At 56.0% G+C, this 56264-nt stretch carries 52 protein-coding genes and 2 pseudogenes (1 of these 54 running past the window's edge); 17 read left to right on the top strand and 37 right to left on the bottom strand.

The genetic code is table 11. The features are described from left to right. The 4 genes from soxR to ACG0Z5_RS08975 all read left to right on the top strand — a co-directional run. On the top strand, positions 1 to 105 hold the 3' end of the coding sequence (gene soxR, locus ACG0Z5_RS08990) for a redox-sensitive transcriptional activator SoxR (protein ID WP_319627656.1). It extends 357 nt beyond the left edge of the window; 105 of the gene's 462 nt are visible here — the last part of the coding sequence; the start codon falls outside the window, past its left edge; it ends in the stop codon at positions 103 to 105. Between the two features lie 268 nt (positions 106 to 373). After that, positions 374 to 1042: a glutathione S-transferase family protein gene (locus tag ACG0Z5_RS08985; RefSeq protein ID WP_394446594.1), complete on the top strand. Its 669-nt coding sequence runs from the start codon at positions 374 to 376 to the stop codon at positions 1040 to 1042. Between the two features lie 288 nt (positions 1043 to 1330). Then, the gene (gene ghxP / locus ACG0Z5_RS08980) at positions 1331 to 2677 is read left to right on the top strand and encodes a guanine/hypoxanthine transporter GhxP (RefSeq protein ID WP_394446593.1); all 1347 of its coding nucleotides are present in this window, start codon (positions 1331 to 1333) and stop codon (positions 2675 to 2677) included. A gap of 194 nt (positions 2678 to 2871) precedes the next feature. After that, positions 2872 to 4518, top strand: coding sequence for a Na+/H+ antiporter (locus ACG0Z5_RS08975; protein WP_394446592.1), 1647 nt, complete (start codon positions 2872 to 2874; stop codon positions 4516 to 4518). 57 nt (positions 4519 to 4575) lie between these two features. Here the strand turns inward: ACG0Z5_RS08975 and murP are convergent, their stop codons facing one another. The 3 genes from murP to ACG0Z5_RS08960 form a co-directional block, all read right to left on the bottom strand. Further along, positions 4576 to 6027 (bottom strand): PTS N-acetylmuramic acid transporter subunit IIBC, encoded by a 1452-nt coding sequence (gene murP / locus ACG0Z5_RS08970; protein ID WP_394446591.1) that lies wholly within the window; start codon positions 6025 to 6027, stop codon positions 4576 to 4578. Between the two features lie 2 nt (positions 6028 to 6029). Then, positions 6030 to 6941, bottom strand: a complete 912-nt coding sequence (gene murQ, locus ACG0Z5_RS08965; RefSeq protein WP_394446590.1) for an N-acetylmuramic acid 6-phosphate etherase — start codon at positions 6939 to 6941, stop codon at positions 6030 to 6032. A 100-nt stretch (positions 6942 to 7041) separates the two neighbouring features. Next, complete coding sequence (locus tag ACG0Z5_RS08960; RefSeq protein WP_394446589.1) at positions 7042 to 7929, bottom strand: LysR family transcriptional regulator; 888 nt, start codon at positions 7927 to 7929, stop codon at positions 7042 to 7044. A gap of 102 nt (positions 7930 to 8031) precedes the next feature. Between ACG0Z5_RS08960 and ACG0Z5_RS08955 the strand changes: the two genes are divergently transcribed. Both ACG0Z5_RS08955 and ACG0Z5_RS08950 read left to right on the top strand, forming a co-directional pair. Then, positions 8032 to 8442 (top strand): CidA/LrgA family protein, encoded by a 411-nt coding sequence (locus tag ACG0Z5_RS08955; protein ID WP_394446588.1) that lies wholly within the window; start codon positions 8032 to 8034, stop codon positions 8440 to 8442. Continuing rightward, positions 8435 to 9124, top strand: coding sequence for an LrgB family protein (locus ACG0Z5_RS08950; protein ID WP_394446587.1), 690 nt, complete (start codon positions 8435 to 8437; stop codon positions 9122 to 9124). The genes ACG0Z5_RS08955 and ACG0Z5_RS08950 overlap by 8 nt, the downstream gene beginning before the upstream one ends. Here the strand turns inward: ACG0Z5_RS08950 and ACG0Z5_RS08945 are convergent. The 4 genes from ACG0Z5_RS08945 to acs form a co-directional block, all read right to left on the bottom strand. After that, positions 9101 to 10405 carry a Gfo/Idh/MocA family protein gene (locus tag ACG0Z5_RS08945; protein ID WP_394446586.1) on the bottom strand — a complete coding sequence of 435 codons (1305 nt, stop codon included), beginning with the start codon at positions 10403 to 10405 and terminating at the stop codon, positions 9101 to 9103. The genes ACG0Z5_RS08950 and ACG0Z5_RS08945 overlap by 24 nt on opposite strands. Positions 10406 to 10557: 152 nt before the next feature. Beyond that, complete coding sequence (gene actP / locus ACG0Z5_RS08940; protein WP_394446585.1) at positions 10558 to 12207, bottom strand: cation/acetate symporter ActP; 1650 nt, start codon at positions 12205 to 12207, stop codon at positions 10558 to 10560. Continuing rightward, the gene (locus tag ACG0Z5_RS08935; protein WP_394446657.1) at positions 12204 to 12518 is read right to left on the bottom strand and encodes a DUF485 domain-containing protein; all 315 of its coding nucleotides are present in this window, start codon (positions 12516 to 12518) and stop codon (positions 12204 to 12206) included. Before ACG0Z5_RS08935 ends, actP begins: the two co-directional genes overlap by 4 nt. Before the next feature lie 76 nt (positions 12519 to 12594). Then, a complete protein-coding gene (acs, locus tag ACG0Z5_RS08930) occupies positions 12595 to 14553 on the bottom strand; it encodes an acetate--CoA ligase (protein ID WP_394446584.1) in 1959 nt (652 codons plus the stop codon). A 414-nt stretch (positions 14554 to 14967) separates the two neighbouring features. On the opposite strand from acs, the gene gltP reads away from it, so the two are divergent. Next, positions 14968 to 16281 (top strand): glutamate/aspartate:proton symporter GltP, encoded by a 1314-nt coding sequence (gene gltP / locus ACG0Z5_RS08925; protein WP_394446583.1) that lies wholly within the window; start codon positions 14968 to 14970, stop codon positions 16279 to 16281. Positions 16282 to 16323: 42 nt separating this feature from the next. Here the strand turns inward: gltP and ACG0Z5_RS08920 are convergent, their stop codons facing one another. Together ACG0Z5_RS08920 and fdhF are read right to left on the bottom strand one after the other, a co-directional pair. Further along, positions 16324 to 16992: a tetratricopeptide repeat protein gene (locus ACG0Z5_RS08920; protein ID WP_394446655.1), complete on the bottom strand. Its 669-nt coding sequence runs from the start codon at positions 16990 to 16992 to the stop codon at positions 16324 to 16326. A 138-nt stretch (positions 16993 to 17130) separates the two neighbouring features. Further along, positions 17131 to 19278, bottom strand: a complete 2148-nt coding sequence (gene fdhF, locus ACG0Z5_RS08915; protein ID WP_394446582.1) for a formate dehydrogenase subunit alpha — start codon at positions 19276 to 19278, stop codon at positions 17131 to 17133. A 261-nt stretch (positions 19279 to 19539) separates the two neighbouring features. Here fdhF and ACG0Z5_RS08910 point away from each other — a divergent pair, with 261 nt between their 5' ends. Next, the gene (locus ACG0Z5_RS08910; RefSeq protein ID WP_394446581.1) at positions 19540 to 20316 is read left to right on the top strand and encodes a response regulator; all 777 of its coding nucleotides are present in this window, start codon (positions 19540 to 19542) and stop codon (positions 20314 to 20316) included. Between the two features lie 137 nt (positions 20317 to 20453). Here ACG0Z5_RS08910 and ACG0Z5_RS08905 read toward each other — a convergent pair whose 3' ends face one another. The 3 genes from ACG0Z5_RS08905 to ACG0Z5_RS08895 are packed head-to-tail and all read right to left on the bottom strand — an operon-like array spanning position 20454 to position 23950. Then, positions 20454 to 21395, bottom strand: a complete 942-nt coding sequence (locus tag ACG0Z5_RS08905) for an ABC transporter substrate-binding protein (protein WP_394446580.1) — start codon at positions 21393 to 21395, stop codon at positions 20454 to 20456. A gap of 30 nt (positions 21396 to 21425) precedes the next feature. Then, positions 21426 to 22433, bottom strand: coding sequence for an ABC transporter permease subunit (locus ACG0Z5_RS08900; protein WP_394446579.1), 1008 nt, complete (start codon positions 22431 to 22433; stop codon positions 21426 to 21428). Beyond that, positions 22430 to 23950 carry a sugar ABC transporter ATP-binding protein gene (locus tag ACG0Z5_RS08895; protein ID WP_394446578.1) on the bottom strand — a complete coding sequence of 507 codons (1521 nt, stop codon included), beginning with the start codon at positions 23948 to 23950 and terminating at the stop codon, positions 22430 to 22432. The genes ACG0Z5_RS08900 and ACG0Z5_RS08895 overlap by 4 nt, the downstream gene beginning before the upstream one ends. Positions 23951 to 24097: 147 nt before the next feature. Between ACG0Z5_RS08895 and ACG0Z5_RS08890 the strand changes: the two genes are divergently transcribed. Next, positions 24098 to 26389 (top strand): ATP-binding protein, encoded by a 2292-nt coding sequence (locus tag ACG0Z5_RS08890; RefSeq protein WP_394446577.1) that lies wholly within the window; start codon positions 24098 to 24100, stop codon positions 26387 to 26389. Between the two features lie 60 nt (positions 26390 to 26449). Here ACG0Z5_RS08890 and ACG0Z5_RS08885 read toward each other — a convergent pair whose 3' ends face one another. Genes ACG0Z5_RS08885 through ACG0Z5_RS08875 form a run of 3 tightly spaced genes read right to left on the bottom strand, consistent with a single transcriptional unit; the run spans position 26450 to position 27743 of the window. Further along, a complete protein-coding gene (locus ACG0Z5_RS08885) occupies positions 26450 to 26887 on the bottom strand; it encodes a hypothetical protein (protein ID WP_394446576.1) in 438 nt (145 codons plus the stop codon). Further along, the gene (locus tag ACG0Z5_RS08880) at positions 26884 to 27240 is read right to left on the bottom strand and encodes a tlde1 domain-containing protein (protein ID WP_394446653.1); all 357 of its coding nucleotides are present in this window, start codon (positions 27238 to 27240) and stop codon (positions 26884 to 26886) included. The genes ACG0Z5_RS08885 and ACG0Z5_RS08880 overlap by 4 nt, the downstream gene beginning before the upstream one ends. Before the next feature lie 11 nt (positions 27241 to 27251). Next, positions 27252 to 27743 (bottom strand): Hcp family type VI secretion system effector, encoded by a 492-nt coding sequence (locus ACG0Z5_RS08875; RefSeq protein WP_394446575.1) that lies wholly within the window; start codon positions 27741 to 27743, stop codon positions 27252 to 27254. A 299-nt stretch (positions 27744 to 28042) separates the two neighbouring features. Here ACG0Z5_RS08875 and yjdP point away from each other — a divergent pair, with 299 nt between their 5' ends. The 4 genes from yjdP (at position 28043) to ACG0Z5_RS08855 (ending at position 32574) form a co-directional block, all read left to right on the top strand. Continuing rightward, positions 28043 to 28357 carry a DDRRRQL repeat protein YjdP gene (gene yjdP / locus ACG0Z5_RS08870; protein ID WP_394446651.1) on the top strand — a complete coding sequence of 105 codons (315 nt, stop codon included), beginning with the start codon at positions 28043 to 28045 and terminating at the stop codon, positions 28355 to 28357. A 184-nt stretch (positions 28358 to 28541) separates the two neighbouring features. Continuing rightward, entirely contained in the window at positions 28542 to 31172 is a 2631-nt protein-coding gene (locus ACG0Z5_RS08865; protein WP_394446574.1) for a hypothetical protein, read from the top strand. A 608-nt stretch (positions 31173 to 31780) separates the two neighbouring features. Beyond that, positions 31781 to 32053 carry a DUF1471 domain-containing protein gene (locus ACG0Z5_RS08860; protein ID WP_394446573.1) on the top strand — a complete coding sequence of 91 codons (273 nt, stop codon included), beginning with the start codon at positions 31781 to 31783 and terminating at the stop codon, positions 32051 to 32053. Positions 32054 to 32244: 191 nt separating this feature from the next. Next, entirely contained in the window at positions 32245 to 32574 is a 330-nt protein-coding gene (locus ACG0Z5_RS08855) for a cupin domain-containing protein (protein WP_394446572.1), read from the top strand. A gap of 28 nt (positions 32575 to 32602) precedes the next feature. Here the strand turns inward: ACG0Z5_RS08855 and phnP are convergent, their stop codons facing one another. From phnP to ACG0Z5_RS08790, 13 genes are all read right to left on the bottom strand, one after another. Next, positions 32603 to 33361 carry a phosphonate metabolism protein PhnP gene (phnP, locus tag ACG0Z5_RS08850; protein ID WP_394446571.1) on the bottom strand — a complete coding sequence of 253 codons (759 nt, stop codon included), beginning with the start codon at positions 33359 to 33361 and terminating at the stop codon, positions 32603 to 32605. A 70-nt stretch (positions 33362 to 33431) separates the two neighbouring features. Continuing rightward, the gene (gene phnO / locus ACG0Z5_RS08845) at positions 33432 to 33863 is read right to left on the bottom strand and encodes an aminoalkylphosphonate N-acetyltransferase (RefSeq protein WP_394446570.1); all 432 of its coding nucleotides are present in this window, start codon (positions 33861 to 33863) and stop codon (positions 33432 to 33434) included. Next, positions 33853 to 34419 carry a ribose 1,5-bisphosphokinase gene (gene phnN, locus ACG0Z5_RS08840; RefSeq protein ID WP_394446569.1) on the bottom strand — a complete coding sequence of 189 codons (567 nt, stop codon included), beginning with the start codon at positions 34417 to 34419 and terminating at the stop codon, positions 33853 to 33855. Before phnN ends, phnO begins: the two co-directional genes overlap by 11 nt. Further along, positions 34419 to 35555 (bottom strand): alpha-D-ribose 1-methylphosphonate 5-triphosphate diphosphatase, encoded by a 1137-nt coding sequence (gene phnM / locus ACG0Z5_RS08835; protein WP_394446568.1) that lies wholly within the window; start codon positions 35553 to 35555, stop codon positions 34419 to 34421. Before phnM ends, phnN begins: the two co-directional genes overlap by 1 nt. Continuing rightward, entirely contained in the window at positions 35552 to 36232 is a 681-nt protein-coding gene (gene phnL / locus ACG0Z5_RS08830) for a phosphonate C-P lyase system protein PhnL (RefSeq protein ID WP_394446567.1), read from the bottom strand. The genes phnM and phnL overlap by 4 nt, the downstream gene beginning before the upstream one ends. Positions 36233 to 36309: 77 nt before the next feature. After that, complete coding sequence (phnK, locus tag ACG0Z5_RS08825; protein ID WP_394446566.1) at positions 36310 to 37068, bottom strand: phosphonate C-P lyase system protein PhnK; 759 nt, start codon at positions 37066 to 37068, stop codon at positions 36310 to 36312. Next, the gene (phnJ, locus tag ACG0Z5_RS08820; protein WP_394446565.1) at positions 37065 to 37910 is read right to left on the bottom strand and encodes an alpha-D-ribose 1-methylphosphonate 5-phosphate C-P-lyase PhnJ; all 846 of its coding nucleotides are present in this window, start codon (positions 37908 to 37910) and stop codon (positions 37065 to 37067) included. Before phnJ ends, phnK begins: the two co-directional genes overlap by 4 nt. Next, positions 37903 to 38967: a carbon-phosphorus lyase complex subunit PhnI gene (locus tag ACG0Z5_RS08815; RefSeq protein WP_394446564.1), complete on the bottom strand. Its 1065-nt coding sequence runs from the start codon at positions 38965 to 38967 to the stop codon at positions 37903 to 37905. Before ACG0Z5_RS08815 ends, phnJ begins: the two co-directional genes overlap by 8 nt. Continuing rightward, positions 38967 to 39563, bottom strand: coding sequence for a phosphonate C-P lyase system protein PhnH (gene phnH, locus ACG0Z5_RS08810; RefSeq protein ID WP_394446563.1), 597 nt, complete (start codon positions 39561 to 39563; stop codon positions 38967 to 38969). Before phnH ends, ACG0Z5_RS08815 begins: the two co-directional genes overlap by 1 nt. Continuing rightward, on the bottom strand, positions 39560 to 40012 hold the full coding sequence (phnG, locus tag ACG0Z5_RS08805; protein ID WP_394446562.1) for a phosphonate C-P lyase system protein PhnG: 453 nt from the start codon (positions 40010 to 40012) through the stop codon (positions 39560 to 39562). The genes phnH and phnG overlap by 4 nt, the downstream gene beginning before the upstream one ends. Further along, a complete protein-coding gene (gene phnF / locus ACG0Z5_RS08800; RefSeq protein ID WP_394446561.1) occupies positions 40013 to 40738 on the bottom strand; it encodes a phosphonate metabolism transcriptional regulator PhnF in 726 nt (241 codons plus the stop codon). Between the two features lie 157 nt (positions 40739 to 40895). Then, on the bottom strand, positions 40896 to 41330 hold the full coding sequence (gene yjdN / locus ACG0Z5_RS08795; protein ID WP_394446560.1) for a VOC family metalloprotein YjdN: 435 nt from the start codon (positions 41328 to 41330) through the stop codon (positions 40896 to 40898). Positions 41331 to 41471: 141 nt separating this feature from the next. Then, complete coding sequence (locus ACG0Z5_RS08790; RefSeq protein WP_394446559.1) at positions 41472 to 41807, bottom strand: zinc ribbon domain-containing protein YjdM; 336 nt, start codon at positions 41805 to 41807, stop codon at positions 41472 to 41474. A 430-nt stretch (positions 41808 to 42237) separates the two neighbouring features. On the opposite strand from ACG0Z5_RS08790, the gene crfC reads away from it, so the two are divergent. Next, positions 42238 to 44562 (top strand): clamp-binding protein CrfC, encoded by a 2325-nt coding sequence (crfC, locus tag ACG0Z5_RS08785; RefSeq protein ID WP_394446558.1) that lies wholly within the window; start codon positions 42238 to 42240, stop codon positions 44560 to 44562. After that, complete coding sequence (locus ACG0Z5_RS08780) at positions 44559 to 45431, top strand: diguanylate cyclase regulator RdcB family protein (protein WP_394446557.1); 873 nt, start codon at positions 44559 to 44561, stop codon at positions 45429 to 45431. Before crfC ends, ACG0Z5_RS08780 begins: the two co-directional genes overlap by 4 nt. A gap of 22 nt (positions 45432 to 45453) precedes the next feature. Here the strand turns inward: ACG0Z5_RS08780 and kdgT are convergent, their stop codons facing one another. Then, the gene (kdgT, locus tag ACG0Z5_RS08775; protein ID WP_394446556.1) at positions 45454 to 46449 is read right to left on the bottom strand and encodes a 2-keto-3-deoxygluconate transporter; all 996 of its coding nucleotides are present in this window, start codon (positions 46447 to 46449) and stop codon (positions 45454 to 45456) included. 658 nt (positions 46450 to 47107) lie between these two features. Between kdgT and proP the strand changes: the two genes are divergently transcribed. Beyond that, positions 47108 to 48610, top strand: coding sequence for a glycine betaine/L-proline transporter ProP (gene proP, locus ACG0Z5_RS08770; protein WP_394446555.1), 1503 nt, complete (start codon positions 47108 to 47110; stop codon positions 48608 to 48610). A gap of 69 nt (positions 48611 to 48679) precedes the next feature. On the opposite strand, the gene ACG0Z5_RS08765 is transcribed toward proP, so the two are convergent. The 8 genes and pseudogenes from ACG0Z5_RS08765 to ACG0Z5_RS08730 form a co-directional block, all read right to left on the bottom strand. Then, complete coding sequence (locus tag ACG0Z5_RS08765) at positions 48680 to 49648, bottom strand: nickel/cobalt transporter (RefSeq protein WP_394446554.1); 969 nt, start codon at positions 49646 to 49648, stop codon at positions 48680 to 48682. Positions 49649 to 49744: 96 nt separating this feature from the next. Continuing rightward, a pseudogene (locus ACG0Z5_RS08760) lies at positions 49745 to 49954 on the bottom strand (arginine/agmatine antiporter); the annotation flags it as partial. Beyond that, positions 49936 to 50013: pseudogene (locus ACG0Z5_RS08755) on the bottom strand (hypothetical protein); the annotation flags it as partial. The pseudogenes ACG0Z5_RS08755 and ACG0Z5_RS08760, both read right to left, overlap by 19 nt. Positions 50014 to 50171: 158 nt before the next feature. After that, positions 50172 to 50471: a chaperone modulator CbpM gene (gene cbpM / locus ACG0Z5_RS08750; protein ID WP_394446553.1), complete on the bottom strand. Its 300-nt coding sequence runs from the start codon at positions 50469 to 50471 to the stop codon at positions 50172 to 50174. After that, the gene (cbpA, locus tag ACG0Z5_RS08745; RefSeq protein WP_394446552.1) at positions 50464 to 51390 is read right to left on the bottom strand and encodes a curved DNA-binding protein; all 927 of its coding nucleotides are present in this window, start codon (positions 51388 to 51390) and stop codon (positions 50464 to 50466) included. Before cbpA ends, cbpM begins: the two co-directional genes overlap by 8 nt. A gap of 118 nt (positions 51391 to 51508) precedes the next feature. Continuing rightward, a complete protein-coding gene (locus ACG0Z5_RS08740; RefSeq protein ID WP_394446551.1) occupies positions 51509 to 51718 on the bottom strand; it encodes a hypothetical protein in 210 nt (69 codons plus the stop codon). A 552-nt stretch (positions 51719 to 52270) separates the two neighbouring features. Continuing rightward, a complete protein-coding gene (locus ACG0Z5_RS08735) occupies positions 52271 to 52672 on the bottom strand; it encodes a YidB family protein (RefSeq protein ID WP_394446550.1) in 402 nt (133 codons plus the stop codon). A gap of 88 nt (positions 52673 to 52760) precedes the next feature. Then, positions 52761 to 53315, bottom strand: a complete 555-nt coding sequence (locus ACG0Z5_RS08730) for a LuxR C-terminal-related transcriptional regulator (RefSeq protein WP_394446549.1) — start codon at positions 53313 to 53315, stop codon at positions 52761 to 52763. Positions 53316 to 54556: 1241 nt separating this feature from the next. Between ACG0Z5_RS08730 and ACG0Z5_RS08725 the strand changes: the two genes are divergently transcribed. Next, positions 54557 to 56209 (top strand): Ig-like domain-containing protein, encoded by a 1653-nt coding sequence (locus ACG0Z5_RS08725; protein WP_394446548.1) that lies wholly within the window; start codon positions 54557 to 54559, stop codon positions 56207 to 56209. Positions 56210 to 56264: the final 55 nt, after the last annotated feature.

Here is a 56264-nt window from a genome sequence, read left to right as displayed (position 1 = left end):
ATCGGCTGCGGCTGTCTGTCGCATCGCGACTGTCCGCTGCGCAACCCGGGCGATATGCTCGGCGAAAAAGGGCCGGGCGCGCACTTCCCGGACGATAAGGAATAGAAAAAACTAAAGCGCCACAGGAGGGCGCTTTAGTTGTTTTCCGGTCTTTGTCTTTCTCTCTATCCCGTTGGTTCACAGGAGGGTTTCCCCCGACATCAGCACGCCTCAGTCGATCAAAAGTGGTTGGAGGTTCCGGTTTGTACTGACACTTTAATTGTATGCCGGAACCGGACTTTTGCCAGCGAGGTTGGCGATTATTTCGCCGAAATTTTTCCCGTCTTTCGCCACAGTTCCTATAGTTATTTTGAACAACTCACAGGAGTCCGCCATGCTGACGGTGCATCATTTGAATCTTTCGCGCTCCCAGCGCGTGCTTTGGGCCTTAGAAGAACTGGAACTGCCCTACCAAATCGTGCGTTACCAGCGCGAACCGACGATGCTGGCCCCCGAGGCGCTGAAAAAAATCCATCCGCTGGGCAAATCGCCGGTGCTGGAAGACGACGGCGTTATTCTCGCTGAATCGGGCGCTATCCTGGAATACCTTCAGGAGTCGTATGATCCGGGCGATAGACTCAAACCGCTCTCGCCGCAGGACCGCATTCAGTACCGCTTCTGGCTACATTACGCCGAAGGTTCGCTCATGCCACCCCTGCTGATGAAGCTGGTGTTTGGCAGTCTCGGCAAACCGCCGGTGCCAATTGGCCTGCGCACGGTAGGTAAAATACTGGGGCAGGGCGTGCAAAAGGGGTATATCAACAAACAGCTGGCGACCCATGCGGCGTTTATCGAACAGCACCTGGCGCAAAACAGCTGGTTTGCCGGAGAGCAGCTCAGCATGGCGGATATTCAGATGAGCTACCCGGCATTTGCTTTGCTGGCACGGGGAGCGCAAGGAGAGCTACCGCATCTGAGCGCGTGGAAAAAGCGCGTTGAGATTCGACCTGCCTGGCAACGTGCTATCCAGCAGGGTGGCCCGCTTGATTTCCCCGGCGGCTGATCGAGCCATCACAAAAACCAATGTCTGTGCGAAATGAAAAGAGTTTTTCGCAAAAATGTAAGCAGATTGCGCATGGACGATAACGTTTGCGCACACGTTGTCTATTTCTTCGCCGTCATAAGCGAATTTTAGCGAAATGGCGTAAACATCAGTTGAAAAGGGCAGTATAAAAACCAGATAATCGTTTGCTTTTTTTTACCGAGGTCTTTTCGGACTGCCTTTTTATTGACTGCTTTTGATGAAAGAGTCGAGAGAACAGGTCACATAAACTCTCAGGGGATGTTTTCTATGTCTACGCCTTCAGCGCGTACCGGCGGTTTGGACGCCTGGTTCAAAATTTCAGCTCGTGGCAGCACCGTTCGCCAGGAGATCCTTGCCGGTTTAACCACCTTCCTGGCAATGGTCTACTCCGTCATCGTGGTTCCGGGCATGCTCGGTAAAGCAGGCTTCCCGCCAGCGGCCGTTTTCGTGGCGACCTGTCTGGTGGCCGGTGTCGGTTCACTGGTGATGGGCCTGTGGGCGAACCTGCCGCTGGCCATTGGCTGCGCCATCTCGCTGACCGCGTTCACCGCCTTTAGCCTGGTGCTCGGCCAGCACATCAGCATTCCGGTAGCGCTGGGTGCCGTGTTCCTGATGGGCGTGCTGTTCACCATCATCTCTGCGACCGGTATCCGCAGTTGGATCCTGCGCAACCTGCCGCAGGGCGTTGCGCACGGCACCGGGATCGGCATCGGCCTGTTCCTGCTGCTGATTGCGGCCAACGGCGTCGGTCTGGTTATCAAAAACCCGCTGGATGGTCTGCCGGTGACCCTCGGTCACTTCGCGAGCTTCCCGGTTATCATGTCGCTGATTGGTCTGGCGGTGATTATCGGTCTGGAAAAACTGAAGGTGCCGGGTGGCATTCTGCTGACCATCATCGGCGTGTCCGTTGTTGGCCTGATTTTTGACCCGACCGTGCATTTCTCCGGTATCTTCGCGATGCCTTCCCTGAGCGACGAGCACGGCAACTCCCTGATTGGCAGCCTCGACATCATGGGCGCGCTGAATCCGGTGGTGCTGCCGAGCGTGCTGGCCCTGGTGATGACCGCCGTATTTGATGCCACTGGCACCATCCGGGCAGTCGCCGGTCAGGCAAATCTGTTGGATAAAGACGGGCAGATCATCAACGGCGGCAAAGCGCTGACCACCGACTCGCTGAGCAGCGTGTTCTCAGGCCTGGTGGGCGCGGCCCCTGCGGCGGTGTACATCGAATCTGCGGCGGGTACGGCGGCAGGCGGCAAAACCGGCCTGACGGCGATCACCGTCGGCGTGCTGTTCCTGCTGATCCTGTTCCTCTCTCCGCTCTCCTATCTGGTTCCGGCTTACGCCACCGCTCCGGCGCTGATGTACGTCGGTCTGCTGATGCTGAGTAACGTGGCGAAAATCGATTTCGGTGATTTCGTCGATGCGATGGCAGGCCTGATCACCGCGGTATTCATCGTCCTGACCTGTAACATCGTGACCGGTATCATGATTGGTTTCGCCACCCTGGTGATTGGCCGTGTGGTATCGGGTGAATGGCGCAAGCTGAACATCGGCACCGTGGTTATCGCCCTGGCGCTGGTTGCCTTCTACGCAGGCGGCTGGGCTATCTAAGTGCTTTTAGCCCGATGGCGCTAACGCTTATCGGGCCTACTTTTGTAGGCCAGGCAAGCGTAGCGCCGCCGGGTACTGAGGGCGACCACGGGTCGCCCTTTTTGTTTTTTAGGGCACATCCTGCCGTTCTTTGCGATAAGCTTTAGGGCGTATTATCAGAGGTTAAGTAATAAGAATTCGCAAACAGGGATAGCATGGAAATATTCTTCACGATACTGATCATGACCCTTGTGGTCTCTCTTTCCGGGGTCGTTACCCGCGTCCTCCCCTTCCAGGTTCCACTGCCGTTGATGCAAATCGCCATCGGCGCATTGTTGGCATGGCCAACGTTCGGTCTACACGTTGAGTTTGACCCGGAACTGTTCCTCGTTCTGTTTATCCCGCCGCTGCTGTTTGCCGACGGCTGGAAAACGCCGACCCGTGAATTTCTGGAGCATGGACGAGAGATTTTTGGCCTCGCGCTGGCGTTAGTGCTGGTGACGGTGGTGGGCATTGGCTTCCTGATTTACTGGGCGGTGCCGGGCATTCCGCTCCTCCCGGCGTTTGCACTGGCGGCGGTGCTGTCGCCTACCGATGCCGTGGCGCTGTCGGGCATTGTCGGGGAAGGGCGCATCCCGAAAAAAATCATGGGCATATTGCAGGGCGAGGCGCTGATGAACGACGCGTCCGGCCTGGTGGCACTGAAATTTGCCGTCGCCGTAGTGATGGGCACAATGGTGTTCACCGTCGGTGGCGCGGCGCTGGAGTTCGTCAAAGTGGCGACCGGCGGTATTTTGGCCGGGTTTATCGTCAGCTGGTCTTACGGGCGCTCGCTGCGCTTCCTCAGCCGCTGGGGCGGTGATGAACCGGCCACGCAAATTGTGCTGCTGTTCCTGCTGCCGTTCGCCTCTTACCTGATTGCCGAACACATCGGCGTGTCGGGCATTCTGGCCGCGGTTGCCGCCGGGATGACCATCACCCGTTCGGGCGTGATGCGCACCGCCCCGCTGGCGATGCGTTTGCGTGCCAACAGTACCTGGGCGATGCTGGAGTTCGTGTTTAACGGCATGGTGTTCCTGCTGTTGGGCCTGCAACTGCCGGGTATTCTGGAGACCTCGCTGGTGGCGGCGGAAGCGGACCCGAACGTCGAGACCTGGATGCTGTTCGCCGATGTCATCCTGATTTATATCGCGTTGATGCTGGTGCGTTTTGGCTGGCTGTGGACCATGCAGCGCTTCAGCCAGCGCTTCCTGCATAAAAAACCGATGGAGTTTGGCAGCTGGAGCACGCGCGAATTGCTGATCGCCTCGTTTGCCGGAGTGCGCGGGGCCATCACCCTTGCGGGTGTGCTGTCCATTCCGCTGCTGCTGCCGGACGGAAACGTCTTCCCGGCGCGCTATGAGCTGGTGTTCCTGTCGGCGGGCGTGATTCTGTTCTCGCTGTTTGTCGGCGTGGTGATGCTGCCCATCCTGTTACGGCACATCGTAGTGGCGGACCATTCTCAGCAGCACAAAGAGGAGCGTCTGGCCCGCGCCGCCACGGCGGATGTAGCGATTGTCGCCATTCAGAAGATGGAAGAGCGTCTGGCGCAGGACACCAAAGAGAACATCGACAATCAGCTGCTGACCGAGGTCAGTTCGCGAGTGATTGGTAACCTCCGCCGCCGTGCGGACGGGCGTAACGATGTGGAAACCTCCATGCTGGAGGAGAGCCTCGAACGGCGCTTCCGTCTGGCGGCGCTGCGTTCTGAGCGCGGTGAGCTGTATCATCTACGCGCCACCCGTCAGATAAGCAACGAAACGCTGCAAAAGCTGCTGCACGATCTCGATTTGCTCGAAGCGTTACTGATTGAAGACCAGTAAATTCTGCCAAAAAAAGCCGCCTGTGAAAGGCGGCTAAAAGGGGGAGAACGTCGGCCCTTATTGCAGGTCGACGTTTTTACTGCCAAAGAACCAGGTCAGAACAAAGCCTGCAAGATACGAAATCAAAATCCCCACCACGTACACCGCCATCCCGACAAAAATCCCCTGCGAAGAGGTCATCAGCGGAATCGACACCAGGCCCGACGGGCCGAAGACGGTGTTCAGACCAATCGGTAATCCCAGCCACGAAATCAGCCCAATGAAGAAGCCGCCGACCGCGCCGCCCAGACAGGCGGTGACGAACGGTTTCAGGCGCGGCAAGGTCACGCCGTAAATCAGCGGTTCGCCAATACCCAACAGGCCCGGGAAGATGGCCCCCTTAATCTGCGTGCGCAGGAGCGAACCCTGTTTGGCGCGGAAGTACAGCGCCAGCGAGGCCCCGACCTGTCCGGCTCCGGCCATCGCCAGGATCGGGAACAGGGAGTTGAAGCCCTGGGCGTCCATCAGGGCGAAATAGACCGGCACAAAGCCCTGGTGAATGCCGAACACCACCGCAATCAGGAACAGACCGGCCAGCAGGGCGGTGCCGAACGGGTTACCGTTCAGGTGCAGGAACAGCCATGACATGCCCTTAAACAGCTCGCCGCCAATCGGCATAATCACCGTGAAGGTGATGGCCCCGGTGATGAGCAGCGTGATGGCAGAGGTCAGGATCATATCCAGCGAATCATGGATAAAACGGCGCACCTGGCGCTCAATCCAGGCGCCGAGAATACAGGCCAGCAGCACGCCAATAATGTTACCGCGTGGGTCGATAACCAGCCCGAAGAAGTCCTGCATTCCGGCGTAATAGCCGACTTTGCCTTCCGGCACATAGCGCAGAATAAACAGCGAGGCGATGATGGCCCCGTTAACCCCCGAGCCGCCGAACGCCTTCTGGGTGTTGTAGCCGATAAGAATGCTCAGGAAGGTAAACAGCCCGATGCTGAACACTTTCATGTAGGCAATCAGGCTCATCAGCCAGCCTGCCTGCGACACGCTGTCGGCAACGAAAATCTGTTGCAGCAGGGTGGCTATCCCGAGCAGCAGACCGGCGGCAATAAAGCCCGGGATCAGCGGGGTAAAGATGGTGGCAAACTTGGTCAAAAAGTTATGCACCGCGCTGTTCTGCTTGCCCTTCATTTTGGCTTTGTTCTGGCTGGCCTGCGATTTCAGGTCAACGTCTGTGGCCGCCGCCGGGTGCTCATCGCCTTCCGCTTTCAGCAGGTCATTCATCATCTCGCTGGCGGTTTGGGCCTTGCCCGGCCCGAGAATAATTTGCAGCTGATCGTCGCCGTTAATCACGCCGAGCACGCCGGGCACCGCTTTCAGTTGCGCAATGTCTGCCGCATCGCGATCGACCAGCGTCAGGCGCAGGCGCGTCATACAGTTGCCGCATACGCTGATATTCGCTTTGCCGCCCGCCAGGCGCAGCAGTTGCTCAATCATAGGACCGGTGATTTTCGCCATGGTTAATTGCTCCCGATGCCCTGGATGGCGCTGCGAATAAAGCCGTTGTTGCGGGTCAGCATTTCGCTTGCCTCATCAGCGCTCAGGCCAGCCAGAATCATCACGATGGCGGTTTTGCAATGGCGATGACAGGCGTTGAGCGCCGCTTCGGCGGTAGCCGGGTCGCACTCTGTGGCCTGTACCACGATGTTAACCTGACGCTGCAACAGTTTGGCGTTGGTGGCCTCCACGTCGACCATCAGGTTGCCGAACACTTTGCCGGAGCGAATCATCGCCCCGGTGGTCAGCATGTTCAGAATGAGTTTTTGCGCGGTGCCTGCCTTCATGCGCGAGGAGCCGGTCACCACTTCCGGGCCGACCAGCGGTTCGATGGCGATGTCTGCCAGTTTGCCAATGTCACTCCCACGGTTGCAGGCGATAGCCCCGGTGGTCGCGCCTACGCTTCGGGCGTAGTTCAGCGCACCAATCACATACGGCGTGCGGCCGCTGGCGGCGATGCCAATCACGATATCGCGTTCGTTGAGCGCTAAATCACGCAGGTCCTGCTCTGCCATCTGCGGGCTGTCTTCGGCATTTTCCACTGCCTGAAGAATGGCGGTTTTGCCCCCGGCAATCAGGCCGACGACCATCTCGCGTGGCGTGCCGTAAGTCGGCGGGCATTCGCTGGCGTCCAGAATACCGAGGCGGCCAGAAGTGCCCGCCCCGCAGTAAATCAGGCGTCCGCCGCAGGCAAAAGCCTGAGTAATCGCATCGACGGCCTGAGCGATCGCGGGCAGCTGTGCTTCTACCGCCAGCGCAACCTTCTGGTCTTCCGCGTTAATGACCTTCAGCATTTCCAGCGTCGACAGGGTGTCAATGTTCTCGCTCGCCGGGTTGCGACTTTCGGTGGTCAGTGCGGATAAATCAATTTTCATAACGGCCTCGATGAAGTGCGTGTTCAAGTATTGGAATAATATATTCCAATAATCGTAACAAGAAGTAATATTTTATCCCATCACAGGATCTGTGATCGCGCTAGCTTTCCGGCAGCCAAAAACCTTCGCAGCATTGCAGCCACGCCTGGGCGCTGTGGGAAAGGTAGGTGCCTTCACGCCAGATCATTCCCAGCTGCCAGTGCAGTTTGCTGTCGAGCGGGATCCAGCGCAGGGTATTTTTGTCGAGCCGCTGGCAGATGGGCTCCGGGAGGATAGCCACGCCCACACCCGCCTGCACCATCGCCGCCAGAAAATCCCACTGGCCGCTGCGCACGGCAATACGGGGTTTAACGTCGTGCTCGGTGAACAGCTGCATCAGCTGGCGGCTGAGGGCGAAATCTTCGTTATAAATCAGCAGGGGATGTGCGGCGAGCTGTTCCGGGCTGACGGAGTCGATATGCAGCCAGTCGCCGGAGCGCGGCACCAGCACGCACAGCGGATGACTAAACAGCGGCAGCGTCGCCAGGCCACTGTCTTCATCGACGGGCAGGGCGGTCATTGCCACATCCAACTCGCCGTTGGTCACTGCCTGCTGTACGGTCAGGCCGCCGAATTCGGAAATTTTCAGCTCCACGCCGGGGTAGCGCTGGCGAAACAGACTGATCGGCCCGGCCATGAGCATCCCGACCATCGGGGGAATGCCGAGCCGCAGCAGGCCTTTATGCAAATGGTTGATATCGCTGAGTTCCGCTTCCAGTTGACGAAACTCGGCGAGGATAGCCAGCCCGCGCTCAAACACCACCCGACCGGTATCGGTCAGCAGCAGCTTGCGTCCGTCGCGGATAAGCAGGGTACAGTTGAGTTCATCTTCGAGATTTTTCAGCATCTTACTGATGGTAGGCTGCGTGACAAATAGCTTCTCAGCCGCGCGGGTAAAGCTCTGCTGCCGGACCACTTCGACGAAATAGCGCAGCGTTCTTATGTCCATGATTATTCCTCGAAACTATACCTTCAATGATTTTAATTCATTTCTGTCGCGGTCGGCGTCTCACTATACTGAGCGCCATCACTTTTTTGAGGGATTTCTTTCATGGCTGTGGCCTTGGGGCGCGTAACGCCCGCTGTCCTGCATCGTCTTCAGGTTCCGGTGCAGGTGGTGTTGTACGCCGGTGTATTTGTGCTGGCGGAACATCTGGTGGCGTGGGGCCATCTTCCGCTGCCCGCCAATCTGGTCGGGATGGTGCTGATGCTGGCGCTGATTGTGTGCCGCGTCCTGCCGCTCAACTGGGTGCGGGCGGGTTCCCGCTGGCTATTGGCCGAAATGCTGCTGTTCTTTGTTCCGGCGGTTGTCGCGGTGGTGAATTACGCCCAGCTGCTGATGGTCGACGGCTGGCGCATTTTCATGGTGATCGCGCTCAGCACGCTGCTGGTATTGGGCACCACGGCGTGGGTGGTGGATAAAGTGTATCGCTTTGAAATGCGCCGGATGAAGCATGACTAGTTTTACGCTGAGCCTGCTGTGTCTGGCTATCACTCTCGGCCTCTATTACGCCAATAAACGCCTCTATCGCCGCTTTCGCAAACTGCCGCTGATGCCGCTGGTGTTCACCCCGTTACTGCTGGTGCTGATGCTGGTCTTCGGTCATATCTCTTATCAGAATTACATGGGGGAAGCGCACTGGCTGCTGTGGCTGCTCGGCCCGGCGACCATCGCCTTTGCCGTGCCGGTGTATGACAACCTGGCCGTTATCAAGCGCCACTGGATGTCGCTCAGCGCGGGGGTGGTCACGGCCAACGTGGTGGCCGTGTGCAGCTCCGTGTGGCTGGCGCGCGTGTTCACACTGTCGGATGAGATCCAGCGCAGTCTGGCCGTGCGTTCAGTCACCACGCCGTTTGCGCTGGCGGCGGCGAAACCGCTCGGCGGACAGCCGGAGCTGGTGGCGCTGTTCGTGGTGGTCACCGGGGTGTTTGGCATGGCGGTCGGCGATGTGCTGTTTATGCGCCTCGCCATTCGTGAAGGGATGGCCAAAGGCGCAGGATTTGGCGCGGCATCGCACGGGGCAGGCACCGCCCGTTCCTACGAACTCGGGCCGCAGGAAGGGGTGGTCGCCAGTCTGGTGATGATGCTGTCCGGGGTCACGATGGTGCTGGTCGCCCCGTTAGTGGCGTGGGTGATGTTTTAAACGCGATACCAGTTCGAATTCACGGAAGCTGACCGGACGCTGCTGCTGCATCGAAATATTGCCTGCGATTCCGGTCAGAATCGACATCGCACCAGCCCGGTGATCGGCGGCGCGCCGCAACGGATCGTTGCCCGGTTCACCAAACAGGTCCGCCAGCATGGCGTTATCCCCTCCGCCGTGACCGCCTTCACCGAGGGTGAATTCCGCTTTCCACGGCGCGGCAAACATCGGAAACACCGTGATATCGCACTGTTCCAGGCTGCCTTCGTTGTCGCGTTGACCCCCAGCGTTCACATACGAATTCTCGACGATTTTCATCTCCAGCCGTCCGGCGCTGCCGTTGAACACCACGTTCAGCCCTTCCCAGGGTAAATACGCGTTCAGCGAGTAGGTGAGCTGGACCTGATTCTGGTATTTCACCAGTACTGAGAGAGTATCTTCGATGGTTATCCCGTCGCTGAACACGCTTTGATCGCGGAAATAGTTATCCTCATGCTCGGCATCGAGATACAGCGCTTTAAGCTGGGGATTGTCGGCCATGTGCAGCGCAAACGGGCTCTCTTTTGCCTCGGGGTAGCCATGCGTACGCGGGTAGAACTGCGTCTCGCCGCGCTTTTCCGCATTTTCCCTACCGTAAAAGCGCAATCCTCCTTCGGCATAAACCCGCGCCGGATAGCTGTCCAGCCAGAAATTCATCAGGTCAAAATGATGTGTCGATTTGTGGACTAACAGACCGCCGGAGTTACGCTTTTCGCGGTGCCAGCGACGGAAATAGTCGGCGCCGTGTTCGGTGTTCAACAGCCATTCAAAATGCACGGAATGGACCTCGCCGATAACGCCCTGCATCAGCAGTTCGCGGACTTTGCTGTGATGCGGGGCATAACGATAGTTAAACGCCACCCGCACCTGACGGCCCGTTTGCTCGATGGCATCCAGAATGCGCAACGCGCGCTGTTCATCAATGGTCATCGGTTTTTCGGTGATCACATCACACCCCGCATGCAGGGCGCGCACAATATAATCGTCGTGGGTGCGATCCAGAGTGGTAACAATGATGATGTCCGGGTGCGTCTCGCGGATCATCTCTTCGAATTGCGCCGCCTTCCAGGTGCTGACGGGCATCGCTCCTTCGTTTTTAAGCAGCTGATTGGCATAGTCCATTCGCGTTTGGTTGCTGTCACAGAACGCCACCAGACGCGCGTTTTCTCGCCACGCGCCGCCAATGGCGGAAATGTACAGCCCGGCACGACCGCCGGTCCCGACAAGAGCATACTTTTTCATACCATCCCGATCCTTCAAAAGTGAATTGCCAGATTGAGTAAATAAAAACAGCGTTTCATTTGTCTTCGGATAGAGTAACGCGCCGGGAAGGAATAGAAATAAGCAGGGAAGAGAAATGTGATCCCCGGCCAAATGACCGGGGAAGGGGGAGGTTAGTGCGCCCGGCCCTGGTCGATGCCAATCCCGGTTTGAGAACGGATAAACTGCGCGCGGAACTGCTCGCGCTCACGCACGCCCGATTCGGAGCTGTCGGTCGCGGAGAAGAACCAGATGCCGATAAACGCCACCGCGATGGAGAACAGCGCCGGATATTCATACGGGAAGATGGCTTTCTCGTGACCGAGGATCTGCACCCAAATGGTCGGGCCGAGGACCATCAGGATAATCGCGGTCAGCAATCCCAGCCAGCCGCCAATCATCGCCCCGCGCGTGGTCAGTTTCGACCAGTACATCGACAGCAGGATAATCGGGAAGTTACAGCTGGCGGCAATCGAGAACGCCAGGCCGACCATGAAGGCAATGTTCTGCTTCTCGAACAGAATCCCCAGCAGAATGGCCACCACGCCCAAAATCAGCACTGTGATTTTCGATACCTTCAGCTCCTGGCGTTCGGAAGCGCCTTTGCGCCATACGTTGGCGTAGAGATCATGCGACACCGCCGACGCGCCCGCCAGCGTCAGACCGGCAACCACCGCCAGAATAGTGGCAAAGGCCACGGCTGATATGAAGCCGAGGAACAGGTTGCCGCCGACCGCATCCGCCAGATGCACCGCCGCCATGTTGTTGCCGCCAATCAGCTGGCCCGCCGCGTCTTTAAACGCCGGGTTCGCGCCGACCAGCATGATCGCACCGAAGCCGATGATGAAGGTCAGGATGTAGAAATAGCCCATAAACCCAGTGGCGTAGAACACGCTTTTACGGGCTTCACGCGCATCGCTCACGGTGAAGAAACGCATCAGAATGTGCGGCAGCCCGGCGGTACCAAACATCAGGCCCAGGCCAAGCGACAGCGCAGAAATCGGGTCTTTCACCAACCCGCCCGGACTCATGATAGCCGCCCCTTTCGGATGCACCGCCATCGCCTCGGTGAACAGGTTATTGAAGCTGAAACCGACGTGCTTCATCACCATAAAGGCCATAAAGCTGGCCCCGAACAGCAGCAGCACCGCCTTGATGATTTGTACCCAGGTGGTGGCTAACATGCCGCCGAACAGTACATACATCACCATCAGTACCCCAACCAGCACCACCGCAACGTGGTAATTGAGGCCGAACAGCAGCTCAATCAGTTTTCCTGCGCCGACCATCTGGGCAATCAGATATAACGCGACCACCACCAGCGAGCCGCAGGCGGAAAGGGTGCGGATCGGCCCCTGCTTCAGGCGATATGACGCTACATCGGCGAAGGTGTAGCGCCCGAGGTTACGCAGGCGTTCGGCTATCAGGAACAGGATAATGGGCCAGCCAACGAGGAAGCCGAGCGAGTAAATCAGCCCGTCGTAGCCGGAGGTGTACACCAGCGCGGAAATCCCGAGGAACGATGCGGCGGACATAAAGTCCCCGGCAATCGCCAGCCCGTTCTGGAAACCGGTGATATTGCCGCCCGCGGTGTAATAATCGTTACGCGACCGCACGCGTTTGGATGCCCAGTAGGTGATGTACAGCGTCAGCACCACGAAAATCAGGAACATGATGATCGCCTGCCAATTAGTCGGCTGGCGTTGCACGTCGCCGGTAATGGCATCCGCCGCATTGGCGGCCAGTGGGAGCGTGGCGACCAGCGCCGTTAAGAGCTTTTTCATGATGTTTTCACCTCGCGTATGAGGGCGTTGGTCAGTCGGTCAAATTCACCGTTGGCCCGCCACACGTACACGCCGGTGAGCAGGAAAGAGATAATAATCACGCCAATCCCAATCGGAATACCGCGCGTAACGCTGGTACCCGGATGCAGCGGGGTCCCGAGCCAGCCGGGGGCGAAGGCGATCAGCAGAATAAAACCGACGTACACCACCAGCATGATGATGGACAGAATGGTGGCAAACCGTTGCCGTTTTTCGACCAGCTCCCTGAAATGCGTGTTGTTTTCTATCTGCTGACAAATGTCTTGATTCATCACAGAAACTCTCCACAGAGGTTGGGCTGTTGTTATAGTCCCTCTCCCGGCAGGGAGAGGGTTAGGGTGAGGAGGGTCAGGAAGGCATTGAAATGGACTGCTTCTCTTCGAGCAGTTTTTCCACTACGCCAGGATCGGCCAGCGTTGAGGTATCACCAAAGTTGCTGGTGTCCCCGGCGGCGATTTTGCGCAGAATGCGACGCATGATTTTGCCGGAACGGGTTTTCGGCAGTGAGTCGGTCCAGTGCAGCACGTCCGGGGTCGCCAGTGGGCCAATCTCTTTGCGCACCCAATTACGCACTTCGGTGTACAGCTCCGGGCTTGGCTCTTCGCCGTGGTTCAGCGTGACGTAGGCATAAATAGCCTGGCCCTTGATGCTGTGTGGGATCCCAACCACCGCCGCTTCGGCGATTTTCGGGTGCGATACCAGCGCCGACTCAATTTCCGCAGTGCCCAGACGGTGACCGGAGACGTTCAGCACGTCATCGACGCGGCCCGTTATCCAGAAGTAACCGTCTTCGTCACGGCGCGCGCCGTCGCCGCTGAAGTACATGTTTTTGAAGGTCGAGAAATAGGTTTGCTCGAAACGCTCGTGATCGCCAAACAGCGTCCGCGCCTGACCCGGCCAGGAGTCGGTGATCACCAGATTACCTTCGGTTGCCCCTTCCAGCGGATGGCCTTCGTTATCGACCAGCGCAGGCTGGACGCCGAAGAACGGACGGGTGGCGGAACCGGCTTTCAGCTCCGTCGCGCCCGGCAGCGGCGTTATCATGAACCCACCGGTTTCGGTCTGCCACCAGGTGTCCATCACCGGGCATTTTTCGTTACCGATTTTCTTCCAGTACCACTCCCAGGCTTCCGGGTTGATAGGCTCGCCGACGGAACCGAGAATACGCAGGGAAGAGCGGTCGGTGCCCTGAATCGCCTTATCGCCTTCGGCCATCAGGGCGCGGATCGCGGTCGGGGCGGTGTAGAGAATATTGACCTGATGTTTGTCGACCACCTGGCTCATTCGCGCCGGGGTCGGCCAGTTAGGCACGCCTTCAAACATCAGGGTAGTTGCGCCACAGGCCAGCGGCCCGTACAGCAAATAGCTGTGTCCGGTGACCCAGCCCACGTCGGCGGTACACCAGTAGATATCACCCGGATGGTAATCAAAGACATATTTGAAGGTGGTTGCGGCGTATACCAGGTAACCGCCGGTGGTGTGCAGCACGCCTTTCGGTTTGCCGGTCGAGCCGGAGGTGTACAGAATAAACAGCGGATCTTCCGCGCCCACTTCCACCGGCTGATGCCGATCGCTGGCTTTCTCCGTCAGTTCACTCCACCACAGGTCACGGCCTTCCTGCCAGGCAATATTGCCGCCGGTACGCTTGAGCACGACCACGTGTTCCACGGTTTTCACGTTCGGGTTTTTCAGCGCATCGTCGACGTTTTTCTTCAGCGGAATCGAACGCCCGGCGCGCACGCCTTCATCGGCGGTGATCACCAGCCGTGAGCTGGAGTCAATAATGCGTCCGGCCACGGCTTCCGGCGAGAAGCCACCGAAAATGACCGAGTGGACGGCCCCGATGCGCGCGCAGGCCAGCATCGCCACCGCCGCTTCCGGCACCATCGGCATATAGATAGCGACCACGTCGCCTTTCTTGATGCCAAGCGAGGTCAGCACGTTGGCGAAACGACACACGTCGGCGTGCAGTTCTTTATAGCTAATGTGTTTACTCAGGCTGGCATCATCACCTTCCCAGATGATAGCGGTCCGATCGCCGCCCTCGGCCAGGTGGCGATCCAGACAGTTGGCTGCCAGGTTCAGGGTGCCATCTTCGTACCATTTAATCGAGACGTTACCGGGGGCGAAGGAGGTGTTTTTGACTTTCTGATAAGGCTTCATCCAGTCGAGGATTTTGCCCTGCTCGCCCCAGAAGGCGTCAGGGTCGCTGACCGACTGTTGATACTGGCTTTGGTACTGTTCCGGGTTGATCAGGCAATTTTCCGCAATGTTTGCGGGAATAGAGTGTTTGTGTATTTGGCTCATGCTTTTTTTCTCCCTGTTGAATGTTAATAATATGTCAACCAATCGTTAATAACAGAGCTTTGGGAGGCATTGTTTACTATTTGGGCGACAGATCACGCATTAATTACAGAGTATGAAAATTCGCCAAATGATGCTTAGAAGGCAAATAATAACGGCATTGAATTTATAGATTTTTAGACTAAAAAAAGATTGCTATAACAAAAGGTTAATTTGAATAACCGGACTTAATCCGCACTAACCCCCCGTTTGTCAGCCAAAAGCCCCGTTCTGAAAGGGTTGCGCAGAATGCTGTGCAGGTGGTACTGATACGCCGCGTTAAAAAACTCCATTTAAATACGCAACACAAACCATCCCCCTTTCAATGGGAGTTATTCGTAACATGAATAAGTCCCGGCATTGAGGAAGTCTGTAGTCATGAAAAAAGCGAAAGTCAGCCTGGCCTGGCAGATCCTGCTGGCGTTAGTGCTGGGTATTCTTCTGGGCAGTTATCTGCACTACCAAAGTGATAGCCGTGAATGGCTGATTGCCAACCTGCTGTCGCCAGCCGGTGATATCTTCATCCATCTGATCAAAATGATTGTGGTACCGATTGTGATTTCGACGCTGGTGGTCGGGATTGCGGGCGTGGGCGATGCCAAGGCGCTGGGGCGTATCGGCGCGAAAACCATTCTCTATTTCGAAATCATCACCACCATCGCCATCGTGTTGGGTATCACGCTGGCGAATGTATTTCAGCCGGGCGCGGGGATCGATATGTCGAGCCTGGCGACGGTTGATATCTCGAAATACCAAAGCACCGCGACCGACGTGCAGAGCCACGCGCATGGCCTGATGGGCACGATTTTGTCGCTGGTGCCGACCAACATCTTTGCCTCGATGGCGAAGGGTGAAATGCTGCCGATTATCTTCTTCTCGGTGCTGTTTGGTCTGGGCCTGTCATCGCTGCCGTCGGCGCACCGTGAGCCGCTGGTGACGGTGTTCCGTTCGGTCTCTGAAACGATGTTCAAAGTGACACACATGGTGATGCGCTATGCGCCAGTGGGCGTGTTTGCCCTGATTGCCGTCACCGTCGCCAACTTCGGTTTTGCCTCGCTGTGGCCGCTCGCCAAGCTGGTTATTCTGGTGTATGCCGCTATTGTATTCTTCGCGCTGGTGGTGCTGGGGGCAGTGGCCAAACTCTGTGGGCTGCGCATCTGGATTTTGATTCGTATCCTGAAAGACGAACTGATCCTGGCGTACTCCACGGCGAGTTCCGAGAGCGTGCTGCCGAGAATTATCGAGAAGATGGAAGCCTACGGTGCGCCAGCGTCGATAACCAGTTTTGTGGTGCCGACCGGTTACTCCTTTAACCTTGATGGCTCAACGCTGTATCAAAGCATCGCCGCGATTTTCATCGCCCAGCTGTACGGCATTGATCTGTCGCTCGGCCAGGAAATCATTCTGGTACTGACCCTGATGGTGACGTCGAAAGGGATTGCGGGCGTGCCGGGGGTGTCGTTCGTGGTGCTGCTGGCTACGCTGGGTAGCGTCGGTATTCCGCTGGAAGGACTGGCGTTTATCGCCGGTGTCGATCGACTTCTCGACATGGCGCGTACCGCGCTGAACGTGGTGGGGAATGCGCTGGCGGTGCTGGTGATTGCCAAGTGGGAACACAAATTTGACCACAAAAAAGCGCAGGCCTACGAGCGCGAAATGCTGGGGCAATTTGATAAGACCGCGAACCGTTAAGGCACACTTTGCCCGATGGCGCGCATCGCGCCGCCGGGCTTTTTACTCTCCGCTCAATGCATCCAGCTCTTCACAACCCGAATCATTGCCTTCCAGACAGCTGACGTTAAACCAGTTCAGCGCCTTCTGGGTATTCGGCGCGATAAAGCCTTTTTCCCCTTCCTGGAACATCTTTCCTGCCCAGTATTCGGCATAGCCGGATCGCGACAGCGTAGAGCTGCGCTTAAACCAGAAGGTGGCTTTGGCGTCATCTTCCGTCACTTCACCGCCGTTGGCGTAAATCAGCCCGAGCAGCATTTGCGCATCCACGGCGGCATCGCTGTCAGTGTTCTCGGCGGCTTTTTGCAGCAGTGACAGGGCGCGTGGATAGTCGGTTTTACCCGCCTGGGTGTTAACCAGGGTGTGGGCGAGAGTGATCTCCCCGTTACTGCTTCCCGCCAGCACCGCCTGTTCTGCGAGCTTACGCGCATCGGGCCAGCTGGTTTTCATCATCATCTGCGCCAGCAGAGCGACGGCATCAGGCTCCCCCGCTGTCGCCGCTTTTTCGGCCCAATAGCGGGCGTGCGACTCATCACCGGAGCTGTAATAGGTGTCGGCCAGGTAATACTGAGCGCGGGCGTCACCCGCTTCGGCCTGTTCTTTGTATTGGCTGCCGATCTCGTTGGCGTGCGCCAGTAGAGGGAATAACAGCAACCAGACACTGCGTTTCATCATTTTTTGTTCCGCATGAAAGGAGCGGCAGTATAAAGGGTGAGCAGCCAGAATTAAATGGGCGAATTTGTACCAAAAAAAGGGGTGAAAACTCTCACCCCAATACGATTAGCCAAATTGATAATCAAACGTTTCGCGTTAGCCCTGAGCACTCTCACGCAGTTGGGACTTCAGCTTGTTATATTCATCGATAACGTACTGCTCGGCGCTGCGTTGGTCTGCGATGCTTTCCACCCGAACGGCGCAGTATTTATACTCCGGCGTTTTGGTAATCGGGCTTAAGTTTTCGGTTACCAGCTCGTTACAGGCGCCAATCCACCATTGATAGGTCATGTAAACGGCCCCTTTATTGGGACGATCGCTGACCTGTGCGCGGGTGATGACTTTGCCTTTGCGCGAGTGAACCCAGACCAGCGCTTCGTTTTCAATGCCCAGTCTTGCCGCATCGGCGGTGTTGAGCTGCGCATAGCCCGGTTCATCTGCCAGCGCGGCCAGCGCGGCGCAGTTCCCGGTCATCGAACGACACGAGTAATGGCCGACTTCACGCACGGTAGACAGCACCATCGGATACTCTTCGGTGAGCTTATCGATAGGGGCGACCCAGTCGCAGGTGAAGAACTGTGCCAGCCCGTTCGGGGTATCGAACTTCTCGGCAAACAGGTACGAGGTGCCCTGATCGGCGTCGGACTCATCGCGGCAGGGCCACATCACATAGCCCAGTTCACCCATTTTTTCGTAGGTCGCGCCGGTAAAGCTTGGGCACAGATGCCGCAACTCATCCCAGATTTCCTGGGTGTTGTTGTAGTGCATCGGGTAGCCCATCCGGGTGGCGATTTCGCTGATGATTTGCCAGTCGGTTTTCAGGTCCCACTGCGGTTCAACCGCTTTAAAGAAGCGCTGGAAACCACGGTCGGCGGCGGTGTATACCCCTTCGTGCTCACCCCAGGAGGTGGACGGCAGAATGACGTCGGCCGCGTTAGCGGTTTTGGTCATAAAGATGTCCTGCACGATAACCAGTTCGAGGTCGTCAAATCCTTTGCGCACCGCCGACAGCTCGGCATCGGTTTGCAGCGGATCTTCACCCATGATGTACGCCGCGCGCACTTCGCCATGCGCCGCTCGGTGCGGCAGCTCGCTGATGCGATAGCCGGTATGCGCAGGCAGGCTCTCCACGCCCCAGGCTTTGGCGAATTTCTCGCGGTGCGCCGGGTTGTTGATGTACTGATAGCCCGGATAGGTATCCGGCAGCGCGCCCATATCGCATGCGCCCTGGACGTTGTTCTGCCCACGCACCGGGTTCACGCCCACGCTTGGGCGGCCAAGATTGCCGGTCAGCATCGCGAGGCTGGTCAACGAACGCACGGTTTCCACGCCCTGATAGAACTGGGTCACGCCCATGCCCCACAGGATGGCGGCCGATTTCGCCCCGGCGTACATCCGTGCACATTCGCGAATTTGCTGAGCGCTCAGCCCGGTAATGTCTTCCACCGATTCCGGCGTATAGCCTTCAACGATTTTGCGGTAATCCTCAAAGCCCTCGGTACGGCTGGCGACAAACGCCGTGTCGTAGAGGTTTTCTTCAATGATCACGTGCCCAATGGCGTTCAACAGCGCGATATTCGAGCCGTTTTTCAGCGCCAGGTGCATATCGGCAATGCGCGCGGTTTCAATTTTGCGCGGATCGCAGACGATAATTTTCGCCCCGTTGCGTTTGGCGTTAATCACGTGATTCGCCACGATCGGGTGTGAATCTGCCGGGTTGTACCCGAAGATAAAGACTAAATCAGTGTTATCAATTTCTGTGATGGCATTGCTCATGGCGCCATTACCGACCGATTGGTGCAGACCTGCAACCGAAGGGCCGTGTCAGACGCGAGCGCAGCAGTCGACGTTATTGGTGCCAATAACGGCGCGCGCAAATTTTTGCATCACATAGTTAGTTTCATTCCCTGTCCCGCGCGAAGAGCCGGTAGTCTGGATGGCGTCAGGGCCGTATTTGGCTTTGATGGCGCTCAGACGTTCGGCGACATAGTTCAGCGCTTCGTCCCAGGACACAGATTCCAGTTTGCCGCCACGCTGGCGACGGATCATCGGGGTTTTCAGGCGCGGGGTGAGGATTTGGGTATCGTTGATAAAATCCCAACCGTAGAAACCTTTCAGGCACAGCGTGCCCTGATTGGTTTTCCCCTGCGCCGCTTCCGCCCGGATTATTTTGCCGTTATCCACCACCAGGTTTATCTTGCAGCCCGATGCGCAGTAAGGGCAAACCGTGACGACTTTTTTCATCGGTTTCGCTCCAGTTAAACAGTCGCATAAATGCGTTCAACGCTCCTTAATGCAGGTTTTATGCCACTCTTAATCATGTGGGTATTCGCGGGTTTGTGCGCTGACGAGGCTGACGAAACCGTCCGGCTCGACAGTTTTGACGTGTCGAACGCGCCTGGATGTGACAGCGGTTATAGATTTGTTACGCGCCGCTGGAATTGGCTGGAGCGCACCGCAGAATCATCCAGACTTACTGCATAACCTTCTGGGCAGGGGCTGACGATGAAACCGGTCATTCTGGTGATTGATGACGACACGGCAATCTGCGAACTGCTTCGCGATGTGCTCGCCGAGCATGTGTTTGACGTGGAGGTGTGCCATCTGGGCCAGCAGGGCGTGGCGACGGTGGCACAACGTCAGGACATCGGCCTGGTGCTGCTCGACATGATGCTGCCGGATATCAACGGCTTACAGGTGCTGACGCAACTGCAAGCGCTGCGACCCGCGCTGCCGGTGGTGATGCTGACCGGGATGGGGAGTGAATCCGACGTGGTGGTTGGGCTTGAGATGGGTGCGGATGACTATATCGGCAAGCCGTTTAATCCCCGAATCGTGGTGGCGCGCCTGAAAGCGGTATTGCGGCGCAGCGGGGCGCTGGCGGTGGATACCCGGGTGGAGCAGGGCGGCAGTCTCAGCTTCAACGGCTGGCGGCTGGATACCCAGCGCTGCGAACTGTTCGATCCGACCCGTCAGAGCGTGGCGCTCACCCAGGGCGAATATGGCCTGCTGCTGGCGCTGGTGCAGAACGCGCGTCGGGTATTGAGCCGGGAACAACTGCTGGCGCTGACCCACAGCGAAAGCATGGAGGTGTTTGACCGCACTATCGACGTACTCATCATGCGCTTACGCCGCAAAATCGAAATCAACCCGCACCAGCCCACGCTGATTAAAACCCTGCGCGGGCTGGGCTATGTTTTCGCCGCGGACGTGGTGGATAGCGCCGTAGGCCCGTGCAAGCGCAGCGCCGCCGGGCAATTTATGCCTCATTCTCCGCAATAAACCGTTTTAACTCTTCCAGTGTTTTCGCCCCGTCTACCGCATTGGCGCACCACCGGTGTAGCGCTCGCTGCGGGTGGCGCTTCACTTACCCGACCTACAATACCTGAAGGCCTGATAAGTGCAGCGCCATCAGGCTCTTACTTAACCGTCCAGCCTTTATAGGTTCCGACGGTTTTCTTATCGATCATCGTCACCGGGATAAGCACCGGCTCTTTTGGCGCAGGTTTGCCCTGCAAAATGTCATAGCCTATCTCCACCGCTTTCGCCGCCATTACCTGGGGATCCTGCGCCGGGGTCGCCACAAACAGCGAGTTTTCGCGTTTCAGCGCTTCTTCCCCGTCCGGAGAACCATCCACGCCGACGATAAAGAACTCTTTACGTTGCGCCTGTTTCGCGGCCAGATCGGCCCCGATCGCCGTCGGATCGTTGATGGCGAACACACCGTCGATCTTCGGATTCGCCGCCAACAGCGAGGTCATCACTTCCAGGCCGCCTTCACGGCTGCCTTTGGCGTTCTGGTTATCGGACAGCACTTTGATATCCGGGTGTTTTTTGAATTCGCTCTGGCAGCCTTCGACCCGGTTCTGCACCGCTGAAACCGGTGGGCCGTTGATGATAACCACGTTGCCTTTGCCCTTCAGACGGTCGGTGATGTATTTACAGGCCATGGCCCCCGCCTGGGTGTTATCGGAGGTAATAGTCGCATCGGCACCTTCCGCTGCTACGTCAACCGCCACCACCACAATTCCAGCCTCTTTGGCGCGTTTCACCGCCGGGCCGATGCCTTTCGAATCGGCGGCGTTGAGGATAATCATATCGACCCTGGCGGCGATGAAGTTATCAATCTGCGACACCTGCTGGCCGAGGTCGTAGCCGCTGGAGACCAGGGTCACTTTGACGTTGTCTCCCGCCAGCTTGTGGGCTTCAAGCTCTGCCCCTTTGGTGATTTGCACGAAGAACGGGTTGGCGAGATCGCCCACCGTCACGCCGATCGATTTCAGCTCTTTAGCCTGCACAAACGGCGCGGCGGCGAGCAGGGTGCCAGCACAGAGTGCAATGGCGAGTGGCTTTAAACGCATGTTGTGTTCCTCTGTCGTAGGGTGTTGTTGTTATGCACTTTGATGGTGTCGGGTACGGTATTTGTCGATCAGTACCGCAATGATGATCACCGCCCCTTTGATCACCAGTTGCCAGAAGTAGGAGACGCCCATCAGCGTCATACCGTTGTTAAGCGTGGCGATGATCAGCGCCCCCACCAGCGTGCCGGTGATGGTGCCGATTCCGCCGACAAAACTGGTGCCGCCGAGAATGACCGCCGCGATGGCGTCCAGCTCGTAGCCCATGCCGAGATTGCCGTTGGCGCTGTACAGCCGCGAGGCGCTCATCACCCCGCCCAGCCCCGACAGAAGGCCGCTCATGCCGTAGACAAACAGCAGCACCAGCCACACTTTGATGCCGGTCAGCCGCGCCGCCTGCATATTGCCGCCGACCGCATAGATATGAACCCCGAGCGTGGTGCGGCGCAGAATGAACCAGCACACCGCAATCACCGCCAGGGCAATCACCACCAGCCATGGAATCGGCCCGAGGTAGTTATTACCTATCCACTCAAAGCTGATATTGGAGTTAATGACCGTGGTGCCGTCCGCCAGCAGGTAGGCCGCGCCACGCAGCGCGGTGTAGGTGCCTAGCGTGACGATAAAGGGGGGTAACCCGGCAAAGGCCACCAGTGCGCCGTTGAATAAACCCAGCACCAGGCCGAGCATCAACGCCGCCGGGATCGACAGCAGGGCGAATTCGGGAATGAGTGACACCACCATTGCCGCCACCGCCGTGGTGCCAAGGATCGAACCGACCGACAGATCAATCCCACCGGTCAGAATGATGAAGGTCATCCCTGCCGCCAGCACGATGTTGATCGACGCCTGACGGGTAATGTTGAGCAAATTGCTCTCGGTAAAGAAGTTCGGTGTGATAAAGCCAAACACTGCCACAATCAGGATCAGGATCGGCAAGATCCCCACCGTTTGCATCAGATCGCCCATCAGCATTTTACGGGCCGAAGATTTCGCCACCTGCTGTGGGGAGGGCACGGAGTTCTCTTTTTGCGTGGTCATGGTTGCACCGCCTGGGAATGGGATTCGTTCACGCCGGTCGCCAGCGTCATAATATTTTCCTGTGAGATGTCATGATGTTGCAGCTCACCGGCGATACTGCCTTCGCGCATCACGTACACCCGATCGCTCATGCCGACGATTTCCGGCAGCTCGCTGGAGATCATCAGAATCGCCACGCCCTGACGCGCCATCTGGTTCATGATTCGGTAAATTTCGCTTTTCGCGCCGACGTCCACGCCGCGCGTGGGTTCATCCAGAATCAGGATGCGTGGGCCAATCGCCACCCAGCGGGAGATCAGCAGCTTTTGCTGATTGCCACCCGATAAGCCGCCCGCACGGACCTGCGCATGCGGCACGCGGATATTCAGCAGCTTGATGGCGTCGTCGGAAATGGTTTGTGCTTTTTTGCGGTCGAGCATGCCGTAATGCGCATCGCGCTCCAGCGTCGCCATGGTGATGTTTTCCTGCGCCGCCAGTTCGAGGAACAGCCCCTGTTCTTTGCGGTTTTCGGTGAGGAAACCAATGCCTAAATCAATGGCTTCGCGCGGGGAGTGGATAAGCACCGGTTCGCCATCGACTTCAATCACCCCCCCGGTGGCTTTGCGCACGCCAAATATCAGCTGTGCCAGTTCGGAGCGCCCGGCGCCGACCAGCCCCGCGAGGCCGACGATTTCACCGGATCGCACCAGCAGGCTGCACGGCTGCACTTTGCCGCCGTCGGTGAGATGGTGGACGTTCAGGCGCGGCTTACCGTGCGGGATATCGCGCTCTTTGTTAAACAGATCGCTAAGCGGGCGGCCAACCATCATCCGCACCAGCTCGGAAGCATTGAGTTTGTCGCGGGTCAGGCTGCCGACGTATTGCCCATCGCGCAGAACGCTGACCCGGTCCGACAGTTCGTACACTTCCGCCATGCGGTGGCTGATGTAGATAATCGCCATCCCTTCATCGCGCAGACGCAAAATGAGTTCGAACAGGCGATGGGTTTCACGTGAGGAGAGGGCGGCGGTGGGTTCATCCATCACCAGAATGCGGCTGTTGCGGTGCAGGGCGCGGGCGATTTCCACCTGCTGCTGCTCGGCAATGGTGAGTTTCATCACCCGATCGGTGGCCATGAACTGGGCCCCGAGGCGGTTAATCACCTCCTGCGCCTGAGCGACCATGGCTTTGCGCTGCACCAGCCCGCCGCGCGACAGTTCGCTCCCGAGGAAAATGTTCTCGGCGACGGTCAGGTTCGGCGCAAGCTGCATTTCCTGATATATCAGAGTAATGCCTGCGGCTAAGGCATCCTTCGGGCCTTTAATGGCGTGGGGTTTGCCATCAATCAGGATCTCCCCGCTGGTGGCCGTGTAGGCCCCGGCGAGGATCTTCATCAGCGTGCTTTTTCCGGCACCGTTCTCCCCCATCAGCGCGTGGATTTCACCGGGAAAGACCGTCAGGTCTACCCCTTTCAGCGCATAAAATTTGCCAAAGGCTTTGGCGATGTTGCGCATCTCCAGTACCGGCGTCGGATGCATGGCGGTTCTCCTGCGGGATGGGTCGATATCAGCAGTCCATCACAGGAACGTAAATGCAAAATGTCAGAGGCCGTTCATATTTGTCATAGTGATGAATACACCGCTCTCCCCTCGGGGCGAGGGAGAAAACTATTCGCCGGAGCGACTATGCCACTACGCCGAACGACCTTCCTGACCAGCGCCCGTAGTCGCCTGCTGTTCTTCAACGTGCTGGTGGTGACGGTGACGTTGATGGTCAGTGCGGCGGCGGTGTTGGGGTTCCGTCATGCCAGTCAGATCCAGGAGCAGGTTCAGCAGCAGACCGTGAATGACATGACCGGCAGCATGAATCTGGCGCGTGATACCGCCAACGTAGCGACGGCGGCGGTGCGGCTCTCGCAGGTGGTCGGGGCGCTGGAATACAAAAGTGAAGCGGAGCGATTGCAGGCCATGCAGAAGGCGTTACAACACTCGCTGGACCAGCTCGCCACCGCGCCGCTGGCGACGCGCGTCCCGGAGCTGGTGCAGAGAATCATTCATCGCAGTAATGAATTACAGCAAAGCGTGGCCGGGATGTTACAGCGTGGCCAGCAGCGGCATCTGCAGCGTAATTCACTGCTCAGTGCGCTGTATCAGACTCAAAGCTATCTGCGTCATTTAACCGAGATTAACCCGCGCCAGGGCGATGGCGCGTTGGACGCACGACAATTGCAGGAGATGGACCGGCTGTTAACCGCCGCCATTGAGACGCCGATGCCGCGTTCGGCGGTGCGCCAGCTGGATACGGTGATGCATGGCCTGCCGACCCACAGCGCCGATCCGACGATCGCTTTCATTTTGCCTGATTTCAACGCCGAACTGCGCAAACTTGCCCCACTTTCCCAGCAGTTAGAACAGAGTGATTTGGCGATAAGCTGGTACATGTTCCACATTAAAGCGCTGGTGGCTATCCTCAACGAGGACATTAATCACTACGTGGCGCAGGTGGCGCAATCGTCCGAGCGGCGGGTGACACAAAGCCATCACGAGCTGGGTTCGATCATTGATTTGATCCTCAGTTTTGCCCTGCTGGCGCTGGTGATCACCGGCTTTGCGGGCTGGTATATCTACCGCAATCTGGGCTCGAACCTGACCGCGATTTCGGCGGCGATGACCCGGCTGGCGCACGGTGAGCAGGATGTGTCGGTGCCCGCGCTCCAGCGGCGGGATGAACTGGGAGAACTGGCGCGGGCGTTCAGCGTATTCGCCCGCAATATGGCCTCGCTGGAGCACACCACCCGGCTGCTGAAAGAAAGAACCACCCAGATGGAAATCGGCCGGATCGAACGGCAGGGGCTGGAAGAGGCGCTGCTGCATAGCCAGAAGATGAAAGCGGTCGGGCAGTTGACCGGCGGTCTGGCGCATGATTTCAACAATCTTCTGGCAGTGATTATCGGCAGTCTTGAACTGGTGAAGCCGAATGAACTCGATGCGCCACGTCTTTCACGGGCGCTGAAAGCCGCAGAGCGCGGGGCGTTGCTGACCCAGCGTTTGCTGGCGTTCTCGCGTAAGCAGTCGCTGCATCCTCACGCGGTGGAAATGAAAGGCCTGCTGGAAAACCTCGCTGAGCTGATTCGCCACTCGCTGCCCGCCACCCTGAGCCTGGAAATCGAAGCGCAAACCCCGGCGTGGTCAGCATGGATTGACGTTGGTCAGCTCGAAAACGCGATCATTAACCTGGTGATGAACGCCCGCGATGCGATGGAAGGGCAGGCCGGGGTGATCAAAATTCGCACCTGGAATCAGCGGGTGAACCGCAGCGATGGGCGCAAACAGGATATGGTGGCGTTGGAGGTGATTGATCACGGGTGCGGCATGTCGCAGGACGTAAAAACGCAGGTGTTCGAACCGTTCTTCACCACCAAACAGACCGGCAGCGGTTCCGGGCTGGGCCTGTCGATGGTGTACGGCTTTGTGCGCCAGTCCGGCGGGCGGGTGGAAATTGAAAGCGCGCCGGGCCAGGGCACCACCGTGCGGCTACAGCTGCCCCGCTCGACCCTGAATGCGGTGGAGCGGGGACGTGAAGAGGTGGTGGTCGAAGCACCGCCCGCCGAGCGGCTGGCACTGGTGCTGGAAGACGAGGCCGATGTACGCCAGACCCTATGCGAACAGCTGCACCAGTTGGGTTGGTTGACGCTGGAGGCCACCGACGGCGAACAGGCGATTGCGCTGCTGGCGGCGTCGGAAGATATCGCGATGCTGATAAGCGACCTGATGCTGCCGGGCAGGCTCAGCGGGGCAGAGGTGGTGAATCACGCCCAAACGTATCACCCACAGGTGGCGCTGCTGCTGGTCAGCGGTCAGGATTTACGTCCGCTGCACAACCCTCAACTCCCGGACGTCGAACTGCTGCGCAAACCCTTTACCCGGGCTCAGCTTGCCCAGGCGCTGCGCCAGGCGCAAAGAGGGCAAGCTGTGTGATACGAGAAAGCAAAGGGAGTATTTGAAAGGACCCGACCACGAATGACCGGGTTTATTATTTTATTTAACCTGCCGGGATTTTTCTGCCTTCAGTTCTTCGATAGACGCCTCGAGTATCCAAAGGCATTGCGCACCGTCACTTGTCTCCAGCAGTGCAGACCTCGTGCGCTGATAGAACGTCTCGATCTCCGCCTGTGATTTCTCCGCCGGCGGGGTACAGACCAGATCACTTCCTACCATATGCGGCCACTTTCCAGCGTCAATTATGCGAAGCGCCTGAAGCGTGGCGGTCGTGTTGGTTTTCAGTGCAGCGGACATCGCGTCCTCCAGTTGCTTTGCCTGATGAGCATCAGCTACTGCTGCCAACTCAGGCGTTTTTTTTATCCAGTGCGCGTCGCCTGAGGCCACTCCCTGAATCGCGGCGGGCCAATCAGTAGTACCAACGGCCAGCGCTGGCAGAGCCATTCCCGCCAAGAGCAGAACGGTCAGGTGCTTCATCGCACGACCTCCAGATCGCCACCGTCACGTAGAATCGCTCGCCGCGTTGACAGCGAGAGAATGATGCATCCCGCAGACGCATAACCCGCTGGGCCGTGGATGTGATCGCCATGAATACGAAAATCATCCCTGCCAAAGGTTTCGCCGCTTGTCTGCTCCAGAATTATTGTTACTGGCCCCTTGGATGTTGAGTGCCCTGCGATGTTATACGTCCCGCGTGGAAGAGGGCCCAAACCTTTGACATGCTGGCGTTCAGGATTATTTTTGTTGGTAAGGGCCCCAGAATAACCGGTCTCGATTAATACGCCGTCCTGGTACATTTTTCCGGTTGACTGCTCATACTTCCATCCCATCATATATCTCCTTAAACGGTCACGCGTTCGTTCCAGCTGTCTGAATGAATGATGTTGCCGTCTTTGTAGGTCCAGGTGATTTTTTCGTAAACCAGCTCAATCAACTCGATGTGATTGTGCTTCTCATAGCGCGAGTTTTTTACGTCCAGCATCATTGGGCAGACGCTGACTAACTTGACACCTTCCATCATGGTGGAGAAGTATTCCGCCTCTTGGCCGGCGTCATTGATGCGGTAAAACTTCACCTCAGCGGACTTGAATTTCTGCCCGGTGGTCACGGCCTTGTACAAATACGGGCTGGAGGAGTCGACCTCTTTGTCGAAGGAAAACGGCGAATGGGTTCGGAGACTGGTTGCCTTCCCTGTGTGTTTGTCGGTTGGTTGATTAACTCCATGATTAAGACCAATAATCTCGATTGAGCCCTCGCGCCCATGTACATCAACTGAACCTTTGATTGATGCCCCTCCATCGTCTTTTAGCCACAAATAAGCGGGTATTGCCATCGTGTTTAAATTCCTTTTTGGTGAGTGATGTTAACGTAATCATTAATAGAGCATTATGCGGAAAATATATAACAAAATGATATGTATTGAGGCTGTGAATTGTATTGGATTTTTCTTCGAAGGTATTATTGCATCTATTCATTCACTGCAGGTTTTTATTATCGCCGTGAGAAGGTGCCAGTTTTCTCAGCGGGTGGGGAAAATAGAGATTTGAGCAGCGCCACAATTGAGATTTCTCCGCTACCCGCACACACAGGGGGTGATTACGCTGGCGTCAGTCAACCGCAGAGACTGAAATGATGAAACGTACCGCAATGGCGTTGCTGTTTGGCGCGCTCTCCCTGACCGGCCAGGCACATGCCGATATCATTGATGATGCCATTGGCAACATCCAGCAGGCGATTGGCGACGCCTACAAACCCGACAGTGACCGGGTTTATCACGATTCACATGACGACGCTGAGACTGACAATCGTCCACGCGATCGGCAATATGACGATCGCCGTCGTCAGCTCGAAGACCGTCGCCGACAGCTTGATGACCGCCAGCGTCAGCTCGATCAGGATCGCCGTCAATTAGAAGATGATGAACGCCGTCTGGACGATGATTATTAATATGATTAAAAATCATTACCCTCATTGAAGATAAAAAAACACATGATATCGCGCATGTGTTTTTTGATAGTTAATGACATTACATCCCCCTCCTTCGTTAATAAGATATTTGCTATCAAGCCGCCGGAGACAATACGGAATGGCTGTAGCACCCAACGTCTAACTCTCTAAACGAAGGTATATCATGCAACTTAACTTTACTCTGCAAATTAATAATGACAGCTGGTACCCCACTGTTGAAATTAAGGATTTAAAAACCCTGTCTGGCGATAAGGCCAATATCAATAAAAAACTGGTATTACAATTTACGGCGCCAGGAAAAATGACCTCTGGTGATATTACGGTATCCTCCGATCCGTGGTATGCCTTCGATTCACAAGTAGAATCAAGCGAAATCAGCAATGGCATTTTTGATATCAAAGTCACGCTGGTACCCACTGACGGACAGCTTATCGGCAGCGCCATCACCAATATCCATATGGGGCTGAATAAGTCTTCCGATACCGCCCCGGACTGGTCGACCTTCAGCAACACCTTCTCGGCGGCGGCGGATGAAGAGCCTAACGTGACCGGTTCTCTGGTGGTCAAATGTGCGCAGCTGCCTGCGGGTCTGGAGCAGTCTTCAGCGGAACTTATCCTGACGCGCGGCGATAAAAGTGAGTACCTGACCCTGAAACCGGGCCAGTCGACCGTTTCGCTGCCTGCGGGCACGTACCGTGTTGCGGTCAGCGATTTAAAAACAGAAGACGGTACGCTGCGTGCGCCGGTTAATGTGGACCTTAAAGAAGTCGTGATTAACAAAGGGGCCCAAACGCCGCTCAATGTCACCTTTGGTGCAGTTCAGCACAGCTCTACCCTGGACGTTGTTATTAGTCTGGATGATATTCCAGGCCTGCAAAACGAAGCCTTACAGCTGTCGTATCTGGAAAATGGGGTTGAAACACAGCGCCTTTCCCTGCGTACCGGCGAGACGCTGCGTCTTGAGCAACGTCCGGCGACGGGCCGTTTCGCCCTGCAAGCCCGCTCGCTCAAACTCAATAACGTGGCTTACACTTTTGATGAATTATCCGGCCAGCTCAACGGTCAATATCACGAGGTAAAACTGACCCGGGCGCAGGTTCATCAGACTAATGAATCATTAACCGGGGCTGCGAAGCTCACCCTACACGTCAGCGCGGAGAAAGCGTTGTCGACCACCTTTGATTTACACCTCAGCAATGGCGCGGCTACCCCACGCCGCTATGCGTTCGATAATATTCCGGCGATGCAGGCAACCTCCCCACAAACCGTGGCGCTGATCCCGGATACCTACACCATTGAAACGGGCTCATTCGTCAACAATGGCACGGTATATTATGTGGATGTCAGCCCGAATCCGCTGGTGGTGAAGGCTAATACCCCGGTCCAGCTGAACGTGAATATCGTCGAAGGGGCCAATCTGCAGGTAAAAGGTTTCCCGGACTACCTGACCTTTGGTGGCTGCGCGGATATGTCGCCGAGCAACGTGGATGACTTAGCCGAAGCGCGCGTGACCTCGGTATTTAAATATTCCGGTGATGACGGCATGGGCGATGCGGGCGGGTATCTCGATCCGGCCAAAGAACCAACGTCTAAAATTATCGAAATGGCGCGTAATGTTTCCGCCAAAACCAGCGATACGGTGATCCCGTTCATGGTGTCTTACACCTGTAACCTGTCGCTGGGGGATGTGCCGAACATCATCAAAGATCCGGTTCGCCATCAGTACAGCTTCGCCAACTTTATTCAGTCGCTGAAAATGGCTCAGGCGACCCAGGATGCGGCCCATCCGGTTCCGGCGGGCTATATCGTTAACCCGGATTATCTGGGCGAATGTCAGAAGTACGGCTATGCGCCGACCTACCCGATTCCGGTGCGCAAGCCGTTGTCTGATGCCATGGCTCATCATGGTGTGAACGTGGCGATCCCGGCGGGGATCACCGACACGCTGAAAGGCTACATCAAAGCGGTGAACTGGCTGGTTCGCGTAGTGGCGCCGGACGTCGTGCTCGGTTGGCAGATTAACCTGTGGAGCGTCGGCGGTTCGCAGTGGGTCTACAACGACTTTAGCTACGATGATGTGTTCGATGCCACCGACGGTCAGCATAAAAAAATGACCATCACCCCAGAACTGGCGGGCAAACTGAGCGCCGATTACGCGCTGCTGGTTGGCGTTTTTGAGGACACCGAATATCAGCAGGCGAATGGCCAAACTGCGATAGCAAAAGGCGCTGATTTTATGGCCGCTGACCGCTATGAAGCCGATGACTTCACGGGCCGCGCCTTTAACAACGGCTATTGCTATTCGCCAAACGAGTGGGATCGCACCTTTGATTTCTGTGCATCGCTGAGTCGCCATTTGCGCAAACCGGTTATGCCGTGGCAGATCCCGGCCAGCCGTCTGGCAACTCAGGACGAGCAGGTAGGCGAGATGGAAGCACAGTTCTGGGGCACCGGCGGCAGCTATCTGATGGGCCATCCGGAGATTGGTGATTCGGTCGAGGCCATTAATGAGAAGTTGCTCAACCTCAACTTCCTCGATGTACATGCCGCGATGATGGGCCACACGGCGCGCGAGCTGTTTAACCGACACGCGTTCGATGTCTCGCAGCCGAAATATCAGGACTTCCCGGCGCGCGGTATTTTCCACGTGCAGGTCGGCGGCGGGGCCACCACCGGGGTGGTGAGTGCGGTCAACAATAACAGCAGTAGCTGGATGCGTCCGCGACTCAAAGCCTACCGTCAACATCCGCTTGCCTTTGAAAACAACCGGGCAGTCGATAAAGCGAAGAAGTAAACGTCACGGCAAGCCCCGCAACAGTCGGGGCTTGTTCTATGACAATCATGATTACCGGCGTCGCTATCTTTTTGCTGCAGGGATCTTCGTATTGAGCAACATTACCAGTAGCCCAGTCAACACGGTGGATAGCAGGCTAATGACAGCCAGCGTCAGCAGCAAGGTCAGACAAATTTCCGCTGAAAAGTGTTGCCAGTGCCGCAGAGCAGATAAATGGGTTATCGACAGTAGCCAGCGCCACTGCGACAGAGAGTAAAACAGCGTGAGAAACAACGTTGGCAGAGATAAAGGTATTATTAGTACGGTAATAATCATAGGCGTTATTCTATATCCGTAGTTATATTTATCTGGTGCTCCTGTAGTGACTATTTCACACATAGTGGGTGAAGTCCTGATGAAATTTTCTGGGTTTCGCCACTCATCCGCAAAAATGACCCCCCTATCCTCGCCAATACTGCTTTTCTATTTTTCCCAAAAGTAAAGGTTAACTTTTTTGTTATGTTTTGTTTATGCTTTGGTGATACATAACACGCAGTGCTTAATTAGTGTTGACTGTGAGGAACGGGTAATGACGTCACTTTCACAATGGTAATCACAGGAAGGTAAACATGATCATGAATAAAAAAGTCGCTTTTGCAGCACTGATGTCTGTGAGCACGCTGTCATTCGCTGCAACCGAAATTCGTGATACTGAAATGGCAAATATGGACGAGAAAATCGGCAATATCTCGGTAAATGTCAAAAATGGTACCTTTGAAGAAGCGATGACGGCACTGAGCAAAGAAGCCGATCAGAAAGGGGCCGGGTATTACCATATTACTTCTTTTGAACGTGCTGGAATGGGCAACGACGTCAGGGCAACAGCGATAATCTATAAATAACGACTTTTCCCTGGGTGAGCCTTGGACTGTGATATATCCCGTGTGCCATATCACAGTTCTTTTTTAAGACCTGCTGCGTAGCGTTATCTACAAAACCCAGTACGGATATTTTTCCGCAGTCAATAAAATATTGAATGCCATCAGAAGTACAAGTCAAACAACACAATATATAACGACAGGACGGTATAACAATGAGCAAACAGGAAAATACGCTGCAATTTGGTGATGTGAGTATCCAGATCCTCAGCAACAGCGATGAGTTAACGGTGGCTGAGGTGGCGCTGCCTGCGGGAGCCGTGGCGAGCATCCATCAACATCCCCACGAAGAAGTGAACTATGTGGTGAGCGGCGTACTGGATTTTATGTGTGATGGCGAGGTAACCACGCTGCGTGCCGGGGAAGCGATGCGCGTTCCGCCTAATCAGCCGCACAATATTACCTGCCACCCGGATGCGCCGGGGGTGGTGCTGTCGGCCTGGTCGCCGTCGCGTCAGGATCTGATCGCCAAACTAGCGAAGTAATTCTACCCGCCCGGTCAGAAGCCGGGCGTTAATCCAGCCCGATCGTCATCCCGTCGTACCCCGCTTCAACACCTTCCGGCAGTGAGTTTTCCATTAACCACAGGTCAAACTGATGGCTGATATGGGTCAGGATAACCCGCGGGCAGCGCACGATCGCGTTGATCGCCAGCACGGCGTTCAGATCGCCATGGTTACGCGGAGTTTGCGCCTTGGGTTCGTGGCTACAGTCGATAACCATCACCTGCGGATGATTGTTCAGCAGAAATTTCAGCGTTTTTTCCGGCAGCCCGGCGGTGTCTGACAGCCACGCCACCCGGCTGTGTGCCGACTCCAGCAGGTAGCCGAAGGTGAGTTTTGAATGAATCAGCGGCAGCGGCGTGACCCGCAGGCCTTGCAGGTCGAAGGCCACGAACGGCTCGACGGTATGGCTGAAATCGAGCAGGCCCGGATGTTTGAATAAATCATCGCAGCCCTGTTCATCCGGCGGCCCGTAGACCGGGATTTTTTCACCCACGCCCCAACGCAACGGGAACAGGCCCTGGACGTGATCCATATGGTAATGGGTGAGTAAAAACTGGCGGAAGCTACCGGCGGGATAGTGGTCCATCAGGTCAGGAATGCCTGCATCCAGCAGGGTGACCGCGTCGTTATAACGCACCTCTGCGCTGCACGGGCGGCGGCGATGGGATTCGTCCTGCCGCGCCCGACGGCACGCCGCGCAGTCGCAGCCAAAGACCGGCACCAGCTGTGCGCCGCCGGTGCCGGTTAAGCGTAGGGTCAGGCTCATCTTTCATTCCTCAGTCAGACTGCCCGGCGGCACTGCGTTTGCCGGGCCTACAAAACTGCGTTTACCGGGCTTACAGGGGCTTTTTGAAACGGAAATGGCTCTGCTGATAACCTTCGCGCAGGTAAAAACGGTGCGCGTCGGTGCGGACTTTCCCGCTGGACAGCTCCATCAGGCTCGCGCCGCTGCGGCGGGCTTCGTCTTCCGCCCACCTCAACAACTGCTGGCCGATATTCATTCCGCGCATCTGCGGCAGAATTACCAGTTCCTGAATTTCCCCAATCCAGCAGTTCAGGTTCAGCGGGAACATCACTTGCAGGCCGATAAGCCCGACGACTTCCCCGTTGACCCACGCCAGCTGATAGCGCTGGCTCGGATGGTTAAGATTCGCGGCAAAACCCGCCGCGAAGGTCTGTCTGTCGTACGCTTTCTGCTTCAGTTCACAGATAAGGCCGTACACCGCATCGGTGTCATCGAGGGTGGCGCGGCGAAGTTCACAGGGCATGCTGGCTCTCTTTCTGGTTGCCGTGGGCGCGTATCAGGCGCAAAAAGGTCTCCACAGACTGTAGCAGACTGCCGTCGTTGTTCAGCGTTAAACAGTCGCTGAGCGTATAGCGCGCGGCCCGGTCCAGGCGCTGCTCTATCTCCTGCTCCGTTTCACGCCCGCGCTGTTGCAGGCGTTGACGCAACACGTCCGGCGAGACCTGTAAACACACGGGCAGTAAAGCCGCGCCATAGCGGGCTTTGGTTTGCGCTAAATGGGCGCGTGAACCGTTGACCACTACGTCAAAACCCGCATGCAGCCAGACGTCGATTTCGATCCCCACCCCGTAATAAAGATTGTTGGCATGCCAGCTCAGGGCGAACAGCTGGCGCTCGGCGCGGGTGAAAAATTCGTGTTCGCTCAGGGCGATATGGTTTTCACTGCCCGCGCTGGCCGGGCGGGTGATGTAGCGATGTGCAACCAGCATCTGCGCGTGTTCCTGCTGACGTAATGCCGCCAGCAGACTGTCCTTCCCGGACCCGGAGGGGCCGACTAACCAGATAAGCCGTCCCGTCATCAGAAGACCCTCTTGCCCTGGCGCCAGACGTGGTCGATGTGGACGTGGTCACCTTTGCGATGAGCCAGCACCAGATCGGCGCGTTTGCCTTCTGCAATCGTTCCCCGGTCGCTCAGATTCAGCGCCCGGGCCGGGTTGCGCGTTACCAGATGAATGGCCTGCGGCAGGCTGTAGGCATTGCGGGCGTCGTCGGCAATGCGAAACGCGGCGTCGAGCAGGCTGGCGGGATAATAGTCGGAGGAGAGGATATCCAGCAGCCCGCGTGAGGCCAGCTCATGCGCCGCCACGTTGCCGGAGTGCGACCCACCGCGCACGATGTTCGGCGCGCCCATCAGCACATTCATGCCATGCTCACGTGAGGACTCCGCCGCGTCGAAGGTGGTGGGAAACTCGGCGATCACGCTGCCAATGTCATGGGATTCGACCACGTGCGCATGGGTAGCATCATCGTGGCTGGCGAGCGCGATATCACGCGCCCGGCAGGCCGCAGAAATCGCCAATCGGTTAGGCTGCGACCATTCGGCGGCAAGCTGAAGCTGATCTTCTTCAAAACGAACCATCTGCTCATCGGTTAGATGATATTTGCCCTGATAATACTCGCGATATTTGGAACGGTCGGCGTATTGACGCTGGCCCGGGGAGTGATCCATCAGCGACACCAGCGACACCAGCTCGCGGTCAACCAGCTTCTCGAACAGCGGCAGGGTGGTGAAGTGCGGCAGTTCGCAGCGCAGATGCAGCCGGTGCTCGGCGCGGTTCAGGCCGCGTTTTTGCGTGTCTTCAATGGCGTTGATCATCTTCTCTAAATTTTCCAGCCGGTCGCCGCCGTCCCGTACATCGCCTATCGCCACCGCGTCCAGCACGGTAGTGATGCCGCTGGCGACCATCAGCGCGTCGTGGCTGCTCATTGCCGAATGCGCGGGCCAGTCGACTTTCGGGCGCGGGGTGAAGAATTTATCCAGATTATCGGTGTGCAGCTCGATCAAGCCCGGCAGCAGCCAGCCGCCTTCGCCGTCCATCGCCTGCGGGCTTTGGCTCTGGGTTTCGGCGAAGGTGCGGATAATGCCGTCCTGTACGTCGACCGAGCCGTGAACCACTTCATCTTCAAGCACTAATTTCACGTTGTTGATAATCATGCTGCGGTTCCCATCGGGTGGAGACGGTCGGCGACGCGACTGCGCACCGCGTGATCATGGAAAATGCCGACGATGGCCGCGCCGCGCGCTTTGGCTTCGTCGATAAGCTCAACCACGGCGGCGCTGTTTTTGGCATCCAGCGAGGCGGTGGGTTCGTCCAGTAGCAGAATCGGGTAGTCGACCACGAAGCCGCGGGCGATGTTCACCCGCTGCTGTTCGCCGCCGGAAAAGGTCGACGGCGCAAGGTGCCACAGGCGCTCCGGCACGTTGAGACGCGTGAGCAGGCTGGCGGCTTTCGCGCGGCACGTTTCCTTCGGTACGCCTAAATCGAGCAGCGGCTGCATCACCACGTCGAGGGCTGAAATGCGGGGGATCACCCGCAGAAACTGGCTGACCCAGCCGATGGTGCCTTTGCGCACTTCCAGCACTTTGCGCGCCGGGGCGGTGACCAAGTCCACCCATTCGTCGTTGTGCTTGATGTGGATGTGACCTTCATCGGGCAGGTAATTGGCATACAACGAGCGCAGCAGGGTCGATTTTCCGCTGCCCGAATGGCCGTGAAGCACCACGCACTCTCCGGCGTTGACCGTTAGCGAGGCTTTGTAGAGCACCGGCAGGTTGATCCCGTTTTGGTGATGCAGGACGAAGGTTTTACTCAGGTTTTCAACGCGAATCATTTTGGCCTCTTATTTATGATTGTCGGATGGCGGCTGGCGCCTTATCCGGCCTACTCATGTGCGCCATCAGGCAAAAGTCAGTTCTGCAAAACGGAGGAGACCAGCAGCTGGGTGTACGGATGAAGCGGATCGTCGAGCACGCGATCGGTTAATCCACTTTCCACCACCTGACCGGCTTTCATCACCATCAGGCGGTCCGCCAGCAGGCGCGCCACGCCCAAATCATGGGTGACAATTACCACCGCCAGATCCAGTTCCACCACCAGGCCACGCAGCAGGTCGAGCAGGCGCGCCTGCACCGATACGTCCAGGCCGCCGGTCGGCTCGTCCATAAACACCAGCTTCGGATGAGTGACCAGGTTGCGGGCGATTTGCAGACGCTGCTGCATCCCGCCGGAGAAGGTGGTGGGCAGCTCATCAATGCGCGAGGATGGGATTTCGACCGCCTCCAGCCATTGCGAGGCGGTCTCGCGGATGTTGCCGTAGTGGCGTGCGCCGGTGGCCATCAGGCGTTCGCCGATATTGCCACCCGCCGACACCTGACGACGCAGGCCGTCCATGGGATGCTGATGCACCACGCCCCATTCGGTGCGCAGCAGGCGGCGGCGTTCGCCTTCCGACATGCCGTACAGCGATTGATTCTGATACACGACCTCACCCTGCTGCGGTGCGAGTCGCGCGGAAATGGACTTCAGCAGGGTGGTTTTGCCGGAGCCGGATTCACCGACAATCCCCAGCACTTCGCCCGGCCACAGCTCAAATGAGACGTCGCTAAAGCCTTTGCCCGGCGCATAAAGATGGGTCAGGTTATTGACCGAAAGTAACGGCTGATTCATTGACTTAACGCCTCGCTCTGTTGGCGGCAGTAATCGGTATCGGAGCAGACAAACATCCGTTTGCCGGTGTCATCGAGTACCACTTCATCGAGATAGCTGTGGCGCGAGCCGCAGATGGCACAGGGTTCGTCCCAGGCCTGCACCGTAAACGGGTGATCGTCGAAATCGAGGCTTTCCACTTTGGTGTACGGCGGCACGGCGTAGATGCGTTTTTCGCGTCCGGCACCGAACAGCTGCAATGCGGGCATGCGGTCCATTTTCGGGTTATCGAATTTCGGGATGGGCGAAGGATCCATCACGTAGCGATCGTTGACCTTCACCGGGTAGGCGTAGGTGGTGGCGATATGGCCGAAGCGGGCGATGTCTTCATACAGTTTCACCTGCATCACGCCGTACTCTTCCAGGGCGTGCATGGTGCGGGTTTCGGTTTCGCGCGGTTCGATAAAGCGCAGCGGTTCCGGGATCGGCACCTGGAAGATGAGGATCTGATCTTCGGTCAGCGGCGTTTCCGGGATCCGGTGGCGGGTCTGGATCAGCGTTGCGTCTTCTGTGCGTTCGGTGGTGTTCACCCCGGTGACACGTTTAAAAAAGTTGCGGATTGAGACGGCGTTGGTGGTGTCATCCGCGCCCTGGTCGATCACTTTCAGCACGTCGGCTTCGCCAATCACGCTGGCGGTGAGCTGAATGCCGCCGGTGCCCCAGCCGTAAGGCATCGGCATTTCACGCCCACCGAACGGTACCTGATAGCCCGGAATGGCGACGGCTTTCAGGATCGCGCGGCGGATCATGCGCTTGGTCTGTTCGTCGAGATACGCGAAGTTATAGCCGCTGAGATTAGCCACGATTGCGCTCCTGTTGCAGGCGTTTGAGCAGTTCCAGTTCGGCCTGGAAATCGACATAGTGCGGAAGCTTGAGGTGCGAGACGAACCCGGCGGCTTCGACGTTATCGGCGTGGGACAGCACAAACTCTTGGTCCTGCGCCGGGCCCGCAATATGTTCGTCGTAGTCCGGGGCCTGTAGCGCGCGGTCCATCAGCGCCATCGCCATCGCTTTCCGCTCGCTGAGGCCAAATACCAGCCCGTAACCGCGCGTAAAGTGCGGGGCAACCTCTTCCGGGGCGACGAAGCCGTTCACCATTTCGCATTCGGTCATCAGCAGTTCCCCGACGTTCACCGCAAATCCCAGCTCTTCCGGCACAATGTCGACATCAACGTGGCCGCTGCGGATTTCTCCGGCGAAGGGGTGGTTACGGCCATAGCCGCGCTGCGTGGAGTAGGCCAGCGCCAGCAGATACCCTTCGTCCCCGCGCATCAGCTGTTGCAGACGTGAGGCGCGGGAGCAGGGGTAAACCGGCGGAGTGCGGGTGATATCGTCCGGCGTTTGACCGCTATCTTCTTCCACGTTGGCCAGTCCCTGGCGCGTCAACAGGCTGAAGACGTGCGGGGAGGCGACAGGCGGTTGTGCGCTGCTGGCAACCGCCGGGGTTTCGCCGTTCGCCAGCAGGGTGAAATCGAGCAGGCGGTGGGTGTAATCGTAGGTCGGGCCGAGCAGTTGGCCGCCGGGCACGTCTTTGTACACCGCCGAGATACGGCGTTCGAGGCGCATGTCGGCGGTGTTAATCGGCTCACTCACCGCCAGACGCGGGAGCGTGGTGCGGTAGGCGCGCAGCAGAAAAATAGCTTCGACGTTATCGCCGCTGGCCTGTTTCAGCGCCAGGGCCGCCAGTTCGCGGTCGGCGATACCGCCTTCGGTCATCACCCGGTCAACGGCCAGATTGAGCTGCTGTTCTATTTGCGCCACGCTCAGTTCGGGAAGCTGCGTATCACCGCGGCGTTTCTGTTCCTGTAGGGCGTGCGCGGCGGCGATCGCCTTTTCGCCCCCTTTGACGGCAACGTACATCAGCAAACCTCCACGTACGTGGTGCGCGGGATAGCCAGCAGGCGGTCGCCGCAGGTGAGGATCAGATCAACGCCCAGCGGGAACGGGTGCGGGCGCTCGGTCAGTTCGTGAATAATGCATTCCGGCAACTGCGGGGCGATCATCCGCTCTTCGTTGATGCCCGCCCCGGTGAGACGCAGCATTCGGCCGCCGCTCAGGCTGCTGAGCTGGACAATCAGCGTGGCGCTGGTTTCCGGGGCGATGGCGCTGCCCGCCGACAGGGCATTCAGCTGTTCGGTACTGATGGACGCGTCGGTTACCGCAAACAGCGCGTGCTGCGGCTGGCTGACCAACGGGGCGTTGGTGTGAAAACGCAGGTTCTGGCGGGCAATATCGTTATCCAGCGAGGCTGACAACCACACCGGGGTGTCGTTATCCGCCAGGGTCAGCAGCACGCTGGTGGTGGCCGGGGAGAGCGGCTGCCAGCCGTGCTTATGCTGATGCAGCGAGACGATCACCCCCGGTTCGCTCATGGCTTTGAGCAGACGACGGAAACTGTGTTGGGCATCCTGCACTGGAAGAGGGAAGGCGGTTTTTAGTTCGGTAGAAAGCGTCATGCGTTGTCTCCACGCACTAAGGTAAAGAAGTCGACCCGGCTGGCGTTCACTTCAGCGTGGCGGGCAGCGAGGCGCGCTTCGCGATCGGCTTCCAGCGGGGCAATCAGGGTTTCCATCAGCGTCTGGAAGTGGCTCTGGGTTTGCAGCAGCGCATCGAGTGCGGCACAGCGTTCGGCGTGGGCTTTATCGCGGCCCAGCACCCAGCTGTAGCCCAGCGTGCCGTCGCTAAGCCGCACGGTGGCACGGGTCAGCGTGGCATCCCCGGCGAAGAAGCGAGATCCGGTGGCACCCATCCGCGCCTGGATTTGCACCAGCCCGCTTTCCGGGGCGCGGAGGATTTCATACTCCGGGGACAGCTTCAGCGCCTGCATTCGGGCGGCGAGCTGCGCCGGGTCGCTGTGGGCCAGGGCCGATATCCAGCGCTGGCGAGTTGCAATATCGAAAGGCATTCAGTGCTCCATGGTGAATTCAATCATGTCGGCGCGGGTCAGGCTGACGGAGTATTCCGTCGCGTTGGTCTCACCGTCACGATGGTTCAGGGTGCGCACGCAAAGCAGCGGCGCCATGTTGGGGATTTCCAGAACCTTGCTCTCTTTGGCCTGGGCACGACGGGCGCTGATGCGCGTTTGCGTGCGTTTCAGGTTCAGGGCCAGTTCATGTTGCAGAAAATCATGCAGCGAGCCGCTGTCGAAGCGCTGAAGCGCGGGCCAGAAGCACATGTCCGAGAAATAGTGATCGATAAGGCACAGCGCGATGCCGTTGACCCGGCGCAGGGTGCGCAGGTGAATGACGTTATCGCCCTCCTGGATCCCCAGCGCATCGGCGACGTGACCGGAGGCCGGGCGCAGCACCGAGAGCAGTTTTTCGCTGGTGGGATGGCTGCCCTGGTCGAGCAGATTCTGGCTGAAGCGCGCCTGGGCGTTGAGCGGGTAGTCGAACGGGCGCATCAGCACCAGCACACCAATTCCCTGCCGACGCTGCACCCAGCCTTTTTCCACCAGTTGATCGATGGCGCGACGCAGGGTGTGGCGGTTGACGTCAAAGCGGGCGGCCAGCTGATGTTCGGCGGGAAGATAGTCCCCGCAGCGATACTGGCTGCGCAGTTCCTGTTCGAGCCGGGCGGCAATTTCCTCGTAACGCGTCGGGTAACTGGTCGGATGTCTGGACAGGTGCATGATTCAGGCCTCATCGGGGTTTACGTGGCGGGGGCGCCACTGAATCTGCCGACATCGTGACGTGGCAATATGACAGCGCGGTTAAGGCACAGTGAATGAACGATGAACAGTTGAGGTAAGGCGTGTGACAGGGCGAGCGGCCTCGCCCCGGGAGGGATTACTGCGGTTGTTTGACGACGTTGATCATCCACGGCACGCCGAATTTATCGACCACTTTGCCAAAGCCGTGGGCCCAGAAGGTTTCCTGCCACTCCATTTCGACTTTCCCGCCCTCGGCGAGGGCATCGAACCAGCCTTTTCCTTCGTTGACGTCCTGGGTGTCGAGCACCAGGGTAAAGCCGGAATAGCTGACGCTGCCGGTCATCCCGTCGCTCATCATTATCTCACTGCCCGCAATGCGGACGTTGGAGTGGGCGATGGCATCGGGGGGGAAAACCATACCGGAAGGGCAGCCGTCTTCGCTGTTCTGATCGGCTGTTGGCATTTCGCCAAAGGTCATTTTGTAACCCAGCTCTGCGTGAAGTGCCTGCTGATAAAACGCATGGGCTTCGGCGCAGTTACCGGAAAAAGAGATATAGGGGCTTAAGGGCATAACCATAACCTCGGATAAGGAGTACCCGATAAGTGTAGTTACGGCGGGGGAAAGTAACCAAGCGGTAGTTTTTTGTTCAACCCACAGCGAGGTACGTTGAAGGCCCGGCAAGCGAGCGCCGCCGGGCGGTGTGGCGAGGGTTTAGTTCTTTTTAACGAACTCAGATTTCAGCTTCATTGGGCCAAAACCGTCAATTTTGCAGTCGATGTTATGATCGCCTTCAACGAGGCGGATATTCTTTACTTTGGTACCGATTTTTAACATCGAAGAGCTGCCTTTAACTTTTAAGTCTTTCACCACGGTGACGCTGTCGCCGTCGGCCAGCAGGTTACCGTTGGCATCTTTAACGATCAGCACATCGCTGTCCTGTGCAGGCTCGGCGTCGTTCCACTCATGGGCGCACTCAGGGCAGATGAACATGCCATTGTCTTCATAGGTGTATTCGGAATTGCATTTCGGGCAGTGTGGCAGAGACATAGTAACCTCGTAATAATTGAAAACGCGCCACAGACCGTGCAAACCGCCGCTGAGCGCTAAAAGTATGACTCATTATACCGCAAGTCCTTACGGTTGTCGGGACTATTTGCCGGTCGCCCTGTACAGTCCACGGGCCTTTGTACACATTTTGATATTTCGAAATTGCCGAGCAATGGCGTTTGCGTTATGGTGAGGATCGCATTTCTGAATATTACTCAGTGCTATTTTACCTACACTTTTTCGTAGGGGGATTTATATGCAATATATCCTGTCGAATGTTGTATATAGCGATAATCTGTATATCTCCTGATTTCTTACGTGCTGCATTCCTTTGCCCGGCACTGATAATTATATAAGAAATAAAATCGGGAAATTAAAAAAGTCTGACCAATAAAAGTTATAAAATTTGCGTTAAGGGAATACTTTAACCATGTACACACAGACAATATTTGAATTGAGTCAGGAAGCTGAGCGCTTGCTGCAGTTGGCTTTACGACATCTTGAGACCGTTAATGGACTGCCGGGCAACGTGACGAGCGACGCTGAAACACCGTATGCGCTGCCCGGGAGCGCGCACGCCCTGGGTACCCAGCAGGGTACCTTGAATAACGAATTGCGCAAAATTACCCGTCTGGAAATGGTGCTGGCGATAGTTGGCACCATGAAAGCCGGGAAATCCACCACCATTAATGCCATCGTTGGAACCGAGGTTTTACCTAACCGTAATCGGCCCATGACCGCATTGCCTACGCTTATTCGCCATACGCCGGGTCAGAAAGAACCCGGCCTGAATTTTATTCACGTTAAGCCTATTGAGCGCTTAATGCATGAATTACAGGATAAACTCCGGCACGTCGATCGGGAAAAACTGGCACTGAAGCTCGAAATGGATAAGGACATGAATGCCCTGCTCGAACGTATAATTGGCGGGGTCGCCTTTGAAAAACATTATCTCGGTGCGCAGCCTATTTTCCAGTGCCTGAAAAGCCTCAACGATTTGGTACGGCTTTCCCGAGCAATGGACGTCGATTTCCCGTTTGCCGACTACGCGGCGATTGAACATATTCCGGTGATCGAAGTTGAGTTCGTGCATTTGGCCGGATTCGGTGAAAATGCCGGTCAGCTCACGCTGCTGGATACGCCGGGGCCGAACGAAGCGGGGCAACCGCACCTGCAAAAAATGCTCAACGAACAGCTGTCCCGCGCCTCCGCGATACTGGCGGTGATGGATTACACCCAGCTCAAATCGATTTCCGATCAGGAAGTGCGTCAGGCGATTGCGGCGGTCAGCAAGTCGGTGCCGCTGTATGCGCTGGTGAATAAGTTCGATCAGAAAGACAGAAACAGCGACGATGAAGATCAGGTGCGGGCGATGATCTCCGGCACGCTGATGAAGGGGCTTATCACCCCGGGGCAGATTTTCCCGGTGTCATCGATGTGGGGCTATCTCGCCAATCGCGCCCGGCACGAGCTGAACAGCAACGGCAAATTGCCCAACCATCAGGACCAGCGCTGGGTACAGGATTTTGCCGAAGCGGCGCTGGGCCGACGCTGGCGAACCGCCTCTCTGGATGACGTGACCCATATTCGTCATGCCGCCGATCTGCTGTGGGAAGACTCGCTGTTTGAGAAGCCGATCAATATGCTGCTGCACGCAGCCCACGCCAATGCCTCACTGTTTGCGCTGCGATCGGCTTCGCACAAGCTGCTGAACTATGCGCAAAACGCGCGGGATTTTCTCGACTTCCGTTTGCAGGGGCTGACGGTCGCCGCCGGGCAATTGCAGGACAATATCGTTGGTCTTGAAGAAGACATGGCCCAGTTTGAGGTGCGCCAACGCGTAGTCAGCGAAGAAATTAATCATGAAGTGGAGCAGGCGATGGATGCCGCCGGGGCGTTTATCGCCGGTCAGCAGCAGGAAATTTTGACGCTGCTCGACAGCAGCTTCAGCCGCGATAATCTGCAGACGATGAGTCTCGCCCACGGGGCGGATTTGCGTTGGTCGCAGCAGGATGACAGCGGGGAACTGATCCTCGAAGATGAAGAGCAGGCCAACCGACTGCTCAGCATCATTCGCTCCGACTGCGAAGGCATGGTGTTTACCTGCCAGCAGAATATTTTCCGCGAGCTGTCACTGCGTTTTAGCCAGCTTGAAACATCGCTCGGCCGCACCCTGGACGACGCGCTCAAGCCGATTGAAACCCACGTCAAAGAAGATCTGCATCGGGCCGGGTTCCGCACTCGGGTCACGCTGCCCGTTTTTCAGTCCGGTTCTCTGCAAATCGCCATGCCGCAGTGGTTCAATGGCACGGTCGCCACCGAGGATTTGCCGGTAGGCAGCCTGCGTGGCGGGATGCGGGAAACGGTCAGCCGTTGGCTCAACAATCCCAATTGGGGCTGGGATGATTATGTGTTGACCAAAACGCGTTACATCATTGATGTGAATGCGATTAAGGCGCGGATCGTGGATAGCGTGTCGACCTTCTGCGCACAAATCCTTAAAGCTTTGGCGCTTCAAGTCGATGTCTCTGTTACGGCGGGAATGGCGACCTTCTTTGCAGAGTTTTCACAGAGTCTTAGCGGCCTGCAGAAAAATTTGCAGGAGAGTTTGACCTTACGCCAGCAGCATCAGTCCACGGTGAATACCTTATGTCAGCAGCTGACGCAGTGCCTGGCCACGGTTCGCTGGATTGAAGAGGATGCGCGGTTATTGCGCGACGACATTCAAACCCTTTTTGCGGCTGAACAGAGATGAATACGCGATTGCTGGAGGGACCAGGCCGCTGGCTTGAATCTCTCCATGCCCGATTTATGGTCAGTCTGGTGCTGGGCATTGAAAACCCACGCCAGCATACGCTCGCCCCGCAACAGCAGCAGTTTCGCGAACGCCTGATGAATGAAATCATGGCGCAAACCCAGCTGCGACCGTGGTCGGTGGCGGGGCTGTTTAGCGACAATCCCGCGATGCGTCTCGGATTGACAGAAAAACTCGCCAGCCAGTTCGACCCGGGTCATCTGGCCCTGACGCGCATGAGCCGCTATCTGCACTTTCTCAAGGGTAAAAGCCAGGGTTCACCCGAGCTGCGCGAGCAATTTGGTCTGGTCAGCGAGCAGTTCAGCCAGCGTGCGGAGCACAAGCAACGGGCGCTGACCCAGCGCGGGCTGATGGTGGAGTCGGGTGCGCACAGCGATGAAGTGTTCACCCGCTGGCATGCCGGGCAGTATGACGGCTGGTCACTGGCGGGGCGTTGTTTTATCGCGCTGGAAGAGCTGCGCTGGGGGGCGTTCGGCGATGCGTGGCGGCTGGCGAACGGCGAAGTGCGCGGCCTGCTGAAAGACAGCTTACGCACCATGGCGGCTCAGTATCTGGCGCAAGGCATCGGCGCAGCGACGGAAACGCGCCATTCTTATCATCAATGGCTGGTGTCGCCGACGTCTGTGGGTTTAATGGATTACAAAGAGATGCTGGCCTGGCTGGGAAGCGACTGTGATGCAGTACGTCAGCCGGTGTGCTGGTCGGTGACCCAAACCTGGCAGCCGGTGGCATTGGGGATGCCGCGCCTGTGTTCTGCCACCCGTCTGGTGGATGCGATGATTGAGGAGTTATTTACCGACGAGGCCTGACGGCCCCGCCGGAGTCAGAAAGTTAGTGATGTAACGATTCTGCCACTACCGCTTCAGGCTGCTTGGCCTGCACGGTGCCAAACCGTTTGGCATACAGCGCGGTGATAATGGGTACCAGGATCGCGGTAACAATCACGCTTGCCGCGACCAGCGCCGTGGCTGATGCCGCTACCGGTTCAAAGGCCGGGTTAATCTGCGCGATGATCACCGGGTTCGCTACCGCCGCACCCGCCGCCGACGAGGCTGCCACGCCCGCCGTGCCATTCCCGCCACCGATCACCCGGTCGGCAATAATCAACGGGATCCCGGTAATAATAATGACCGCCACGCCCAGGACGATACCCAGCAGGCCAGTATCCATGATCACACCCAGGTTGATGGTGTTCCCGAGCGCGAAGCCGAAGAACGGGATCAGCACCGGCGTCGCTTTGCTGAAGAAGGCGCGGAAATCGTGGTCAAGGTTGCCGAGCGCGAAACCAATCAGGAACGGCAGCACGGCGCCAATGAAGTGGTGCGGTTCAAAGGAGGCCAGACCGGCGGAACCGAGGATAACCATGGTCATCAGCGGGCCGGATTCCAGAGACATCAGCACGAACGCGCCGGATTCTTCTTTCGAACCGTACTGGTTCATCAGGCTGGCGTACAGTCCGCCGTTGGTCATATCCATCGCGGACACCAGCGCCAGCACTGACAGTCCGGCGAAGAAGCCGGTCTGAATCCCGCCGTCGGGAATAAACGTGGCGGCAATCATCGCCACGACCCAGGCAACGGCAATTTTGGTGATGACCAGGGTGCCTGATTTGCGTAATACCGTGCCGGTGGCGCGTAAATCGATGGATGCCCCGATGCAGAAAAACCAAACGGCCAGGATAGGAACCGTTCCGCCAATCATACCTTTGGTGAACGAACCAAAATAATTACCGGTATCCGGTGCCAGCGTATTTAATACGGCACCCAACAACAGTGGGACTAACATCATTCCGCCAGGGATACGTTCAATGGTGGCTTTAATTTTCATTTTTTATCCTCACATCCCCACACCGTCAGGCCGGGGCGACACAAAAGAAGAGGGTTCAACAGCTTGGCCAATGTTCTGGAGCTATGATGCGATCAATGGAATGCTGATTCAATGAAAATAAAACAGTGTTTTAGTTGTGTCGATCACATATTTTGCAGGAAATTCTTAAGTCGGGCTTTTATATGATTTGGCTGTGAATTAGATGTAAAGAAATGTCGGTCATAATCCGTTAGCGAATTAATTATATTGCGGCTTAATAAGAGGTAATAGGTTGGTGAAACAGGCGTTTTTTCGAGCGGGTGCGCGAATCAGGATTGAGAAAAGGCTTAAAACATGGGGGGGCTTATTGACGATTCATGAATCATCTTAACAGTCATCATTATTTTTTCGTGAAGTTGATCACAAATATAAACGCTGTTAGGGTAAGAAAGGAAAGTACGAAAAATATCACGACACATTGAGATTTTGGTCAGATCTTTTCTGCCAGAGCAGGCGTCATCAGGTTCGGTTGTACAGGCTGTGAGCAGCCAGTGGAAGTAAACCTGCTACGCTTGAATTGAGGAGCACAGCAATTCGCCGCTCCACTACCGCACGCACGCGAGCGCTTGTGTTCGCCTCCCCCTGTGTGCGCTCAAGGCGATAGTTAACGAGGACAAAAATGCTAAAAAGGAAAAAAGTTAAGCCGATCACTCTGGGTGATGTCACCATCATCGACGACAGTAAGCTGCGCAAGGCGATTACCGCCGCGTCGCTCGGCAACGCGATGGAATGGTTCGACTTCGGCGTTTACGGTTTTGTGGCTTACGCATTGGGTAAGGTCTTCTTCCCCGACGCTAACCCTAGCGTTCAGATGATTGCAGCCTTGGGGACCTTCTCTGTTCCCTTCCTGATCCGCCCGCTCGGCGGTCTGTTTTTCGGAATGCTCGGCGATAAGTACGGTCGCCAGAAAATTCTCTCCATCACCATCATCATTATGTCGATCAGTACCTTCTGTATCGGCCTGATCCCCTCTTATGCCACTATCGGCATCTGGGCACCTATCTTGCTGCTGCTGTGTAAGATGGCTCAGGGCTTCTCTGTGGGCGGGGAATACACCGGGGCGTCTATCTTCGTTGCCGAGTACTCGCCGGACCGTAAGCGCGGCTTTATGGGCAGTTGGCTCGATTTCGGGTCGATTGCGGGCTTCGTGTTAGGTGCAGGATTGGTGGTACTGATTTCGACTATTGTCGGCGAAAACAACTTCCTCGAATGGGGCTGGCGTCTGCCGTTCTTCCTCGCCTTGCCGCTAGGGATTATTGGTCTGTATCTGCGTCACGCGCTTGAGGAGACTCCGGCCTTCCAGCAGCACGTTGAGAAGATGGAGCAGGGTGACCGTCAGGGCCTGCAGGACGGACCGAAAGTTTCGTTTAAAGAGATTGCCACCAAACACTGGCGTGCGTTGCTGGTCTGCGTGGGGATGGTGATTTCAACCAACGTCACCTACTACATGCTGCTGACCTACATGCCGAGCTATCTGTCGCATAACCTGCATTATTCAGAAGACCACGGCGTGCTGATCATCATCGCTATTATGGTGGGTATGCTGTTTGTGCAGCCGATTATCGGGATGCTCAGCGACCGCTTTGGCCGTCGCCCGTTCATTCTGGTAGGTAGCGTGCTGCTGTTCCTGTGCGCTATACCGGCCTTCATCATGATTAACAGTGGCGTGGTGGCGCTGATTTTCGCCGGGCTGCTGCTGCTGGCGGTGATCCTCAACTGCTTTATCGGGGTGATGGCGTCATCGCTGCCCGCGATGTTCCCGACCCATATCCGCTATAGCGCGTTGGCGAGCGCCTTCAATATTTCGGTGCTGGTGGCTGGCCTGACGCCAACGTTGGCGGCGTGGCTGGTGGAATACACTCAGGACCTGATGATGCCTGCGTATTACCTGATGGTGATCGCCGTTATCGGCCTGATGACCGGTATCACGATGAAAGAAACCGCCAACCAGCCGCTGAAAGGCGCGACCCCGGCGGCGTCTGATATTCAGGAAGCGAAAGAAATTCTGCGCGAGCATCACGACAATATCGAACATAAAATTGAAGATATTGATGCGGAAATTGAAGCGCTGCAGGAAAAACGTACCCGTCTGGTGGATCAGCATCCACGCATCAACGAGTAATCGTTTCGCTGCTTTGCGTTAAAAACGCTTCCTGGTCGGAAGCGTTTTTTTTATCTCTGTCGTTGGCGGTCAGCATCCGGCAGCGATGTAGTCCCCGTTGGCACTGATCGGTATGACGGTCATAAACAGGACCAACGCGAACAGGACAATCAGCAATCCACCGATGATTTTTACCGTGGGCATCAGCCAATGAAGCGGGTTCGAATCTTGGCCAAACCAGGCCACCGTGCGTTCGCGCGCGTAGCGCACCGCCAGCGATAAGCCGAGAATCGACAGCGCCGTGCCGAAGGCCATCGCCATCACTGCGATAATCCCCCAGCTCACAATACCCAGCGCGTTGGAGAACAGCATGATCATGATAGCCCCGCTGCATGGGCGCGCGCCGATCGCCAGGATGATACCCACCCGTGTTTTCCAGTCTGCCTGAGCGATGTCGGCCCTGACGCCGTGATGCCCGCAGCCGCAGTCGACAGCATGTTGATGTCCGCCCGCATCCAGCGGGGTCAGGCGACGGGGTCTGAACGTCTTGGGTTTCAGGCTGTTCAGGGTCTGCCAAATTACCAGCACGCCAAAGCTGCCGATCAGCACGGCGCTGATTTTTTCGATGTACCAGCGGCTTTCGCTCAGGTCGCCAGAAGCCAGATTCATCCCCACGGCGAGAATAAACACGAACAGGATAGCGCTGATGCCTTGCATCAGGCTGCCGAGGAACGGGACTATCCGAGCCGCTAACGGGCTTTCCTGATGGGTGCTGAGCCAGGTTGTGACGATAAATTTGCCGTGACCCGGCCCGATGGCGTGCAGCACGCCATACATAAACGCCCCAACCAGCAGCCACACCCCGGCGCTGTATTGATGATTATTGAGCTGCAAAAGGTACATCACCAGATAACGATGCAGGGTGATTTGTGTCGCCAGACACCATTGCAGGAACGCGGCCCAATGGGCGTGGAGCTGAAATGCGAAGGCCAGCAACAGCGCCATGAAGGCGAGGGCGGCAGGGATACGCCAGTCACGTTTAACAACAGAGGGAGTCATAATGAAAGCCGGTCAGCGAAGAACTCATGCAATCATTATAAGAGGCGACGGGCAGAAGGGGTAAGCGAAAGAGCCAGCCCGGAGGCTGGCTTGGTGTCAAATTTTTGCCACTGGCACGTCGAGCGGCCACGGATTTTTATGAATGCGATTGTAGTTGAGGGCATACAGGGCGGTGATCACCATTAAGGTGACGAACGACCACATCACTTCCTGTGCGCCAGAGCCAATCACCGCCCAGATGCAATACACGAAGGCGATAAAGGTCAGCAACAGATAGGCCGGACGCGCTCTGCCAGACGCGCAATGGCGGCGCCTGCCCAGGTATCCTGGTGCAGAAATTCACTTTCAACGAGCAGTACTTTCATTGGGTCTTACCCCTGTAGGTTATTGGGTTGGGGCAAGTAATACGCCGTAGGTGACGCCAGGTAAACGGCACGGGCGGGTTTATCCACGCAGGGGATATTTTTATGGCTGATAGCGCTATTTGGCAGGGAAAACCCGCCAGGAAGGCGGGTTCTGAAGGTTAGTTGATAAAGCGTTGCAGACGCTGGAGCAGCAGACGATTTTCCTGCTTCAGGCGTTCGTTTTCATCGAGCAGGGTCAGGGTGACGGCGATCCCCGGCCAGTCGAGGGCTAGCTCACGGCGCAGGCGCATCGCGCGGTGAACGATGGTGACGGCGCGATCGTCGAACAACCAGTGTGCATCCTGGGTTTGATTGGGCTCTATCACGCCCAGGCCGACAATTTCGTCGAGTTCCTCTTCGGATACCCCGGTATGCAGACAAAACTCGGTGACGGTGAAAGTGATGGTGACGTTAGCCATGTTTTTTCCCCCACTGTTGGCGCGGGTCGAAGGTCGGTTGGGCATCGGCAAGCTGCTGCCACAGCGCGGCGGTTTTCTCATCCGCTTTCGGCGGCATGACAATTTTGATTACCGCGAACAGATCGCCGGTGTGTTGCTTATTCACCAGGCCTTTGCCCTTGATGCGCAGCCGTTGTCCGGCCTGACTGCCCGGCGGGATGGTCAGTAAAATCGGCTCTTTGAGCGTGGGCACCGTGACTTTGGCTCCCAGAGCGGCCTCCCACGGGGCGAGGGGCAGCACGATTTCGAGATTGTGCCCGACGATATCAAACATCGGATGCGGCGCGATGCGGATGATGAGCCACAGATCACCCGCGGGACCACCGTTCTCGCCGGGCGTGCCCTGGCCTTTGAGACGAATGCGCTGCCCGTCACCGACGCCTGCCGGGATTTTGACATTGAGCGATTTAGGGATTTCCTGCTCAACCATGCCAAAAACATTGTAGACCGGCAGTTTATAGTTGATGGGGCGGGTATGCGCTTCGAGCGTTTCTTCGAGGAAAACGGCGACCTCTATTTCCACGTCGTGACCCCGGGCGGTATGCCGCTGATGAGACTGCTGGGCACGCTGGCCGAAGATAGAGGAGAAGATGTCGTCAAATTCTTCCTGACTGTAAGATTGCTGCTGGCCTGACGGCGGCGGCTGGCGGAACTGCGGGTCGTTGCGGTGCTGCCAGAGCGTGTCGTATTCGGCGCGACGCTGTTCGTCGCTCAACACTTCCCATGCTTCCGCCACTTCTTTAAAGCGGGCTTCGGCATCGGATTCTTTACTGACATCAGGATGGTATTTGCGGGCGAGGCGGCGGTAGGCGGTCTTGATAGTCTTGAGATCGTCCGTCGGCTTCACGCCCATAATGGCGTAATAATCCTTTAATTCCATAGCATTATCTCTTGTGAATCACACAAACAGAACGGGTTTCCCTAAAAACTTACCTCTGTAAGTGTAGGGCAACCCCAGTGATTCGCTGGAGAAAATGCGCTGGAGTGAAGCGTTGGACTTAATATTTACGCGGAGATTTTGCTTCGCCGAAATCATCGTTCAGGCTGAAGTGATAATCACACAGTTCTGCGCGGCGCTTATCAGCGGCTTTCTGGAATGCTGCCAGCGCTTCTGGTTCAATGCTGTTTTCAATGCGGGCAACGAGTTTCTCAAGCATTTGCTCTTCATTCACATTGCGTAGGCGTTTCAGGTAGTTTTCTACGGTCATATGCAACCTTACCGGTATCCGGTGTGTAATTTATCGACGCTTTCAGCGTTCAGAGTACACGATTTAGCCGATCAATGTTTGATTGATTACGTTTTGAGTCGTTTTTTGGGAGATTTCGGGGGGGAATCAGACTTCGTATGTGATAAGAGCAATGACATAAGGCATAAAAATAGATATCGAAAATGGTCTTAATAGCAAATTTGGATAATTAAAAACCCACTATTCGGTAGGTTTCTAATTATGATTTAGCTTTTTCTTAATATAACGAGCAGTGATATCACAATCGGAATGCAAAATCCTATCCAGGAAACTGTCAACAATGTGCTGTATATCGGCTGATGATGAAATTCAATATTGAAAATAATGAATGTCGACCAGCTGATTTTGGAAACCGGTAGCCCACTCCATAACAGTGCGGCGGCACCTCCTGCATAGTCAGCGGATACAGGAATAAGGAGCAGCCAAAGGAATCGATAAAACTTGCGGAAAGGGGAGTGATAAGCATACATATAATAACCCTGCTGACTCCCCAGGTTGCCCCAGGGAGATCTTTTAACCACTCAGTTTTCCTTTAAGGATTGCTTGTCCTGAAGTGATCAGATCATTTGTTGCGGATTTTTTGAGCGTCCCCTGCTCAGACAACGAGTCGATAATCACCGGCAAATAGCGTGAAAGAAGACCAGCAGCAGCCGGGATGTCCATGCCACATTTTTCCGCCAGATTTTTTAATGCATCAGAATCAGTAAAAGACATGATTTGTTCTGCGCTGACGGGAAGGTTGTCCCCATCATTTAACCATGACGCGACAGTGGCCTGAAGTCCATTCTTGGTCATGTTACTGACTAATTCCTGAACACCACCATGGCTTTCGACAAATTCAGTGACTGCACTTAAATAGTCGATTCCTTTTCTTTTGCTGATAAATGCTTCTAATAATGCAGTAAATACACTCATCTTTTGTTCTCCTTATCTTTTTGTTGACCGTTAAGGTTGGTGGTCATTTCTGATATTGAAATTAATTTTGAGTCTGGGACGTGATCAATTATAAATCGCTGCATAACGCAGTATGGCTTCCGCATTGCAGAATGGATTTTTGAACACGTAACATTGCTATGCTATTTTTTGATCTCATTTTCAACTTGTACTGAATGCTCATGCGATATCCGCTGGTTGTTTTTTCTGATATTGACAACAATTTTGCAACAGAGATATTCCTGAGGTGGAATAATTTTAGGACCTGACTCTCGCGTAATGTTAATAGGTTAGTAGGCCTAATTGTTTTGGTTGTCGCAATACGCATAAGATGTTCCGGGGTTAAGTTCATTGATGCAAAGATGACGTTGCCCAGCTTAAAATGATTGTTCTTGCCAATGTCTGGCAAAAGAATGAAGAAGTGGCATTCGCGTCGTCTTAGGAAATCAATGATCTTCTTTCTTAAGTGGATACATTCTGTTGCAATAATGACTCTATTTTCCCGATGCAAGAATGACAAATTGGCTTGAACATCAGCTAGTTGCGGCAGATAGATGGGCCGCATTTTACTATTTTGTATGCCGGATAATAGGTAGTAGTTATCACTGACAATGATGATGTCCATATGTTTATTCCTCACATCGTTGTACACCAATTTGCGTAACGTAATCTATAAAGATGGATCAGTATATGATATTCAAAGTGGATAATCTAAAAACGGATATTTTAAAAATACGTGTTTGCACGTGACGCTTATGGTTAAGTATGGGTTAATTTTAAATTAAGACCGTGTTGAACCAGTAGTTCGATATTAGAATCAATCACCCGCTAAAGATCACAATTCACAGGGTCAATCCTTACCTTTAAATTCTTTATAAGAAAAAACTGAAGTGAATATTAACATTGAAAATGAGCTTTTACACTGCAGTTTATTTGATTTAACTCTTGATACGTTTTGATTTCTTAAGCGCTTACTTTTTCTAGATGTGAGAAGTTGTTTAAAATCAATGCGATAAAGCTATATGAATGGAATTGAATTGTAATCGACATGTTAAATGATCAGCAAAATCAGTTTTTTAGATAAGCTCTTTTTGTTTTTTATATTTATTTGCGACGTATGTGTGACCTGATCTTGTAAGTTTCCCAGGATGCTATCGAATGATAGTGCTCCGGAATTTATTTTACTGACTCTCATCGTGTGGGCAGAAATGCATGCAGTAAGGCTGTTATTTATCAACCAGGAAAACCGGCTTAGAACGCATCCATTGAATCCGATTGATATAATCCAGTAAAAGAGAGGAAGGCTAAAAAATCGCCTTTGTGGGCTGTAATAATTTACGATAGGTTTCTGTTTTCAGAAAATGTACCCGGAACGGTTTACTTAACCTCCGCCCTGAACCAGTCTGTGTATTTTAAGCCACAACAAGAGTATGAGTTGAGAGTCTTTTAGTCACTGCTCAAAAATCTAGTCGATGAAACGCGGCACGATTGCTGAATCTGAGCGCCAGGTATGTCATCTGCCGTCCAACAGACTCATCAAATCGCGTACTCAACCTTTTAGCTGGAAAATATTTGTGCTGCATAGAAAACCCACTGCTATTATTTGGGAGTCATCATCGCATTAAATAAAATTCAAATGAATTAACCACTAAAAATGCATGCATATTAATTGCTTAATAATAACCTTTGATTTTTTCGACTTTTGTTTTTGTCTTGGCGGTATTTAAGTGTAGAGGGTGCCCGACTTAAACTCTCAGTGTGAAAATGATAGCTCATTATTCATCATAACTTTCCTGCTCAGTATCAGAACTAAATTATTTTTTGACGCTGAGCACCCAATGATATATCTATGGAGAACTGGACACGATGTCTGATTCAACAGAAAAACAAAATGACCTAATGCTGGCTGCGGTTGACGCCGATTACACCTCTCTGATTACTATTGACAACGTTATCGATAATACCGGCCAGCACCAGGGTCCGGTTGCTCAATACGGCGAAACCGATGACCTGCTGCCAACGCTGACGGGTTTTGTCCCTTATGACACCAGTGGCGCGCTGATTCTCCGTGTCTACCTCAACAGCGTGGCAGTCGGCACGGCCCATGTACAGGCTGACGGATCATGGACCTATACCGCAGAGACCCCGCTCGAGGCCGGCACCCTTAATTATTTCCAGGTCGTCTTGCTTGATCCAGCAGGTAACACGCAATTGCGTCTCTCCGACCCTTACTACATCAACACCACCGCTCCAGACCAGGACATCGTGGCCCCGGATGTACCGGATGTGCCGGTAATCGACAGCGTGGCAGACAACGTACAGGGCGGCATTACCGGCGACCTGGCTAACGGCAGTCTGACTAACGATGCCCGTCCGGAGCTCACCGGTCATGCCATGGCGGGCGCTACTGTCAATATCTATGACAACGATGCCCTGATTGGCACCGCCATCGCGGCCGCAGACGGCTCATGGCGTTTCACGCCTGAGACTGACCTGTCTGAAGGGGCGCACAATCTGAGCGCGACCGCGATGAATGTGGCAGGTGAAAGTGCCTCAACGGACGGCTTTGCCCTGACCGTGGACACAGAGGTTGCCACCCCGGTGCTGACCGCAATTGTGGATAACGTCGGGGATTACCAGACAGACGTGCTCAATGGCGGGAAAACCGATGACAGGGCGCCGCTGCTGACCGGCACCGGTGAGCCGGGCAGTCACATCGTGATCAAAATGTACGGTCCGGTGACTCATAATACTTACACCATTGGCACCGTAGAAGTGGGTGAGGACGGGACCTGGAGCTATCAGTTTAAGGGTGGTCAGGGCCTGCAGGCAGGGGACAACGTGTTCCATATCACGGCGACGGATGCCGCGGGTAACACCATGGCGGGTGAAGACTTCGTTCTGGAACTGACCGGCAGCAACCAGGACAACAATGACACCACGCCACCGGATGCCCCGGTTATCACGGCGGCCCAGGATAATGCGGGCAGCATCACGGGTGAACTGGTGAATGGCGACAAAACCGATGACACCACCCCGGAACTGCGTGGAACGGCTGAAGCGGGAAGCCTCGTAACGATTTATGACGGCAGCACCCTGCTGGGTTCGATCAACGCAGAAAGCGACGGCACCTGGAGCTTCACCGCACCGGAAAGTAACAAGGGGGAACATGTCTTTACCGTCACCGCGACAGATGCAGCCGGTAATACCAGCCTGGCCTCCAACGAGTTTGTGTTAAACATTGATCCCGTACCACAGTCTCTGTTTTTTGAAGGTGTAAAGCATGGCGGGGGAGAAAGTAATCTGGAAAACGGGGAACTGACCAACGATAACACCCTGCTCTATTATGGTCACGCCACCGCGGGTGCCACAGTTAACCTCTATGACAATGGTGTTCTGTTTGACAGCAGGCCCACATATTCAAACGGATCATGGAACTTTGGGACCTATGACCGTGTGCTGAAACTGAAAGATGGTACGCACGGTAATCCCCCCATTTTTAACGGAGGTGATAAGTAGAATCAGTTCATGCGCTGAATATGCTGCATCGGCGTGAAGCCATTCAGTGCCATAT

It is taken from the genome of Scandinavium sp. M-37, from assembly GCF_043558715.1.
GTDB lineage: Bacteria > Pseudomonadota > Gammaproteobacteria > Enterobacterales > Enterobacteriaceae > Scandinavium > Scandinavium vulneris_A.
This window is presented reverse-complemented; position numbering and strand designations above follow the sequence as displayed.

What these genes read in the sequence shown, in the direction of transcription:
- ACG0Z5_RS08875 (WP_394446575.1), bottom strand. Translation starts at nt 27,743, where the DNA reads ATGGCAATACCCGCTTATTTGTGGCTAAAAGACGATGGAGGGGCATCA.
- phnM (WP_394446568.1), bottom strand. Translation starts at nt 35,555, where the DNA reads ATGATTATCAACAACGTGAAATTAGTGCTTGAAGATGAAGTGGTTCAC.
- phnK (WP_394446566.1), bottom strand. Translation starts at nt 37,068, where the DNA reads ATGAATCAGCCGTTACTTTCGGTCAATAACCTGACCCATCTTTATGCG.
- kdgT (WP_394446556.1), bottom strand. Translation starts at nt 46,449, where the DNA reads ATGAAAATTAAAGCCACCATTGAACGTATCCCTGGCGGAATGATGTTA.
- ACG0Z5_RS08740 (WP_394446551.1), bottom strand. Translation starts at nt 51,718, where the DNA reads ATGACCGTAGAAAACTACCTGAAACGCCTACGCAATGTGAATGAAGAG.
- ACG0Z5_RS08935 (WP_394446657.1), bottom strand. Translation starts at nt 12,518, where the DNA reads ATGAATCAAGACATTTGTCAGCAGATAGAAAACAACACGCATTTCAGG.
- crfC (WP_394446558.1), top strand. Translation starts at nt 42,238, where the DNA reads ATGTACACACAGACAATATTTGAATTGAGTCAGGAAGCTGAGCGCTTG.
- ACG0Z5_RS08920 (WP_394446655.1), bottom strand. Translation starts at nt 16,992, where the DNA reads ATGAAACGCAGTGTCTGGTTGCTGTTATTCCCTCTACTGGCGCACGCC.
- yjdN (WP_394446560.1), bottom strand. Translation starts at nt 41,330, where the DNA reads ATGCCCTTAAGCCCCTATATCTCTTTTTCCGGTAACTGCGCCGAAGCC.
- phnG (WP_394446562.1), bottom strand. Translation starts at nt 40,012, where the DNA reads ATGCCTTTCGATATTGCAACTCGCCAGCGCTGGATATCGGCCCTGGCC.
- ghxP (WP_394446593.1), top strand. Translation starts at nt 1,331, where the DNA reads ATGTCTACGCCTTCAGCGCGTACCGGCGGTTTGGACGCCTGGTTCAAA.
- ACG0Z5_RS08765 (WP_394446554.1), bottom strand. Translation starts at nt 49,648, where the DNA reads ATGACTCCCTCTGTTGTTAAACGTGACTGGCGTATCCCTGCCGCCCTC.
- ACG0Z5_RS08900 (WP_394446579.1), bottom strand. Translation starts at nt 22,433, where the DNA reads ATGACCACGCAAAAAGAGAACTCCGTGCCCTCCCCACAGCAGGTGGCG.
- murP (WP_394446591.1), bottom strand. Translation starts at nt 6,027, where the DNA reads ATGGCGAAAATCACCGGTCCTATGATTGAGCAACTGCTGCGCCTGGCG.
- ACG0Z5_RS08895 (WP_394446578.1), bottom strand. Translation starts at nt 23,950, where the DNA reads ATGCATCCGACGCCGGTACTGGAGATGCGCAACATCGCCAAAGCCTTT.
- proP (WP_394446555.1), top strand. Translation starts at nt 47,108, where the DNA reads ATGCTAAAAAGGAAAAAAGTTAAGCCGATCACTCTGGGTGATGTCACC.
- ACG0Z5_RS08905 (WP_394446580.1), bottom strand. Translation starts at nt 21,395, where the DNA reads ATGCGTTTAAAGCCACTCGCCATTGCACTCTGTGCTGGCACCCTGCTC.
- acs (WP_394446584.1), bottom strand. Translation starts at nt 14,553, where the DNA reads ATGAGCCAAATACACAAACACTCTATTCCCGCAAACATTGCGGAAAAT.
- ACG0Z5_RS08885 (WP_394446576.1), bottom strand. Translation starts at nt 26,887, where the DNA reads ATGAAGCACCTGACCGTTCTGCTCTTGGCGGGAATGGCTCTGCCAGCG.
- ACG0Z5_RS08815 (WP_394446564.1), bottom strand. Translation starts at nt 38,967, where the DNA reads ATGTACGTTGCCGTCAAAGGGGGCGAAAAGGCGATCGCCGCCGCGCAC.
- ACG0Z5_RS08855 (WP_394446572.1), top strand. Translation starts at nt 32,245, where the DNA reads ATGAGCAAACAGGAAAATACGCTGCAATTTGGTGATGTGAGTATCCAG.
- gltP (WP_394446583.1), top strand. Translation starts at nt 14,968, where the DNA reads ATGAAAAAAGCGAAAGTCAGCCTGGCCTGGCAGATCCTGCTGGCGTTA.
- ACG0Z5_RS08725 (WP_394446548.1), top strand. Translation starts at nt 54,557, where the DNA reads ATGTCTGATTCAACAGAAAAACAAAATGACCTAATGCTGGCTGCGGTT.
- ACG0Z5_RS08985 (WP_394446594.1), top strand. Translation starts at nt 374, where the DNA reads ATGCTGACGGTGCATCATTTGAATCTTTCGCGCTCCCAGCGCGTGCTT.
- ACG0Z5_RS08860 (WP_394446573.1), top strand. Translation starts at nt 31,781, where the DNA reads ATGATCATGAATAAAAAAGTCGCTTTTGCAGCACTGATGTCTGTGAGC.
- ACG0Z5_RS08865 (WP_394446574.1), top strand. Translation starts at nt 28,542, where the DNA reads ATGCAACTTAACTTTACTCTGCAAATTAATAATGACAGCTGGTACCCC.
- ACG0Z5_RS08945 (WP_394446586.1), bottom strand. Translation starts at nt 10,405, where the DNA reads ATGAAAAAGTATGCTCTTGTCGGGACCGGCGGTCGTGCCGGGCTGTAC.
- phnO (WP_394446570.1), bottom strand. Translation starts at nt 33,863, where the DNA reads ATGCCCTGTGAACTTCGCCGCGCCACCCTCGATGACACCGATGCGGTG.
- cbpM (WP_394446553.1), bottom strand. Translation starts at nt 50,471, where the DNA reads ATGGCTAACGTCACCATCACTTTCACCGTCACCGAGTTTTGTCTGCAT.
- actP (WP_394446585.1), bottom strand. Translation starts at nt 12,207, where the DNA reads ATGAAAAAGCTCTTAACGGCGCTGGTCGCCACGCTCCCACTGGCCGCC.
- phnH (WP_394446563.1), bottom strand. Translation starts at nt 39,563, where the DNA reads ATGACGCTTTCTACCGAACTAAAAACCGCCTTCCCTCTTCCAGTGCAG.
- ACG0Z5_RS08975 (WP_394446592.1), top strand. Translation starts at nt 2,872, where the DNA reads ATGGAAATATTCTTCACGATACTGATCATGACCCTTGTGGTCTCTCTT.
- ACG0Z5_RS08790 (WP_394446559.1), bottom strand. Translation starts at nt 41,807, where the DNA reads ATGTCTCTGCCACACTGCCCGAAATGCAATTCCGAATACACCTATGAA.
- ACG0Z5_RS08880 (WP_394446653.1), bottom strand. Translation starts at nt 27,240, where the DNA reads ATGGGATGGAAGTATGAGCAGTCAACCGGAAAAATGTACCAGGACGGC.
- ACG0Z5_RS08735 (WP_394446550.1), bottom strand. Translation starts at nt 52,672, where the DNA reads ATGAGTGTATTTACTGCATTATTAGAAGCATTTATCAGCAAAAGAAAA.
- phnP (WP_394446571.1), bottom strand. Translation starts at nt 33,361, where the DNA reads ATGAGCCTGACCCTACGCTTAACCGGCACCGGCGGCGCACAGCTGGTG.
- ACG0Z5_RS08890 (WP_394446577.1), top strand. Translation starts at nt 24,098, where the DNA reads ATGCCACTACGCCGAACGACCTTCCTGACCAGCGCCCGTAGTCGCCTG.
- murQ (WP_394446590.1), bottom strand. Translation starts at nt 6,941, where the DNA reads ATGAAAATTGATTTATCCGCACTGACCACCGAAAGTCGCAACCCGGCG.
- ACG0Z5_RS08955 (WP_394446588.1), top strand. Translation starts at nt 8,032, where the DNA reads ATGGCTGTGGCCTTGGGGCGCGTAACGCCCGCTGTCCTGCATCGTCTT.
- cbpA (WP_394446552.1), bottom strand. Translation starts at nt 51,390, where the DNA reads ATGGAATTAAAGGATTATTACGCCATTATGGGCGTGAAGCCGACGGAC.
- yjdP (WP_394446651.1), top strand. Translation starts at nt 28,043, where the DNA reads ATGAAACGTACCGCAATGGCGTTGCTGTTTGGCGCGCTCTCCCTGACC.
- ACG0Z5_RS08960 (WP_394446589.1), bottom strand. Translation starts at nt 7,929, where the DNA reads ATGGACATAAGAACGCTGCGCTATTTCGTCGAAGTGGTCCGGCAGCAG.
- ACG0Z5_RS08910 (WP_394446581.1), top strand. Translation starts at nt 19,540, where the DNA reads ATGAAACCGGTCATTCTGGTGATTGATGACGACACGGCAATCTGCGAA.
- ACG0Z5_RS08950 (WP_394446587.1), top strand. Translation starts at nt 8,435, where the DNA reads ATGACTAGTTTTACGCTGAGCCTGCTGTGTCTGGCTATCACTCTCGGC.
- ACG0Z5_RS08730 (WP_394446549.1), bottom strand. Translation starts at nt 53,315, where the DNA reads ATGGACATCATCATTGTCAGTGATAACTACTACCTATTATCCGGCATA.
- phnN (WP_394446569.1), bottom strand. Translation starts at nt 34,419, where the DNA reads ATGACGGGACGGCTTATCTGGTTAGTCGGCCCCTCCGGGTCCGGGAAG.
- ACG0Z5_RS08780 (WP_394446557.1), top strand. Translation starts at nt 44,559, where the DNA reads ATGAATACGCGATTGCTGGAGGGACCAGGCCGCTGGCTTGAATCTCTC.
- phnL (WP_394446567.1), bottom strand. Translation starts at nt 36,232, where the DNA reads ATGATTCGCGTTGAAAACCTGAGTAAAACCTTCGTCCTGCATCACCAA.
- phnF (WP_394446561.1), bottom strand. Translation starts at nt 40,738, where the DNA reads ATGCACCTGTCCAGACATCCGACCAGTTACCCGACGCGTTACGAGGAA.